This is a genomic window from Mycobacterium sp. E2733, from assembly GCF_001667585.1.
GTDB lineage: Bacteria > Actinomycetota > Actinomycetes > Mycobacteriales > Mycobacteriaceae > Mycobacterium.
In genome coordinates, this window is record NZ_LZJZ01000104.1 from 114,755 (window position 1) to 171,525 (window position 56,771).

The 56,771-nt window shown below is 67.7% G+C and carries 55 protein-coding genes and 3 tRNA genes (1 of these 58 cut by a window edge); 40 read left to right on the forward strand and 18 right to left on the reverse strand.

Annotated elements, in window-relative coordinates:
- The 4 genes from A5678_RS19585 to A5678_RS19600 all read right to left on the reverse strand — a co-directional run.
- Positions 1-1,075 carry the beginning of a molybdopterin oxidoreductase family protein gene (locus A5678_RS19585; protein ID WP_068045444.1) on the reverse strand. 1,388 nt of this gene lie to the left of the window's left edge, so the window shows 1,075 of its 2,463 coding nt (coding positions 1-1,075); the start codon lies at positions 1,073-1,075; its stop codon lies beyond the left edge, outside the window.
- 50 nt (positions 1,076-1,125) lie between these two features.
- The gene (locus A5678_RS19590; protein ID WP_068045446.1) at positions 1,126-1,821 is read right to left on the reverse strand and encodes a crotonase/enoyl-CoA hydratase family protein; all 696 of its coding nucleotides are present in this window, start codon (positions 1,819-1,821) and stop codon (positions 1,126-1,128) included.
- A 20-nt stretch (positions 1,822-1,841) separates the two neighbouring features.
- Complete coding sequence (locus tag A5678_RS19595) at positions 1,842-2,675, reverse strand: hypothetical protein (protein WP_068045449.1); 834 nt, start codon at positions 2,673-2,675, stop codon at positions 1,842-1,844.
- 69 nt (positions 2,676-2,744) lie between these two features.
- A complete protein-coding gene (locus tag A5678_RS19600; protein ID WP_068045452.1) occupies positions 2,745-3,458 on the reverse strand; it encodes an MBL fold metallo-hydrolase in 714 nt (237 codons plus the stop codon).
- Between the two features lie 109 nt (positions 3,459-3,567).
- On the opposite strand from A5678_RS19600, the gene A5678_RS19605 reads away from it, so the two are divergent.
- The 12 genes from A5678_RS19605 (at position 3,568) to rplA (ending at position 8,583) form a co-directional block, all read left to right on the forward strand.
- Positions 3,568-3,777, forward strand: coding sequence for a type II toxin-antitoxin system VapB family antitoxin (locus A5678_RS19605; RefSeq protein ID WP_068045455.1), 210 nt, complete (start codon positions 3,568-3,570; stop codon positions 3,775-3,777).
- A 73-nt stretch (positions 3,778-3,850) separates the two neighbouring features.
- Positions 3,851-3,923: transfer RNA gene (locus tag A5678_RS19610), tRNA-Thr, on the forward strand.
- A gap of 52 nt (positions 3,924-3,975) precedes the next feature.
- A tRNA-Met gene (locus tag A5678_RS19615) sits at positions 3,976-4,049 on the forward strand.
- Positions 4,050-4,091: 42 nt separating this feature from the next.
- Complete coding sequence (gene rpmG, locus A5678_RS19620; protein WP_007167776.1) at positions 4,092-4,259, forward strand: 50S ribosomal protein L33; 168 nt, start codon at positions 4,092-4,094, stop codon at positions 4,257-4,259.
- 49 nt (positions 4,260-4,308) lie between these two features.
- Complete coding sequence (gene hadA, locus A5678_RS19625) at positions 4,309-4,788, forward strand: (3R)-hydroxyacyl-ACP dehydratase subunit HadA (protein ID WP_068045458.1); 480 nt, start codon at positions 4,309-4,311, stop codon at positions 4,786-4,788.
- Positions 4,775-5,203, forward strand: coding sequence for a (3R)-hydroxyacyl-ACP dehydratase subunit HadB (gene hadB / locus A5678_RS19630; RefSeq protein WP_068045461.1), 429 nt, complete (start codon positions 4,775-4,777; stop codon positions 5,201-5,203). Before hadA ends, hadB begins: the two co-directional genes overlap by 14 nt.
- A 3-nt stretch (positions 5,204-5,206) precedes the next feature.
- A complete protein-coding gene (gene hadC, locus A5678_RS19635) occupies positions 5,207-5,713 on the forward strand; it encodes a (3R)-hydroxyacyl-ACP dehydratase subunit HadC (RefSeq protein WP_068045464.1) in 507 nt (168 codons plus the stop codon).
- A gap of 144 nt (positions 5,714-5,857) precedes the next feature.
- Positions 5,858-5,930: transfer RNA gene (locus A5678_RS19640), tRNA-Trp, on the forward strand.
- A gap of 147 nt (positions 5,931-6,077) precedes the next feature.
- Positions 6,078-6,533, forward strand: coding sequence for a preprotein translocase subunit SecE (gene secE / locus A5678_RS19645; protein ID WP_068045466.1), 456 nt, complete (start codon positions 6,078-6,080; stop codon positions 6,531-6,533).
- A gap of 27 nt (positions 6,534-6,560) precedes the next feature.
- Complete coding sequence (gene nusG / locus A5678_RS19650; RefSeq protein WP_068045469.1) at positions 6,561-7,328, forward strand: transcription termination/antitermination protein NusG; 768 nt, start codon at positions 6,561-6,563, stop codon at positions 7,326-7,328.
- 44 nt (positions 7,329-7,372) lie between these two features.
- Positions 7,373-7,801 (forward strand): 50S ribosomal protein L11, encoded by a 429-nt coding sequence (rplK, locus tag A5678_RS19655; protein ID WP_068045470.1) that lies wholly within the window; start codon positions 7,373-7,375, stop codon positions 7,799-7,801.
- A gap of 74 nt (positions 7,802-7,875) precedes the next feature.
- Positions 7,876-8,583 carry a 50S ribosomal protein L1 gene (gene rplA, locus A5678_RS19660; RefSeq protein ID WP_007167783.1) on the forward strand — a complete coding sequence of 236 codons (708 nt, stop codon included), beginning with the start codon at positions 7,876-7,878 and terminating at the stop codon, positions 8,581-8,583.
- A 41-nt stretch (positions 8,584-8,624) separates the two neighbouring features.
- Here rplA and A5678_RS19665 read toward each other — a convergent pair whose 3' ends face one another.
- The 8 genes from A5678_RS19665 to A5678_RS19700 all read right to left on the reverse strand — a co-directional run bounded on the left by A5678_RS19665 (position 8,625) and on the right by A5678_RS19700 (position 16,524).
- The gene (locus A5678_RS19665) at positions 8,625-9,842 is read right to left on the reverse strand and encodes an RNA polymerase sigma factor (protein WP_068045473.1); all 1,218 of its coding nucleotides are present in this window, start codon (positions 9,840-9,842) and stop codon (positions 8,625-8,627) included.
- Between the two features lie 10 nt (positions 9,843-9,852).
- Positions 9,853-10,551, reverse strand: coding sequence for a YciI family protein (locus A5678_RS19670; protein ID WP_068045476.1), 699 nt, complete (start codon positions 10,549-10,551; stop codon positions 9,853-9,855).
- A 102-nt stretch (positions 10,552-10,653) separates the two neighbouring features.
- On the reverse strand, positions 10,654-11,550 hold the full coding sequence (mmaA4, locus tag A5678_RS19675) for a hydroxymycolate synthase MmaA4 (protein ID WP_068045624.1): 897 nt from the start codon (positions 11,548-11,550) through the stop codon (positions 10,654-10,656).
- A gap of 83 nt (positions 11,551-11,633) precedes the next feature.
- Positions 11,634-12,515, reverse strand: coding sequence for a cyclopropane mycolic acid synthase family methyltransferase (locus A5678_RS19680; RefSeq protein WP_068045479.1), 882 nt, complete (start codon positions 12,513-12,515; stop codon positions 11,634-11,636).
- A 152-nt stretch (positions 12,516-12,667) separates the two neighbouring features.
- Positions 12,668-13,528 (reverse strand): cyclopropane mycolic acid synthase family methyltransferase, encoded by an 861-nt coding sequence (locus A5678_RS19685; protein ID WP_068045482.1) that lies wholly within the window; start codon positions 13,526-13,528, stop codon positions 12,668-12,670.
- A gap of 88 nt (positions 13,529-13,616) precedes the next feature.
- Positions 13,617-14,522 (reverse strand): alpha/beta fold hydrolase, encoded by a 906-nt coding sequence (locus A5678_RS19690; protein WP_068045484.1) that lies wholly within the window; start codon positions 14,520-14,522, stop codon positions 13,617-13,619.
- 9 nt (positions 14,523-14,531) lie between these two features.
- Positions 14,532-15,878, reverse strand: a complete 1,347-nt coding sequence (locus A5678_RS19695) for an AarF/ABC1/UbiB kinase family protein (RefSeq protein ID WP_068045488.1) — start codon at positions 15,876-15,878, stop codon at positions 14,532-14,534.
- A 40-nt stretch (positions 15,879-15,918) separates the two neighbouring features.
- A complete protein-coding gene (locus tag A5678_RS19700) occupies positions 15,919-16,524 on the reverse strand; it encodes a DinB family protein (RefSeq protein WP_068045491.1) in 606 nt (201 codons plus the stop codon).
- 38 nt (positions 16,525-16,562) lie between these two features.
- On the opposite strand from A5678_RS19700, the gene A5678_RS19705 reads away from it, so the two are divergent.
- The 5 genes from A5678_RS19705 to rplL all read left to right on the forward strand — a co-directional run bounded on the left by A5678_RS19705 (position 16,563) and on the right by rplL (position 23,569).
- Positions 16,563-20,744, forward strand: coding sequence for an NEW3 domain-containing protein (locus A5678_RS19705; RefSeq protein ID WP_068045496.1), 4,182 nt, complete (start codon positions 16,563-16,565; stop codon positions 20,742-20,744).
- The gene (locus tag A5678_RS19710; RefSeq protein WP_068045499.1) at positions 20,741-21,352 is read left to right on the forward strand and encodes a malonyl CoA-ACP transacylase; all 612 of its coding nucleotides are present in this window, start codon (positions 20,741-20,743) and stop codon (positions 21,350-21,352) included. The genes A5678_RS19705 and A5678_RS19710 overlap by 4 nt, the downstream gene beginning before the upstream one ends.
- A 5-nt stretch (positions 21,353-21,357) precedes the next feature.
- Complete coding sequence (locus A5678_RS19715; RefSeq protein ID WP_068045502.1) at positions 21,358-22,266, forward strand: ROK family protein; 909 nt, start codon at positions 21,358-21,360, stop codon at positions 22,264-22,266.
- Positions 22,267-22,539: 273 nt separating this feature from the next.
- Entirely contained in the window at positions 22,540-23,142 is a 603-nt protein-coding gene (gene rplJ, locus A5678_RS19720; RefSeq protein ID WP_068045505.1) for a 50S ribosomal protein L10, read from the forward strand.
- A gap of 34 nt (positions 23,143-23,176) precedes the next feature.
- Positions 23,177-23,569 carry a 50S ribosomal protein L7/L12 gene (gene rplL, locus A5678_RS19725; RefSeq protein ID WP_065441030.1) on the forward strand — a complete coding sequence of 131 codons (393 nt, stop codon included), beginning with the start codon at positions 23,177-23,179 and terminating at the stop codon, positions 23,567-23,569.
- Between the two features lie 58 nt (positions 23,570-23,627).
- Here the strand turns inward: rplL and A5678_RS19730 are convergent, their stop codons facing one another.
- On the reverse strand, positions 23,628-24,317 hold the full coding sequence (locus A5678_RS19730; protein ID WP_068045626.1) for a TetR/AcrR family transcriptional regulator: 690 nt from the start codon (positions 24,315-24,317) through the stop codon (positions 23,628-23,630).
- Between the two features lie 71 nt (positions 24,318-24,388).
- Between A5678_RS19730 and A5678_RS19735 the strand changes: the two genes are divergently transcribed.
- The 10 genes from A5678_RS19735 (at position 24,389) to A5678_RS19780 (ending at position 40,830) form a co-directional block, all read left to right on the forward strand.
- Complete coding sequence (locus A5678_RS19735) at positions 24,389-25,897, forward strand: carotenoid oxygenase family protein (RefSeq protein ID WP_068045510.1); 1,509 nt, start codon at positions 24,389-24,391, stop codon at positions 25,895-25,897.
- A 169-nt stretch (positions 25,898-26,066) separates the two neighbouring features.
- Positions 26,067-27,077, forward strand: coding sequence for an ABC transporter ATP-binding protein (locus tag A5678_RS19740; protein WP_007167801.1), 1,011 nt, complete (start codon positions 26,067-26,069; stop codon positions 27,075-27,077).
- A gap of 395 nt (positions 27,078-27,472) precedes the next feature.
- Positions 27,473-30,994, forward strand: coding sequence for a DNA-directed RNA polymerase subunit beta (locus A5678_RS19745; protein ID WP_156746998.1), 3,522 nt, complete (start codon positions 27,473-27,475; stop codon positions 30,992-30,994).
- Positions 30,995-31,035: 41 nt separating this feature from the next.
- Entirely contained in the window at positions 31,036-34,986 is a 3,951-nt protein-coding gene (locus A5678_RS19750; RefSeq protein WP_068045515.1) for a DNA-directed RNA polymerase subunit beta', read from the forward strand.
- 124 nt (positions 34,987-35,110) lie between these two features.
- The gene (locus tag A5678_RS19755) at positions 35,111-35,866 is read left to right on the forward strand and encodes a deoxyribonuclease IV (protein WP_068045518.1); all 756 of its coding nucleotides are present in this window, start codon (positions 35,111-35,113) and stop codon (positions 35,864-35,866) included.
- Between the two features lie 10 nt (positions 35,867-35,876).
- Positions 35,877-36,716 (forward strand): PHB depolymerase family esterase, encoded by an 840-nt coding sequence (locus tag A5678_RS19760; RefSeq protein ID WP_068045521.1) that lies wholly within the window; start codon positions 35,877-35,879, stop codon positions 36,714-36,716.
- A 52-nt stretch (positions 36,717-36,768) separates the two neighbouring features.
- Positions 36,769-38,397 (forward strand): acyl-CoA dehydrogenase family protein, encoded by a 1,629-nt coding sequence (locus A5678_RS19765; protein ID WP_068045630.1) that lies wholly within the window; start codon positions 36,769-36,771, stop codon positions 38,395-38,397.
- 7 nt (positions 38,398-38,404) lie between these two features.
- Positions 38,405-39,343 (forward strand): crotonase/enoyl-CoA hydratase family protein, encoded by a 939-nt coding sequence (locus A5678_RS19770; protein ID WP_067211782.1) that lies wholly within the window; start codon positions 38,405-38,407, stop codon positions 39,341-39,343.
- A 3-nt stretch (positions 39,344-39,346) separates the two neighbouring features.
- A complete protein-coding gene (locus A5678_RS19775) occupies positions 39,347-40,066 on the forward strand; it encodes a PaaX family transcriptional regulator C-terminal domain-containing protein (RefSeq protein WP_068045526.1) in 720 nt (239 codons plus the stop codon).
- Positions 40,063-40,830, forward strand: a complete 768-nt coding sequence (locus A5678_RS19780; protein WP_068045529.1) for a crotonase/enoyl-CoA hydratase family protein — start codon at positions 40,063-40,065, stop codon at positions 40,828-40,830. Before A5678_RS19775 ends, A5678_RS19780 begins: the two co-directional genes overlap by 4 nt.
- Positions 40,831-40,844: 14 nt before the next feature.
- Here A5678_RS19780 and A5678_RS19785 read toward each other — a convergent pair whose 3' ends face one another.
- From A5678_RS19785 to A5678_RS19795, 3 genes are all read right to left on the reverse strand, one after another.
- Positions 40,845-41,606 (reverse strand): DUF732 domain-containing protein, encoded by a 762-nt coding sequence (locus tag A5678_RS19785; RefSeq protein ID WP_068045532.1) that lies wholly within the window; start codon positions 41,604-41,606, stop codon positions 40,845-40,847.
- Positions 41,607-41,805: 199 nt separating this feature from the next.
- Positions 41,806-42,258, reverse strand: a complete 453-nt coding sequence (locus A5678_RS19790; RefSeq protein ID WP_156747002.1) for a DUF3060 domain-containing protein — start codon at positions 42,256-42,258, stop codon at positions 41,806-41,808.
- Positions 42,259-42,354: 96 nt separating this feature from the next.
- The gene (locus tag A5678_RS19795; protein ID WP_068045538.1) at positions 42,355-42,723 is read right to left on the reverse strand and encodes a DUF3060 domain-containing protein; all 369 of its coding nucleotides are present in this window, start codon (positions 42,721-42,723) and stop codon (positions 42,355-42,357) included.
- Between the two features lie 137 nt (positions 42,724-42,860).
- Here A5678_RS19795 and A5678_RS19800 point away from each other — a divergent pair, with 137 nt between their 5' ends.
- The 9 genes from A5678_RS19800 to A5678_RS19840 all read left to right on the forward strand — a co-directional run bounded on the left by A5678_RS19800 (position 42,861) and on the right by A5678_RS19840 (position 52,163).
- Positions 42,861-43,505: a TetR/AcrR family transcriptional regulator gene (locus A5678_RS19800; RefSeq protein ID WP_068045541.1), complete on the forward strand. Its 645-nt coding sequence runs from the start codon at positions 42,861-42,863 to the stop codon at positions 43,503-43,505.
- 412 nt (positions 43,506-43,917) lie between these two features.
- Positions 43,918-44,292 (forward strand): 30S ribosomal protein S12, encoded by a 375-nt coding sequence (rpsL, locus tag A5678_RS19805; protein ID WP_007167812.1) that lies wholly within the window; start codon positions 43,918-43,920, stop codon positions 44,290-44,292.
- The gene (gene rpsG, locus A5678_RS19810) at positions 44,292-44,762 is read left to right on the forward strand and encodes a 30S ribosomal protein S7 (RefSeq protein ID WP_007167813.1); all 471 of its coding nucleotides are present in this window, start codon (positions 44,292-44,294) and stop codon (positions 44,760-44,762) included. Before rpsL ends, rpsG begins: the two co-directional genes overlap by 1 nt.
- A 70-nt stretch (positions 44,763-44,832) precedes the next feature.
- Complete coding sequence (gene fusA, locus A5678_RS19815; protein ID WP_082945629.1) at positions 44,833-46,938, forward strand: elongation factor G; 2,106 nt, start codon at positions 44,833-44,835, stop codon at positions 46,936-46,938.
- 109 nt (positions 46,939-47,047) lie between these two features.
- A complete protein-coding gene (tuf, locus tag A5678_RS19820; RefSeq protein ID WP_066951944.1) occupies positions 47,048-48,238 on the forward strand; it encodes an elongation factor Tu in 1,191 nt (396 codons plus the stop codon).
- Between the two features lie 132 nt (positions 48,239-48,370).
- Entirely contained in the window at positions 48,371-49,123 is a 753-nt protein-coding gene (locus A5678_RS26675) for a PE family protein (protein ID WP_082945630.1), read from the forward strand.
- A gap of 90 nt (positions 49,124-49,213) precedes the next feature.
- Complete coding sequence (locus tag A5678_RS19830) at positions 49,214-50,056, forward strand: SHOCT domain-containing protein (protein WP_068045545.1); 843 nt, start codon at positions 49,214-49,216, stop codon at positions 50,054-50,056.
- Between the two features lie 78 nt (positions 50,057-50,134).
- A complete protein-coding gene (locus A5678_RS19835) occupies positions 50,135-50,962 on the forward strand; it encodes a mycofactocin-coupled SDR family oxidoreductase (RefSeq protein WP_068045548.1) in 828 nt (275 codons plus the stop codon).
- Positions 50,958-52,163, forward strand: coding sequence for an NAD(P)/FAD-dependent oxidoreductase (locus A5678_RS19840; protein WP_156746999.1), 1,206 nt, complete (start codon positions 50,958-50,960; stop codon positions 52,161-52,163). The genes A5678_RS19835 and A5678_RS19840 overlap by 5 nt, the downstream gene beginning before the upstream one ends.
- Positions 52,164-52,211: 48 nt before the next feature.
- Here the strand turns inward: A5678_RS19840 and A5678_RS19845 are convergent, their stop codons facing one another.
- Positions 52,212-53,255 carry a DUF2332 domain-containing protein gene (locus A5678_RS19845; RefSeq protein WP_068045554.1) on the reverse strand — a complete coding sequence of 348 codons (1,044 nt, stop codon included), beginning with the start codon at positions 53,253-53,255 and terminating at the stop codon, positions 52,212-52,214.
- Entirely contained in the window at positions 53,252-53,848 is a 597-nt protein-coding gene (gene mftR / locus A5678_RS19850) for a mycofactocin system transcriptional regulator (protein ID WP_197502202.1), read from the reverse strand. Before mftR ends, A5678_RS19845 begins: the two co-directional genes overlap by 4 nt.
- A 99-nt stretch (positions 53,849-53,947) precedes the next feature.
- Between mftR and mftA the strand changes: the two genes are divergently transcribed.
- Genes mftA through mftD form a run of 4 tightly spaced genes read left to right on the forward strand, consistent with a single transcriptional unit; the run spans position 53,948 to position 56,710 of the window.
- Entirely contained in the window at positions 53,948-54,037 is a 90-nt protein-coding gene (mftA, locus tag A5678_RS19855; protein ID WP_040621348.1) for a mycofactocin precursor MftA, read from the forward strand.
- Positions 54,022-54,315, forward strand: coding sequence for a mycofactocin biosynthesis chaperone MftB (gene mftB / locus A5678_RS19860; protein WP_068045556.1), 294 nt, complete (start codon positions 54,022-54,024; stop codon positions 54,313-54,315). Before mftA ends, mftB begins: the two co-directional genes overlap by 16 nt.
- Entirely contained in the window at positions 54,312-55,517 is a 1,206-nt protein-coding gene (gene mftC, locus A5678_RS19865) for a mycofactocin radical SAM maturase (protein WP_068045559.1), read from the forward strand. Before mftB ends, mftC begins: the two co-directional genes overlap by 4 nt.
- A 2-nt stretch (positions 55,518-55,519) precedes the next feature.
- The gene (gene mftD, locus A5678_RS19870) at positions 55,520-56,710 is read left to right on the forward strand and encodes a pre-mycofactocin synthase MftD (RefSeq protein WP_068045636.1); all 1,191 of its coding nucleotides are present in this window, start codon (positions 55,520-55,522) and stop codon (positions 56,708-56,710) included.
- The last annotated feature ends 61 nt before the right edge of the window (positions 56,711-56,771 follow it).

Sequence of the window (56,771 nt, forward strand, 5' to 3'; positions counted from 1 at the left end):
TGCCCAGCATGCCGCGCACCAGGTGGATGTTGTTGACCTGCACGGCCGCCGCGGTCGCCTGGTGCGATTGATAGAAGCCCTGTAACACGGTGGACAGCAACCGCTCGGCGGTGCCCAGTAGCCGCGCCGCTCGCCGGATGTCCTCGGCCGGCACCCCGCAGATCTCGGCGACCCGTTCCGGTGGGAACTCGTCGACCCGGCTGCGCAGCTCGTCGAAACCGACTGTGTGCGTGTCGATGTAGTCCCGGTCGATCCAGCCGTGGCCGATGATCTCGTGCAGCAGGCCGTTCATCAATGCGACGTTGGTGCCGGGCAGGGGAGCGAGGTGAACGGTGGCGTGCCGGGCAACCGGCGTGAGCCGGGGATCGACGCACACGATCGAGGGCGGTGAGTCGCCGGCCAGCCGGTCCAACATCCTGGCCCACAACACCGTTTGCGTCTCCGCGACGTTGTGGCCGAACAGCGCGATGACGTCGGCATGGTCGACGTCGGTGTAGGAGCCCGGTTGCCCGTCGCAGCCGAAGGATTCCTTGAGCGCCTCGGCCGCCGTCGCGGTGCACAGGCGGGTGTTGCCGTCGACGTGGTTGGTGCCGATCGCCCCGTGCGCGATGGCCCCCTGGGTGTAGTACGCCTCGAGGAACAACTGCCCGGAGGTGTAGAACCCGATGGAACTGGGGCCGTAGCTGTCGAGCAGTTGTCTACTGCGAGCCACGATGTGGTCCATCGCCGTGTCCCAGTCGCACGGCTTCAAGTCGCCGCCGACTCGAATCATCGGGCTGGTCAACCGGTCTCGCGAATTATTGGCCTGCCAACCGAACAGGTCTTTGGGGTCGAGCCGGCCGTGGTTGACCCGGTCGACGGCGCGTCCCCGCACCCCGACGATTTGTCCGTCCTTGACGGCGATGTCCAGGCCGTCACCGTTGGAATGCAATACCGCCGCCGACTGCACCCAACGGTCCACCGACTCGGGCGTGACGCCGTCGGCCAGGTAGGTGTCGACCCGCTCGGGCCACGGCGTGCCCGGTTCGTACGGTGTCCGCGTTCCCCACGGGTCGGCGATCCGGTCTACTGTCACGCCGGGGGCGTACCCGGCCGCCGCGGTCCGAAACGTGGTGGTCAGGCGCTTTACAGCCCGAACTCGGCCTCGATGCCGTCGATCCCGGCGCGGATGGCCTTCAGAGCGTCGGCGCGGGCGCGCAACTTCGTTGCGGCATGGGCATGTTGGCGCAGACCGGCGAATTCGCGCGCGGCCTCCTCGGCGCGGCTCACCACCATCTCGGGCAGCACGATCTCGTCGACGAAGCCGGCGGCCAGCGCGGTCTCACCGAAGAACGTCTTGGCCAGCCCGGCCGCCTGCTGATAAGCCGACTGCGTCAGCCGCAGCTTCATGATCTCCAGGGCGGCGTACGGGATGACCATGCCGATCGCCACCTCGTTGGCCTGAATGTTGTACGCGTGCGCGGCCACCCGGTGGTCGCCGGACGACAACAGGAAAGCCCCCATCGCGATGGCGTGGCCGGTGCAGGCCATCACGACCGGCTTGGGATGCGACAGCAGCCGATAGGCCAGCTCGAAGCCGCCCCGCAGCATGTCGATCGCCGGCTGCGCCTCGCCCGATGTCAGGATCTTCAGGTCGAATCCGCCGCTGAACACCCGCTCGTTGCCGGTGATCACCAACGCCCCGGCGTTGTCCGCGTCGGCCCGGTCGATCGCCTCGCCCAGCGCCTGCTGCATCGTCGGACCCAGGGCGTTGACCTTGCCGTCGTCCATCTTGATGACCGCGATGGAATCCTTGAGGCTGTAGTGGACCGGGCCGCTCATCGGTTGCTGGCTCCTTGCCGTCACGCGGGCTGACTGTGGTGTTTGCCCAGCTCGTCCTCGGCCTCGCCCCAGCGCAGGCTGACATCGGTGGGCTCGTCGAGCTGGCGGGTGCGCCATCTGTCCTGCGTTTCCCGCACCGCGCCGTTGATCCGTTCGATCTCGCTGCGGAACACCTCGGGACGGGTTTCCTTGCTGGCGTAGTGGAAGTAGGTCAGCAGCCCGCGCAGCAGCTCCAGCTTCTGCTTCTCCCGCTTCGCCAGGTCGTGGGTGGTCATCAGCTCGATGCGCTGGACGGGCGGCAGCGAGTCCCAGTCCAGCACCACCTTGGTTTCCAGCGGAACGCGTTCGCGCTCCCAGAACCGGCGCCCTTGCGGGCGTTTCGGCCGGTCGAAGTAGCTGATGGTGCCGGTGAAGCGCGATTCGATGCCACTGCCGATCTCAGCGCGGTCGAGCGCCGAATCCCACACCATGCGCCATTCCTGGCCGGGAGCCAGCACCGGCAACTCGCGGGGGAGCCGCAGTTCGGCGACGTCGGCGTAACCGTCGGTGGCGTGTTCGTATTCGGCGACCGTCGGCGGATTCATGAACGAGAACGTGATGTCGTACGCGGCGGTTTGACCAAAGTTCCTGACCACCAGTTCGATCACGTGCCAGTCGGCGGGGTGCGGTTCCATGAACATCGCCACTTGCGGCCGGGTCTGCTCCGCGACCAGTCGACGATTGCGGGTGATCTGCCGGTTGGTGAAGATCAGGGTGACGACGGCTAGCGCGATTGCGGCCCAGGCCGCCCACGCGATCCAGGTGCTGGACCCGACGTGCGTGATTCCGTGCCAGCCGTCCTGGATCCACCCCATGGAATCCACCTTCCGCTTATATCACAGGCCGGTTGCCGGCTCGTCCCGATCGAGCGATCGCCGCCCGCCTCAGCCGCCCATCAGCATTCGCCACTGGGCCAGATCCGCGGCGCGATAAACGTAGTTGGAACGCTTGACTTCCGACAACGATGCGCTCGGTTCGGCCGAATACCAGTGCCCGGGAAAAACCGTCGGGTCGCCGGGCAAGGTCGCGAGTTGCTGCAGGCTGCGGTACATCTCGTCGGAATCCCCGCCGGGAAAGTCGGTCCGGCCGCAGCCCTCCAGGAACAACGTGTCACCGGCCACGAGGCGGCCATCCAGCAGGAAACACTGGCTGCCGGGCGTGTGACCGGGCGTGTGCAGCAACTCGATCTCGATGTCGCCGATGCTGACCTTGTCGTGATTCTCGTGGGCGGTGAGGTCGCCGAGGCTGACCCCGGTGACTCGCGAAACCCATTGCGCCTCACGGGTATTGACATGCACCGGCACGGCTTTTCGTTCCAGCAGCTCGGCCAGGCCCTGCAGCGAAAAGCCCATCATCGATCCGCCCACGTGGTCGGGATGGTGATGGGTCACCAGCACTCCCGACAGGTGCATGCCGTCGGCCTCCAGCGTGTCGAGCAGTTCGCCGGCCGCATAGGCGGGGTCGACCACCACGCAATCGCCCGTTTCGCGGTCGCCGATCAGGTAGGCGAAGTTGCGCATCTGGGTCGCGAACATGTCGCCGCCGGCGAAATCGCGCCCCGAGAGCAGTTGACGAAAGTACAGCCGGTCCGTTGACACGTGACCAGACTAGGACGTGCCCGCGAGGGTCCGCAGCGCCGCCTCGAACTTGGCGAAACACCACGTGTGAGCATCGATTGGGGGTCTGTTCAGTGGGTATTGTTGGCGCATGAGGAAGAAGGTCGAGATCGAGATCGACGTCGATCTGATTGACGAGGCGATACGCCGCTTCCAGCTGGCGGATGCCCGCGAGGCCGTCAACCTCGCGTTGCGCACCCTGCTCACCGGAGCCGACGCCGACGAATCGGGCGAAGATTACGACGAGTTCAGCGACCTCAGCGCGTGGCAGCTCCGCCGGAGCGGCGAGGGCGGGGCCTAAAGCCCGTTTGGACCGGCTGCGAGCCAGGTTGTACCCTCTTTTAGGCCCGCGGCACTGCCGATTCGGGTGAACGGCCCCCTTAGCTCAGTCGGTAGAGCGTTTCCATGGTAAGGAAAAGGTCAACGGTTCGATTCCGTTAGGGGGCTCGGCGGACGCCGAGCAGGCGTGGCGGCCCCGACCCCAAAAGGGGTGGGCAGAGGCGATGTAGCTCAGTCGGTTAGAGCGAACGACTCATAATCGTTAGGTCGCCGGTTCGAGTCCGGCCATCGCTACAACACAACAATGCACTTTGAGAGATTTGAGAGAGAACCGTCATGGCTTCCAGTACCGACGTGCGGCCGAAGATCACCTTGGCCTGCGAGGTGTGCAAGCACCGCAACTACATCACCAAGAAGAACCGCCGGAACGACCCGGACCGCATGGAGCTCAAGAAGTTCTGCCCGAACTGCGGCAAGCACCAGGCGCACCGAGAGACGCGCTAGCGGCGACCCGCGACCGTTTATTCAGATCGACTAGGTAGATTTTAGAGCCGTGCCGTTAACCGAAGACATCGTCGGTATGCACTACCGCTATCCCGACTATTACGTCGTGGAGCGGGAAAAGATCCGCGAGCACGCCGTCGCCGTGCAGAACGACGACGCCGCATTCCTCGAGGAGAAGGCGGCGGCCGAACTCGGGTATGACGGGCTGCTGGCCCCGCTGACGTTCATTTGCGTGTTTGGCTACAAGGCGCAGACGGCGTTCTTCAAGCACGCCAATATCGCCGTCCATGACGCGCAGATCGTTCAGGTCGACCAGGTGCTGAAGTTCAATACGCCGATCGTGGCGGGCGACAAGCTGTACTGCGATGTCTACGTGGACTCGATGCGGGTTTCGCACGGCACCCAGATCATCGTGACCAAGAACATCATCACCAACGAGGCCGGTGATGTAGTGCAGGAGACCTACACGACCCTGGCGGGCCGTGCCGGCGAGGATGGAGAAGAGGGATTTTCTGATGCCACTGCGTGAGTTCAGCTCGGTGAAGGTCGGTGACCAGCTCCCCGAGCGGACCTACCCGCTGACCCGTCAGGACCTGGTGAATTATGCGGGGGTCTCCGGCGACCTGAACCCGATCCACTGGGACGACGAGATGGCCAAGGTCGTCGGGCTGGACACCGCGATCGCGCACGGCATGCTGACCATGGGCATCGGCGGCGGCTACGTCACCTCGTGGATCGGTGACCCCGGCGCGGTCACCGAGTACAACGTGCGGTTCACCGCCGTCGTGCCGGTGCCCAACGACGGTAAGGGCGCCGAGCTGGTTTTCAGCGGGCGGGTCAAGTCCGTCGATCCCGAGACCAAGTCCGTGACCATCGCGCTCACGGCCACCACCGGCGGCAAGAAGATCTTCGGCAGGGCTATCGCGTCCGCAACGCTGGCGTAACCCATGGCGCTCAAAACAGACATCCGGGGAATGATCTGGCGCTACCCGGACTACTTCGTCGTCGGCCGCGAGCAACTCCGCCAGTTCGCGCTGGCCGTCAAGAACCGCCACCCGTCGCACTTCGACGAAGCCGCGGCCGCCGATCTCGGCCACGACGCGATCCTCGCGCCCCTGACCTTCGCGACCATCTTCGCCAAGCTGGTCCAGCTGGATTTCTTCCGGCACGTCGACATCGGCATGGAAACCCTGGTGATCGTCCAGGTCGACCAGCGGTTCGTGTTCGCCCAGCCGATCAAGGCCGGCGACAAGCTGTGGGCCCGGATGGACATCCTGTCGGTGGACGAGCGGTTCGGCGCCGACATCGTCGTCACGAAGAACATCTGCACCAATGACGATGGCGAGTTGGTCATGGAGGCTTACACCACGTTGATGAGCCAGTTCAACGACCAGGCGGCCTCATCCAACCTGCGTTGGGACCCTGAGTCCGGCCAGGTCGTCAGAACGGCGTAATTAGTATCTGGCTCGCGCGTGGATGTACACTCGGACCTCGGGGTTTTCCCAGCATTAGCGCGCTTTCCGTGAGTCGAGCAATCGGAAGGCGCGCGTGTCATGTAAGCCCCGGTAGGTAAGCGCAGGTTGGCCTGCCAACCGCAAAGGGGCGTAGCTCAACTGGCAGAGCAGCGGTCTCCAAAACCGCAGGTTGCAGGTTCAAGTCCTGTCGCCCCTGCTGAACACGACGTCCGGCGACGATGCGGGCCGGAATGGCCCGAGGAGGAGCCGGACAATAGAAAGGGCGTGCCATGGTGGACACTGGAATGGTGCCCACAACCACGGGCACGGCCTGCGGGAAACTAGCAAACTTAAGGAGCATGCGGTGAGCGACGAAGGCGACGCAGCCAACGACGCCACAAGCGACGGCGCTGACAGGGAGGACGACCGCGCGAACGGCGGTCGGACCGCTGTGGTGACGCGGCCGCAGCGCCCCACCGGCAAACGATCCCGGCAGCGAGCGGCCGATGCCGGCGAGGACGCCGACGTAGAGTCGGCGGACGAGGTTGAGGTTGCCAAGGAGGACAAGTCCGCCAAGGGCGCCAAAGCCAAGAAGGCCAAAAAGCCGAGGAAGCCCGGTGACCGTTCGGCCAACCCGTTCGTCTTCGTCTACAACTACCTCAAGCAGGTGGTTGCGGAGATGCGGAAGGTTATTTGGCCCAACCGCAAGCAGATGCTCACCTACACATCCGTGGTGCTGGCGTTCCTGGCTTTCATGGTGGCGCTGGTCGGCCTCGCGGACTTCGGCCTCACCAAGCTGGTGCTGCTGGTGTTCGGCTGAGCGAGAAGATAGAGAGGACTGAAAACCGTGACTACCTTCGACGGTGACACGTCCGCGGGTGAAGCGGTCGACGTAGAAGAGCGTGCCGAGGGCACGGAGGCGCTGGAACCGGCCCCGGAAGAGGCGGTAGAAACCCCGGCGGCCGAGGCCCCCGAGCAGTCGGCCGAAGAGGTCGACCCGGCGGCCGCGCTCAAGGCGGAACTGCGCAGCAAGCCTGGCGACTGGTACGTCATCCACTCCTACGCGGGATACGAGAACAAGGTCAAAGCCAACCTCGAGACCCGCGTGCAGAACCTGGACGTCGGCGACTACATCTTCCAGGTCGAGGTGCCCACCGAAGAGGTCACCGAGATCAAGAACGGCCAGCGCAAGCAGGTCAATCGCAAGGTGCTACCCGGCTACATCCTGGTGCGCATGGACCTGACCGACGACTCGTGGGCCGCGGTGCGCAACACGCCGGGCGTCACCGGGTTCGTCGGGGCGACTTCGCGCCCGTCCGCGCTGACGCTCGACGACGTGGTCAAATTCCTGCTGCCGCGCGGGGCGACCAAGAAGGCCGCCAAGGGCGCGGCCACCACCGCCGCCGCCGCCGAGGCGGGCGGGCTGGAGCGTCCGGCCGTCGAGGTCGACTACGAGGTCGGCGAATCGGTGACGGTCATGGACGGGCCGTTCGCCACGTTGCCGGCGACCATCAGCGAGGTCAACGGCGAACAGCAGAAGCTCAAGGTGCTGGTGTCGATCTTCGGCCGCGAAACGCCGGTGGAATTGACGTTCAGCCAGGTCTCCAAGATTTAGCTCGGGCAGTTACGCCCACCCCCAGGAAGGAACACCAACATCTCATGGCCCCGAAGAAGAAAGTCGTTGGGCTGATCAAGCTGCAGATCGTGGCGGGGCAGGCCAACCCTGCGCCGCCGGTCGGCCCCGCGCTCGGCCAGCACGGCGTCAACATCATGGAGTTCTGCAAGGCCTACAACGCCGCCACCGAAAACCAGCGCGGCCAGGTCATCCCGGTGGAGATCACGGTCTACGAGGACCGCAGCTTCACCTTCGCGCTCAAGACGCCGCCCGCCGCCAAGCTGCTGCTCAAGGCCGCCGGCGTGGGCAAGGGCTCGGCCGAGCCGCACAAGAACAAGGTTGCCAAGGTCACCTGGGACCAGGTTCGTGAGATCGCCGAGACCAAGAAGACCGATCTCAACGCCAACGACATCGACGCGGCCGCCAAGATCATCGCCGGCACCGCCCGGTCGATGGGGATCACCGTCGAATAGCAGTACAAGACACCGTGGGAGGGCCAGCTTCGGCCCGCTGCTAACCACGACCCAACACCCGATTGGATGAATCAATGAGCAAGAACAGCAAGGCATACCGCGCCGCCGCCGAGAAGGTGGACCGCAACAACCTCTACAGCCCGCTCGAGGCGGCCAAGCTCGCCAAGGAGACCGCGTCGGCCAAGCAGGACGCGACCGTCGAGGTCGCGATCCGGCTCGGCGTCGACCCCCGCAAGGCGGACCAGATGGTCCGCGGCACGGTCAACCTGCCGCACGGCACCGGTAAGACCGCCCGCGTCGCGGTGTTCGCGGTCGGCGACAAGGCCGAGCAGGCACAGGCCGCCGGCGCGGACATAGTCGGCAGCGACGACCTGATCGAGAAGATCCAGGGCGGTTTCCTGGACTTCGACGCCGCGATCGCGACCCCCGACCAGATGGCCAAGGTCGGCCGCATCGCTCGCGTGCTCGGCCCGCGCGGCCTGATGCCGAACCCCAAGACGGGAACCGTCACTCCCGACGTCGCCAAGGCCGTTGCCGACATCAAGGGCGGCAAGATCAACTTCCGCATCGACAAGCAGGCCAACCTGCACTTCGTCATCGGCAAGGCGTCCTTCGACGAGAAGGCCCTCGCCGAGAACTACGGTGCCGCGCTAGACGAGGTGTTGCGGCTCAAGCCGTCCGCGTCCAAGGGCCGCTACCTGAAGAAGATCACCGTGTCGACGACCACGGGCCCGGGCATCCCGGTGGACCCGTCCGTCACCCGCAACTTCGCGGAAGCGTAGCGGCGGCCGCCGGTGGCGGCGCTCTCAGACCCGTTAAGCGGCTACCCGCCGCACTCGGCGATGCGCCGGCGCAGGAAGTCGCGGCCCGGCTCGGAACCGTTGGCCTGCAACGCTTCTCGGTACCAGGTGACGGCATCGGCCGGTCTTCCCGCTCGCCGAAGCAGGTCGGCGCGCACGGTCGCGACCAGATTTGAGCGGCCCAGCCGGGGGTCGTGCGCCACCTCGTCCAGGGCGGCTAGGCCCGCATCGGGCCCGTCGCGGAAGCCGACCGCCAGGGCGCGATTGGCGCGCACGACCGGCGAGTCGGTCAGCTGCAGCAGCCGATCGTAGGCTGCGCAGATGGTGATCCAGTCCGTCTGGTCCCAGGACGGCGCCGTCGCGTGCAGCGCGGCGATCACCGCCTGCGGCAGATAGGGGCCCGTCGAACCCTCGGCCCGGCGTAACCGGTCCAGCCCCCGGGCGATTCGGTCGCGATCCCATCGGCGGCGGTCCTGCTCCTCGAGGGGCACCAGCATCCCGGTGTCGTCGACCCGGGTGGCGCGTCGCGAATCGTGCAGCAGCATCAGGGCGGCCAGCGCGTGGGCCTCGCGCTCGTGTGGCATCAGTGCGCACAGTTCACCGGCCAGCCGGATTCCTTCGTCGCACAGTTCGTCGCGGATCGCCGACGGGCCCGCCGTGGACCAATATCCCTCGGTGAACACCGAGTAGACGCAACCGAGCACGTGTGGGGTGCGCTCGGGCAGCAGCTCGGCGGGCGGCACGCGCAGCGGGATGTTGGCGTGCCGAATCTTGTTCTTGGCGCGCGTGATTCGCTGACCGATCGCGGCGTCGGTCTGCAGCAGCGCGCGGGCGATCTCGGTGACGGTCAACCCCGACACCAGCCGCAGGGTGAGCGCCAGTTGGGATTGGCGGTCCAGGGCGGGGTGCGCGCAGGTGAACATCATCCGCAGCTCGTCGTCGCGAACGGGAGACGGGTCGGTGTGATCGGTGCGCGCCCGGATTTCGTCGATCACGGCCGCCAATTCCTTTCCGGGACGGAGGGATTCGCGGCGCAGGCGGTCGCGTGCCCGGTTGCGGGCCACGGTCACCAGCCATCCGCCGGGATTGTTTGGCAGTCGGTCGCGGTCCCAGGTGCGAAGGGCCTCGGCGCAGGCTTCCTGGACGGCGTCCTCGGCGACGGTGAGGTCGCCGGACCACCGCGCGAGCGCGGCGACGGCGGGTCCCCATTCCCGCCGGAAGACGCCGTCCAGGTCGGACATCGCTGGTGCTTTAGAGTCCCGAGACTCCAGCCAGCTGCCGCACCTGCACGCTCGAGGCGGGAATCATCGAGGCGAGCTTGACTGCCTCGTCGCGGTCCGCGGCGGCGAGCAGGTAGACGCCGGTGGCGATTTCGGCGCCTTCCACGTATGGCCCGTCGGTGATGAGGACCTCGCCGTCACGCACCCGCACGGTGGTGGCGGTGGACCGGTCGTGCAAGGCGGCACCGCCAAGGATGTGATCACCCGCGGCCGCGTGGAGATCGGCGTGCTTTGCCGCCACTGCCTCCCACTCCGGGGTGCCGGGAGTGTGTGCGGCTTCGGCCGGTTCCAGCAGCAGTGCGAGCCAGTCGTTGCCGGTGAGCTTGCGGGACAGGTCAATTGAGTGGACGGTTGGCCACACTTCCACGGCCCCGAACGCGGCGAGCGGGATGTCGCGCGCCAGGGCAAGCGCCTCGTCAAGGTTTTCCGCTTCGAACAGGTAGTAGCCGCAGGCAACCTCCGCTGCCTCGGCGAAGGGCCCGTCGGTGACAATCGGCGCGTCCGGGCCACCGGTGATCACCACCGCCGAGGCGGCGGGAGCCAGCGCGTCTCCGGCCCGGATCGCGGCGCCGGCTTTCGCGTGGAAGTTCTCCCACGCCGCCATAGCGGTGGCTGCATCTTCGGGTGTGCGGTGTTGCTCCTGGCCGATCAACAAGGCGAAATACTGCATGTTCGTCACCTCCCGTAGTGAGCGAAGCCCCGTGCTCCACTCTCTACTTAATCGACGAACGGCGCAGCCTCAATCCGACACCGCGAGATAATCAGGTCCTGACTAGGCCGCCGCTCCCGGCTTCAGGTACGTCACCAGGCTGACGTCGAGCGCCTCGTCGGTGAAGTAGTGCTCGCACCCGCGCAGGTACTTGATGTAGCGGTTGTAGACCTCTTCGGAGGTGACCTCGATGGCCTTGTCCTTGTTCGCCTCGAGGTTGTCACCCCAGATGTGCAGCGTCTTGATGTAGTGCGGTCGCAGTGAAAGCGGCGCGGGCACAATGAATCCCGCCTTCTCGCCATGGTCGACCATCATCTGGGTGGACGGCAGCCGGCCACCCGGGAAGATCTCGGTGATGATGAACTTGATGAACCGGGCCGTCTCGAAGGTCAGCTTCTTGCCGCGGGCGGCGAGGTCGTACGGGTGGTAGCTGACACTGCTCTGCACGGTCATCCGGCCGTCCTCGGGCATGATGTCGAAAGTCCGCTTGAAGAAGTCGTCGTAGTTCTCGTGCCCGAAGTGCTCGAATGCCTCGATCGACACGATGCGGTCGACGGGCTCGTTGAAGTCCTCCCAGTTCTGCAACCGCACCTCGCGCGACCGATCGGTGTCGATTGAGCCCAGCACCTGCTCACAGCGGGCGTGCTGGTTCTTGGACAGGGTCAGGCCGATGACGTTGACGTCGAACCGCTCGACCGCGCGCTTCATGGTGGTGCCCCAGCCGCAGCCGATGTCCAGCAGGGTCATCCCCGGCTTGAGGTCCAGCTGGTCCAGGTTCAGGTCGATCTTGGCGTACTGGGCCTCTTCCAGCGTCATGTCATCGCGCTCGAAGTAGGCGCAGCTGTAGGTCCGGGTGGGGTCCTGGAACAGGGCGAAGAAGTCGTCGGAGACGTCGTAGTGCGCCTGAATGTCCTCGGGAGCCGTCCGTATCTTCGTCGGGCTAGCCGGTTGATCAGCCATTTTCGTCTGGTTCTCCTGGATGAAGTTCACTGCGTATTTTCCACGGACTTGCCTCCGGGTGTGACGTGCAACGATACCGAACTCTACTTTTCCAGCGTGAATTGGACGCAGTCGATGTAGCCGGTGCGGAAAGCCCCGGCGCAGCCGGTCAGGTACTTCAGGTAGCGCTCGTAGACCTCCTCGGACTGGATGCTGATGGCCTCGGTCCTGCGCGCCTGCAGCGCGCCGGCCCACAGGTCGAGGGTCTTGGCGAAGTCGGTCCGCAGCGACTGGACCCCGGTCACCCGGAAGCCGATCTTGCTCGAGTGCTCCTCGATGGTCTCGATCATCGGCAGCCGGCCGCCCGGAAATATCTCGGTGAGGATGAACTTGATGAACCGCGCGACCTCCATCGTCAGGGGCAGGCCACGCTCGATCACCTGCCTTCCGTGCAGTCCCGTGATCGAGTGCAGCAGCATCACGCCGTCCCGGGGCAGGGCGGTGTAAGCGAATTTGAAGAAGTCGTCGTAGCGGTGAAAGCCGAAATGCTCCAACGCCTCGATGATGACGATGCGGTCCACCGGTTCGCTGAACTCGGCCCAGTCGCACAGCAGTGCCCGCCGCGACCGGCCGCTGTCGATCCCGTCGAGCACCTGCTGGCAATAGGCGTGCTGATTCTTGGACAGGGTCAGCCCCACAACGTTGACGTCGTAGCGCTCGACGGCGCGTTTCAACACCGAACCCCAGCCACAGCCCACGTCGAGCAGGGTCATCCCCGGCTCGAGCCCGAGCTTGTCCAGCGTCAGATCGAGCTTCGCGAGCTGCGCCTCGTGCAAGGTCATGTCATCGCGGGGGAAATACGCGCAACTGTAGGTGCGACTCGGATCCTGGAAGAGCGCGAAGAATTCGTTCGACAAGTCGTAGTGCGCCCGTACGTCGGCGAGATTTGAGCGCGTCGGAACAGCGCTGGCCGGGTTGTCAGGCACATGTCCTCCCGAGGGACGGCCACTACGGAGGCGGCCATCTGCGGGGGCACGCTACTCGCCGAGGATGGAAAAGCGCGCATTTGCGCGCGCGCGCCGAAGTTTTTGCGGGCTACTTATCCGGCACCGAACCCCGGCCGACGGGGCCTCGGTCGCTACTTGGTCAGCGTGTACTGGGCGACGTTGGAGATGCCCTTGCGGAAGAGCTCGGCGCAGCCGGTCAGATAGCGCATGAAGCGGTTGTAGACCTCTTCGGACTGGATGGCGATGGCGCGTTCGCGGTTGGCCTCCAGATTGGCCGCCCAGGTGTCCAGGGTCCGCGCGTAATGCGGCCGCAGATATTGGGTCTCCTCGATCGAGAAACCGCTGGCTTGCGCATAGTCGACGATGTCGGGTTCGCCGCACATCTGCCCGCCGGGAAAGATCTCCTTGCCGAGAAAGTGGAAAAAGCGCAGATCACTCATGGTGATCGGGATGCCGCGCTCTTTCCATTGCGACTGCGGATAAGTGAAGATGCTGTGCATCATCATCCGGCTGTCATCCGGGAGGGTCTTGTAGGCCCAATCCCAGAAGGCGGGCCAACGTTCCTTTTTGAACGCGTCGAAGGCCTCGAAGCTCATGATCCGATCGACCTGCTCGTCGAACTCCTCCCAACCCTGCAGCCGGGCCTCGGCCCGCCGCGTGGTGGGAATGGCGGCGAGCCTTTCCCTGGTGCGCGTGTAGTGGTTGCGGCTCAGCGTGATGCCGATGACGTTCACGTCGTATTTCTCGACCGCGCGAACCACGGCCCCACCCCAGCCACACCCGACGTCGAGCACCGTCATGCCGGGCTCGAGGTTCAGCTTGTCCAGCCCCAGATCGAGCTTTGCGAGCTGCGCCTCTTCCAGCGTCATGTCGTCGTTCTTGAAGTAAGCGCAGGTGTAAACCATGTTGGGGTCGAGGAACAGCGCGAAGAAGTCGTCTGAGATGTCGTAGGTTGCCTGCGACTCTTCGTAATACGGCTTCAACTTGGCCATTGTTGGACCCACCTCCTTGGACAACCGTACAACTCGGCGATACGGACTGAGATCGCAGGGGAAGCGTTTCTCTCGACTTGTTTTCGGCTCAGTTCGCTTTGGCGAAGTTCCCCGCCAGCACGCCGATCACCTGATCCCACAACTGCTGTGGCAGATCATGGCCCATCCCATCGAATAACACCAATCGGGCGCCGTCGATGGTCCTGGCCACCGCGCGGCCACCGAATGGCCGCATCAGTTTGTCCGCTCGGCCGTGAATCACCACGGTCGGCGCGGCGATCCGCCGGTTGTAGCGCCTCAGGCTGCCGCTGCCGAGCACGGCGTCGAAATGCCTGGCGACACCCCAAGGGTAGTAGCTGCGTTCGTAGCTTTCGATGGCCTCGGCCCGAAGTTGCTCCTCGGAGGCCAAATAGCGCCGGCTGCCGATGATCTTGCTGACCCGGATGGCGTTGTCGACGATCACCTCGCGCGGCGAGCTCGGCGACGGCCCCTTGATGAGCGCCAGCAACTGCCGCGGGCCGGGCGGCGGCAGGAACGCCGAATTATTGCTGGAGAAGATGACGCCGAGGGTTCTCGTCCGCTCGTGGAATCGCGCGGCGAAAATCTGGGCGATCATCCCGCCCATCGACGCGCCCACGATGTGCGCGCGCTCGATGCCCAGGTGATCCAGCACGGCCGCGGCGTCGTCGGCCATGTCCTCGAGCTTGTAGGCCGCATCGCTCGGCAACCCCAGCCAGGACCGCGCCAGCCGCGTCACCAGCGGCTGCCGGGGGCTGCGGTGCTGTGTTTTGCTCGACAGGCCGACGTCCCGGTTGTCGTACCGGATGACGCGCAGCCCGTGGCCCACCAGCTGCTCGCAGAAGGCCGTTCGCCACAGCAGCAGTTGGGCTCCCAGCCCCATGATCAGCAGCACGGGTGGGTGGTCGATGTCCCCCATGTCCTCGTAATAGAGCTTCAGGTCGCCAGAGGTGGCGTGCCCGGTGCGTATCTCCATGGACTGCCCCTACACCTCCAGGTCGGATTGGTGCTCGCGGCTCACCTCGACCATGAAGTTCGCAAAGTAGCCGGTCAGCTGCGGGTCGGACATCATCTGCCATTTGGGCGCAAGCAATTTCATGTACCGCTCGACGTAGAGGAACTGCTTGCCGATCAGCACCAGCTCCCGCGGCAGCTTGACGTCATAGGCGTCGGCCAGGGCCGACAGCTGCCGCCCGATGTCGGCGTAGGACAGGTCGCCGAGCGTCTGCATGGTCAGCGGGGTGGCGAACTTCTCCAGGTCCTTGGCGGCCTGGGCCTCGGGCTTCATGGTCCCGACGGCGCCCATCAGCACCACGATCTTGCCCGCCGCGGCGTGGTCCTTCTTGACCAGCAGCGCGTACACCAGCTCGCGCAGCAGCCAGCGGGTGCGCGGGTCGATGCGGCCCATGATCCCGAAGTCGAAGAACACGATGCGGCCCTGGTCGTCGACGTAGAGGTTGCCGGCATGCAGGTCGCCGTGGAACAACCCGTGCCGCAGGCCGCCCTCGAAAAGCGAGAACAGCAGCGCCTTCACCAGTTCGACCCCGTCGAACCCGGCCTTGCGGATGGCCTTGACGTCGTCGATGCGGATCCCGTGCACCCGCTCCATCGTCAGCACCCGTTCGGTGGTGAAGTCCCAGTGCACCTGTGGCACCCGGATGTTTTTGCCCAGCGGCGAGGCGTGCAGGTGAGATACCCAGGCGTCCATCGACTGCGCCTCGAGGCGGAAGTCGAGCTCCTCGGCCAGATTGTCGGAGAAGTCGGCCACCACGTCCTGCGCCGAGAGCCGGCGGCCCAGCTTGGCCAGCTCGACGGCCTGGGCGAAGCGCTTGAGGATCTGCAGGTCGGCGGCGACCCGGCGCCGGATGCCCGGGCGCTGGATCTTGACCACCACCTCTTCGCCGGTGTGCAGGGTCGCGTAGTGCACCTGCGCGATCGACGCCGACGCGAACGGCGTCTCCTCCCACTTGGCGAACAGGTCGGCCGGATCGCCGCCGAGCTCCTCGACGAAGAGCTTGTGCACCTCTTCGGTGTCGGCCGGCGGCACCCGGTCGAGCAGGCTGCGGAATTCGCGGGACAGCGATTCGCCGAACGCCCCGGGGCTGGACGCGATGATCTGTCCGAATTTGACGTACGTCGGGCCGAGGTCGGCGAAGGTCTGGGGGAGCTGCTTGACCACCTTCTGCTGCCACGCGCCCTTGCCCGGCAGCTTGGTGACGACGCGCGCGGCGGTGCGGGTGACCTGCCAACCGGTGACGGCCACCCGGGCCGCTTCCACCGGCAGCGGCACCCGGTCAAGCCGGGCCACGTCTCGATGTTTGGTAGAGCTCATCCCAGCAGTCTGCCAAATCGGCCGAGTCCGTCCCAATCGTCTAGCTGGGACGCCCACCGCTTTTCCACGGTTGCACCCACCCCTGGATCGCCCAGCCCTCCAGTCCCGCGATCAACTCGTACATGGTGGCGCCGTCGATGCTTTCGCGGATGATGTCGGCGTGCCCGGCGTGCCGGGCCAACTCGTTGATCACATGCAGGATCACCCAGCGCACCGACCAGGCTTCCTGGTCCTTGGGGAACCACGGGATGTCCTGCGGAACCGGCACCGCGGCGTCGAGGTCCGCGGTCTCCGCCAGGCGCAGCGATTCGGCGTTCTGTTCTTCGAATGCCCGCAGCAGGCCGGCCAGCGTCTCGTCGGGCCGCATCACGTGCTGATCCGCGAACTCCTGGCTGATCTGTTCGAACGGGCGAGGGTCTCTCGGCGGCGCGTCCGGCGCGGCGGCGACCCGCGCCATCCAGCTGCGCTGCATCGCGGTGGCGTGCTTGATCAGTCCGCCGATCGACAGCGCGCTGACCGAGGGGGTGGACCGGGCCTGTTCGTCGGTCAGGCCGTAGGACACCGCGAAATACGCGCTTTGGTGGTAGGCGAGATATTCGCGCAGGGCGCTGCGTTCGTCGGCTACGGGCCGGGCAAGAGCGGGCATTACCGGATATTAGGTCTCCTCCGCCGTAAAGTGCGGGGATGCAGCTGGTTTCGGCCCACTCGACCGAGCTGTTCGTCGGGCCGCCGGACACACCGTTGCAGCTGGCCCGCGTCACCGTTTCCGCGGTGACCTCCCCGACGCCGGTCCGCGTCGACGGGGACGGTTTGAGCGGGGAGGCGGTGGCCGGGGCCGGCGACGAGGTCGTCGAGGTCCCCGTCAGGGTGGACGGCCCGGTCGTCGGGCAGCGGCGGGCGGCGCGGGCGCTGGCCGGCAACGCCCGGGAGCCGTTCGAGTTCGCCGTGGCGGAGCCCGGCTGGACCATGTTCATGGTCAGCCACTTCCACTACGACCCGGTCTGGTGGAACACCCAGGGCGCCTACACCAGCGAGTGGAGCGAGGACCCGCCGGGACGCGCCCGGCAGACGAACGGCTTCGCGCTCGTGCACGCGCACCTGGAAATGGCCCGCCGCGAACCCGAGTACAAGTTCGTGCTGGCCGAAGTGGATTACCTCAAGCCGTACTGGGACACCCGCCCCGAGGACCGCGCCGACCTGCGCCGGTTCATCGCCCAGGGCCGCGTCGAGGTGATGGGCGGCACCTACAACGAACCCAACACCAACCTCACCGGCCCGGAAACAACCATTCGAAACCTGGTGCACGGCATGGGCTTCCAGCGTGAGGTACTGGGCGCCGACCCGGCCACCGCCTGGCAGCTGGACGTGTTCGGCCACGACCCCCAATTCCCCGGGATGGCCGCCGACGCCGGGCTGACGTCGAGCTCGTGGGCCCGGGGCCCGCACCATCAGTGGGGGCCGGCGTTGGGCGGCGGGGACGTCGAGCGGATGCAGTTCAGCAGCGAGTTCGAGTGGATCTCGCCGTCGGGGCGCGGGCTGCTCACCCATTACATGCCCGCGCATTATTCGGCGGGCTGGTGGATGGACTCGTCGACCTCGCTGGCCGAGGCCGAGGACGCCACCTTGGCGCTGTTCGATCAGCTCAAGAAGGTCGCGCTGACGCGGAACGTGCTGCTGCCCGTCGGCACCGACTACACGCCGCCGAACAAGTGGGTCACCGCCATCCACCGCGACTGGGCCGCGCGGTACGCCTGGCCGCGCTTCGTGTGCGCGCTGCCGCGGGAGTTCTTCGCGGCCGTGCGCGCCGAACTGGCCGGGCGCGGCGGCGTGCCGTCACCGCAGACCCGGGACATGAACCCGATCTACACCGGCAAGGACGTGTCGTATATCGACACCAAGCAGGCCAACCGGGCCGCGGAGAACGCCGTCCTTCAGGCCGAGCGGTTCGCCGTCTTCGCCGGGCTGATGACCGGCGCCGAGTACCCGCAGGCGGCGCTGGCCAAGGCGTGGGTGCAGCTCGCGTACGGGGCGCACCACGACGGCATCACCGGCTCGGAATCCGACCAGGTCTACCTCGACCTGCTGACCGGCTGGCGCGACGCGTGGGAGCTGGGCCGAGCCGCCCGCGACGCCTCCCTGGAGGTGCTGTCCGCGGCCGTCGGCGCCGACGTCGTCGTGTGGAACCCGCTGGCGCAGCAGCGCACCGACATCGTCACCGCGCGCATCGACCCGCCGCTGGCGGGCGGGGTCCGGGTGGTCGACCCGGACGGTGCCGAGTTGCCCGCCCACGTCGAACACGGCGGCCGGTCGGTCACCTGGCTGGCGCGCCAGGTGCCGTCGTTGGGGTGGCGGGCCTACCGGCTCGTGCCCCATGACGGCCCGAGCGGCTGGGAACCGGTGCCCGGCTCGGCGGTCGCGAACGAGCACTACCGCCTGGAGGTCGACCCGGCGCGCGGCGGGGGAGTCGTGTCCCTGGCCCAGGATGGTCGCGAGCTGATCGCCCTCGGCCGGGTGGGTAACGAGCTCGCGGTCTACGAGGAGTACGCGGCGCATCCGACGCAGGCCGAGGGCCCGTGGCACTTGCTGCCCAAGGGCCCGGTGGTGTGCTCGTCGGATTCGCCGGCCCGGGTGCGCGCCTACCATGGACCGCTGGGGCAGCGGATCGTCGTCACCGGGCGGATCGGCACCGTGGCGCGCTACACCCAGACCCTGACGCTGTGGCGCGGCGTTCCGCGGCTGGACTGCCGCACCACCATCGACGACTTCACCGGGGCCGACCGCCTGGTGCGGCTGCGCTGGCCGTGCCCGGTGCCGGGCGCCATGCCGGTCAGCGAGGTCGGTGATGCCGTCGTCGGACGTGGTTTCGCCTTGCTCCACCCGCCCGGTGAGGGGACGGAATCGGTGGACACCGCGCTGCACCCGTGGACGCTGGACAACCCGGCCTACGGCTGGTTCGGCCTGTCGTCGGCGGCGCGGGTCCGGGTGGGCTCGCCCGACAGCCAATCGGTGCGGGCGATCTCGGTGGCTGAGGTGGTGTCGCCGGACGAGGCGGTGTCGGGTCCGCTGGCGCGCGAGCTGATGGTCGCGCTGGTCCGCGCCGGGGTGACGGCGACCTGCAGCGGCGCCGGCAAGCCGCGCTACGGCCACCTCGACGTCGATTCGAACCTGCCCGACGTGCGCATCGCGCTGGGCGGACCGGCACGCAACGCGTTCACCAAGGCGCTGCTGGCGCACGCCGACCCGGTGTACGCGGCAGAACTCGACCGTCAGCTGGCGTCGACGGGCCGCGCCAGGGTCTGGGTGCCGGCGGCGACACCGTTGGCCACGGTGTGGGTGCCGAGCGCGGACCTGCGTGCGCCGGCCGCGTTGCCGGTGCTGGTGATCGCCGGCCGAGACGCGGAGGGCCTGGCCGCGGCGATCGCGTCGCTGGCCGACGACCTCGGCGACGCCGAAGTCGTCGTCACGCAGCGCGCGCCGGCGGGAACCGGCGCATTCGAGGACCGCACCGTCGCCCTGCTCAACCGGGGGGTGCCCAGTTTCGCCGTCGACGCCGAGGGCACCCTGCACACCGCGTTGATGCGGTCCTGCACCGGTTGGCCGTCGGGCATCTGGATCGACGACCCGCGCCGCACCGCCCCGGACGGCTCGAACTTCCAATTGCAGCACTGGACGCACGATTTCGACTACGCGCTGGTCTGCGGTGCGGGCGACTGGCGGCGCGCCGAGATTCCCGCCGTCAGCGCGCAGTTCTCCCACCCGCTGCTGGCGCGCGCGTCCGGCCGAACGGGCGACGCGCTGCCCGCGGCGGGATCGCTGTTGAGCGTCGAGCCCGCCGGCCGGGTGCAGCTGGCGGCCCTCAAGGCGGCCGGCAACCCGCTCACCGGGGGTAGCGGCCGGCCGGTCGACCCGAGGGAGGTGGCCCTGCGGTTGGTGGAGACGACGGGGGCGCACACCAGCGTGTTGATCGGCTCGGACATCGGCGAGGTCGGCGACTTCCGCGACGCCGACCTACTCGAAACTCCGCGCGCCGGCCGCCACCCGCTCGACCTGCACGGCTACCAGGTGGCGACCGTGCTGGCCCGATTCCGCGCGCCCCGCGCGGGGACGGCGCCCCGCGCGCTCGCCCCGCACGCCGAAACCGCCCAGCCGTTGTACGCGCGCTACTGGCTGCACAACCGCGGCCCCGCCCCGCTCGGCGGGCTGCCGGCCGTCGCTCATCTGCATCCCGCGCGGCTGGCCGCCGAGCCGGGCGGCGAGCTGATGCTGCGCCTCACCGCGGCCAGCGACTGCAGCGACGCCGCCCTCACCGGGACGGTCACCCTGGTGTGTCCGGAGGGCTGGTCGGCCAAGCCCGACGAGCTCCCCCTGACGCTGCCCAGTGGCGAATACCGCGAGGCCGACGTGGCGGTGTCGGTGCCCGCCCGCGCCGAGCCGGGGCTGTACCCGGTCCGGGCCCAGCTCCGCATCAGCGGCGAAGAGGTCCCGCCTGCCTGGCGACAAGCGGTCGAGGATGTCTGTCTCGTCGAGGTCGGCGCGTCCGCGGAGGCCGAGCCGGTCTACCTCGTCGACGGCCCGGCCGACGTCGAGTTGACCGCCGGGGCCACGGCGACGCTGACCGTCAGGGTCGGCACCCACGCCGGCGCGGACCTGGCGCTCGAGGCGCACCTGATCAGCCCGTGGGGCACGTGGGAGTGGCTGGGCCCAGCCGCGGTGGGGGCCGTGCTGCCCGCCCGCGGCACCGTCGACGTCCACTTCGACGTGAGCCCGCCGGCCGGGCTGGTCCCGGGCCAGTGGTGGGCCCTGGTCCGGATCGGCTGCGCCGGCCGGCTGGTGTACACCCCGGCGGTGAAGGTGACCGTGACATGAGCGTGGTGGCGACGGTCGCCGGCCTCCCGGTCCTGGCCGACGAGGTGGACGCGGCCGAAGCACGGTTGCGCGGCGGGCCGGCCGCGGCCGCGCTGCCGGCCGGCGGCACCGGGGAGGGACGTCAACTGCGGCGCTGGCTGACCCAGCTGATCGTGACCGGGCGGGTCGTGGCGGCCGAGGCCGACGCGCGCGGCCTGAGCGGGTCGGGTGCGCCGAGCGAGGCCGAGCTGCTGCCCGACGCGACGGCCCGGCTGGAGCTCGGCAGCGTCGCCGCGGCCGCGCTGGCCGACGCGCGGGCGCGGGCGGTGTTCGCCTACGTCACCGCCGCGGTGCGCGTCACCGACGAGGAGGTGGCCGCCTACCACGCCCGCAACCCGCTCCGATTCGCCGCGCCGCGCCGCGAGCAACGGGGCTGGCGGATCCCGTCGCCGGTCGGGCCGCCGCTGGACGACGTGCGATCGGCGATCGCCGACCATCTGCGGGGCGCCGCGCGGCGGCGCGCCTTCCGGGTGTGGCTGGACGCGCGGCGGGCCGAGCTGGTGCGGCTCGCCCCCGGCTACGAGCATCCCGGCGACCCCCGCCAACCCGACAACGTCCACCGGCACTGATCGCGATGCTCACCCTCTGCCTCGACATCGGCGGCACCAAGATCGCCGCCGGCCTCGCCGATCCCGACGGCGCGCTGGTGCACACCGTCATCCGGCCCACGCCGAGCGGCGGCGGGGCCGAGGAGGTTTGGGCCGCGGTCGAGGCGACGATCGCCGACGCAGTGCGCGCGGCCGACGGTGCGGTCGCCGCGGTGGGCATCGGTTCGGCGGGCCCGATCGACCTGCACGGCGGGACGGTCAGCCCCATCAACATCAAAGGTTGGCAGGCCTTCCCGCTGCGCGACAGGGTGGCGGCCGCCCTGCCGGGCGTGCCGGTGCGGCTGGGTGGCGACGGCTTGTGCATGGCGCTGGGTGAGCACTGGCGCGGCGCGGGGCGTGGCGCGGCCTTCCTGCTGGGCATGGTGGTGTCCACCGGCGTGGGCGGCGGACTGGTGCTCGGCGGCATCCCCTACACCGGCCGCACCGGCAATGCCGGTCACGTCGGCCATGTGGTGGTGGAGGATAACGGGCCGCCCTGCGTGTGCGGCGGCCGCGGCTGCGTCGAGACCATCGCGTCCGGACCGTCGATGGTGCGCTGGGCGCGGGCCAACGGTTGGACCGCGCCGCCCGGCGCGGGCGCCCGGGATCTCGCCGCCGCGGCGGCGGCCGGTGATCCCGTCGCGGATCGGGCATTCCGCCGGGGGGGCACCGCGCTCGCGGCGATGATCGCCTCGGTCGGCGCGGTCTGCGACCTGGACCTCATCGTCATCGGGGGAGGTGTCGCCAATTCCGGCCGCCTGCTTTTCGACCCCTTGCGCGCGAAGCTGGCCGAGTACGCCAGGCTGGACTTCCTGGCCGGTCTGCGGGTGGTGCCCGCCGAACTCGGCGGCGAGGCCGGACTGGTCGGCGCGGCCAGACTGGCGGACCTCGGCTGACCATTCGGGCAACCTGAGCGGCCAGCTGACGGCCGCCGTTTTGGCTGACGGGGGCGGTCAGGCTATCCTGATGGCCGATCCACCGAAGACCGTCGGTCACCGAGAAATCGGTTGAAGGTCCGGGAGCATCCCGGCGGCCCACGCAGGAGGACGAGGCAACGCCGGCATGCGCCGGCTCTTTCACGCCCCGGCCGCTTCCTGCGCCGGGGCGTTCGTCGTTCCACGGTGAATCACAGACGACACGTCGCATCGCTTTCACTTCAGGAGGTACGCATGGCCAGGGCTGACAAAGCCACCGCCGTTGCCGACATCGCCGAGCAGTTCAGGGAGGCGACCGCGACCCTGATCACCGAGTACCGCGGTTTGACCGTGGCCAACCTGGCCGACCTGCGCCGGTCGCTGAGCGGATCGGCCACCTACTCGGTGGCCAAGAACACGCTGATCAAGCGGGCGGCGTCCGAGGCCGGCGTCGAAGGTCTCGACGAGCTGTTCGCCGGACCCACCGCCATCGCGTTCGTCACCGGGGAACCGGTCGACGCCGCCAAGGCCATCAAGACCTTCGCCAAGGAGAACAAGGCGCTGGTCATCAAGGGCGGCTACATGGACGGCCGCGCGCTGACCGTCGCCGAGGTCGAGCGCATCGCCGACCTGGAGTCGCGCGAGGTGCTGCTGGCCAAGCTGGCCGGCGCGATGAAGGGCAACCTCGCCAAGGCCGCCGGCCTGTTCAACGCCCCCGCCTCGCAGGTCGCTCGCCTCGCGGCCGCACTGCAGGAGAAGAAGGCCACAGAGGCCCCGGCGGCGCCGGCGGCACCGGCCCCAGAACCAGCTTCGGAAGCACCCACTGAGGCTCCGGAAACCCCGGCCGAAGCCGAATAACCCCAACCAAAAATTAGGAAAGGACCCACACACCATGGCGAAAATGTCTACCGACGACCTGCTCGACGCCTTCAAGGAAATGACCCTGCTGGAGCTCTCCGACTTCGTCAAGAAGTTCGAGGAGACCTTCGAGGTCACCGCGGCCGCTCCGGTCGCCGTCGCCGCGGCCGGCCCGGCCGGCGGTGGCGCCCCCGCCGAGGCCGCCGAGGAGCAGTCCGAGTTCGACGTCATCCTCGAGGCCGCCGGCGACAAGAAGATCGGCGTCATCAAGGTGGTCCGCGAGATCGTCTCCGGCCTGGGCCTCAAGGAGGCCAAGGACCTGGTCGACGGCGCGCCCAAGCCGCTGCTGGAGAAGGTCGCCAAGGAGGCCGCCGACGAGGCCAAGGCCAAGCTCGAGGCCGCCGGCGCCACCGTCACCGTCAAGTAGCTCCACCTCGCAAAGCCCCCGGGGCCGCCCTGCGCCGCCCCCGGGGGTTTTGGTGTATTCAGCCCGCCCGCAGGGATTGCGCCACTCTTTCGGGTGAATCACCCAGCGCCACAAGCAGATTCGAGGTCATCGACGCGAGCAGCGGCAGCACTGCGGCGCCGTCGTGCCCGTAGTAGCCGGCGAGTTCCAGCATCACGAACCCATGGATCAGCGCCCAGAACTGGGCCGCCGTGGCCACCACGGCCGCGTCGTCGTCCGGCGAGCCCGCGCTGATCCGGCCCGCCAGCATGCACCGATGCACCCCGCGCACCACGTGCGCGAAGCTCGGGTAATCGCGCTCGATGTCGGCGACCGACAGCGTCAGGACGTTGTCCGCCGGCGCGTTGATGCCGTGCGCGCTGGTGCTGCCGAACATCAGCCGATACATGTGCCGATGCTTGATGGCATAACGCCGGTAGGCGGTGCCGGTCGCGAACAGGTCGGCCACCGGGTCGGCCGTTTGGGGCACGGTCAGCGCGGCGTCGAACTGCCGCAGCCCCTCCGCGGCCACCTCGGCGATCAGGCCGCGCATCCCGCCGAAATGGGTGTACAACGCCATCGTCGACGTGCCCGCCGCGCCTGCGACCTTGCGGGTCTGCAGCGCGTCGGGGCCATGCTCGTTCAACAGGTCGACCGCGGCGCACAGCAACTCGTTCCGGACACTGCTTTGCCTGCCCGGCGCGGTGCCCGAAGTCACTTCCGAAGTCATCGTTGTCATCTTCCCATCCGCGGCGTACGGTGCCTATAACAACGTCATATCAATGTTATAGGAGTTCAGCGATGACGTCCGTGCAAATCGCAGAAACCCGGAATCCCTATCTGGACGGCCTGCTGGCGCCCGTGCGCGCGGAAGTCACCGCGACCGACCTGCCGGTCACCGGTCGCATCCCCGAGCACCTCGATGGACGCTATCTGCGCAACGGGCCCAACCCGGCCGAGGAGGTCGACCCGGCCACCTATCACTGGTTCAGCGGTGACGGGATGGTGCACGGCGTCGCGCTGCGCGACGGGAAAGCCCAGTGGTACCGCAACCGCTGGGTGCGCAGCCTGTCGGTATGCGCCGCCCTGGGCGAGCCGACGCCGGGCCGGCTGGACCCGCGGGCGGGCATGCTCTCGCTGGGCGCCAACACCAACGTCCTGGCCCACGCCGGCCGCACCCTGGCGCTGGTCGAGGGCGGAGTGGCCAACTACGAGCTGACCGACCAGCTGGACACCATCGGGACATGCGACTTCGAGGGCACCCTGGCCGGCGGCTACACCGCCCACCCGCACCGCGATCCGCGCACCGGCGAATTGCACGCCGTCTCTTACTCGTTCGCCCGCGGGCGGACCGTGCAGTACTCGGTGATCGACACCCAGGGGCGCGCGCGCCGCACGGTGGACATTCAGGTGTCGGGGTCGCCGATGATGCACGACTTCTCGCTGACCGACAAGTACGTCGTCATCTACGACCTGCCGGTGACGTTCGACCCGATGCAGGTGCTGCCGGTGACCATTCCCCGCTGGCTCGGCCTGCCGGCCCGGCTGGCGCTGCAGTCGTTGATCGGGCGCGTGCGGGTGCCGAGCCCGATCAACGCGATGATGAACCGGAACCCGAAGCACTCCGACCGGATGCCGTACGCCTGGGCCCCCGACTACCCGGCACGCATCGGGGTCATGCCCCGCGAGGGCCACGGGAGCAACGCGGGCAAGGATGCCATCCGCTGGTTCGACATCGAACCCTGCTACGTCTACCACCCACTCAACGCCTACTCCGAGATGCGGGGCGACGCCGAGGTTTTGGTGCTCGACGTGGTGCGGTACGCGCGGATGTTCGACCGCGACCGGCGCGGGCCCGGCGAGGCCCCGCCGACCCTCGAGCGCTGGACCATCAACCTCGCGACCGGCGCGGTGAGCACCGAATGCCGCGACGACCGGCCGCAGGAATTCCCGCGGATCAACGAGACGCTGCTGGGCCGGGAACACCGCTTCGGCTACACCGTCGGTGCGTCCTTCCAGGGTGCCGCGCCCGCGCTGTACAAGCACGACTACGCGACCGGGGGCTGCGCGGTCGCGCCGCTCGATCCCGACCTTTTGCTCGGCGAGATGTCCTTTGTGCCCAACCCCGGGGCCTCCACAACAGAACGAGCCGAGGACGACGGCATTCTGCTGGGCTACGGCTATCACCGCGGCCGCGACGAAGGCCAGTTGGTCTTGCTGGACGCCCCGACGCTCGAGCCTGTGGCCACCGTGCACCTGCCGCAGCGGGTGCCGATGGGCTTCCACGGCAACTGGGCCCCGACTGGCTAACGTGAGTTGAATAGGACGCCCGTCGCCGAGCGCGGCGGGATCTCAGGTCAGCCAATTTTTGTCGGCTGTGCCCCGCAACCCTGATGCCGTGCAGCAAGCGTGCGCTACAGTGACTCATACCACATAAAAGGGCAGGTGGCGGGCATGAGCGTAGACGGAAGGATCTCCCATGGGTGTCGCTATTGAGGTCAACGGCCTCACGAAGTCCTTCGGGTCGTCGAGGATTTGGGAAGATGTGACGCTGGAGATCCCCGCCGGGGAGGTTAGCGTCCTGCTGGGCCCGTCGGGTACCGGCAAATCGGTGTTTTTGAAGTCCCTCATCGGTCTGCTCCGGCCGGAGCGCGGCTCGGTCGTCATCGACGGCACCGACATCCTGCAGTGCTCGGCTAAGGAGCTCTACGAGATCCGCACGCTGTTCGGCGTCATGTTCCAGGACGGCGCGCTGTTCGGTTCGATGAACTTGTTCGACAACGCCGCGTTCCCGCTGCGCGAGCACACCAAGAAGAAGGAAGGCGAGATCCGTGACATCGTCATGGAGAAGCTGACCATGGTGGGTCTCGGCGGCGACGAGAAGAAGTTCCCCGGCGAGATCTCCGGCGGTATGCGCAAGCGCGCCAGCCTGGCCCGCGCCCTGGTGATGGACCCGCAGATCATCCTGTGCGACGAGCCCGACTCGGGTCTGGACCCGGTTCGCACCGCCTACCTGAGCCAGCTGATCCTCGACATCAACGCCCAAATCGACGCGACCGTCCTGATCGTCACGCACAACATCAACATCGCCCGCACCGTGCCGGACAACATGGGCATGCTGTTCCGGCGCAAGCTGGTCATGTTCGGCCCGCGCGAGGTGCTGCTGACCAGTGACGAGCCGGTGGTGCGGCAGTTCCTCAACGGCCGCCGCATCGGGCCGATCGGCATGTCCGAGGAAAAGGACGAGTCGACGATGGCGGAGGAGCAGGCCGCCCTCGAGGCCGGTCAGCACGCCGGCGGTGTCGAGGAGATCGAGGGGGTGCCCCCGCAGATCGTCGCGTCGCCCGGGATGCCGGAGCGCAAGGCCGTCGCCCGCCGCCAGGCTCGGGTGCGCGAGATCCTGCACACCCTGCCGCAGAAGGCGCAGGCCGCGATCATCGACGACATGGAGGGCACCCACAAGTACCGGGCGCACGAGGTCGGCGACTAGGACGCCCGGTCCGAGTTTTCGCGATAACTCTGCGTAACTCGGCGGCCCGCCCTCTTGACGACAGGCCGTAAACCGGCCAGTCTGTTGGACAGCATGTGTCCAGTGGAAAGTCGAGATGCCAGCCAGCGCCGATGTCCCTGGATTGCTTGTGCTGGACAGTTGAGGAATGCGCCGCCCTGCGCTATTGTTGGACGTTGCGCTGGCTACCTCCTGCCCACCTCACCCGCCACTTGACAATGTGGTCTTAAGCCTGAGCCCCCTCTAGCGGCTTAGTTCTTTAGTTGTGCGCGTGAGATTCGGACAGATCGTTCGCCGGCCAAACCGACACAATTCGCGGCGAACAGACCGGCGGTCCCGGTTCTCGTGAGTCGCACGAGGTGCTGGAAGGATGCATCTTGGCTGATTCCCGCCAGAGCAAAACGGATCGCCCACATAGTTCCTCTGAAGGAAGTTCCCTAAACGGCTCCGTGCCCGGAGCGCCCAACCGAGTTTCCTTCGCCAAGCTCCGCGAACCGCTCGAGGTTCCCGGCCTGCTCGACGTACAAATCGACTCCTTCGAGTGGTTGATCGGCTCGCCCCGTTGGCGCGAGGCCGCGGCCGCCCGCGGCGACGTCAAGCCGGTGGGAGGTCTCGAGGAGGTGCTCGACGAGCTCTCCCCGATCGAGGACTTCTCCGGCTCGATGTCGCTGTCGTTCTCCGACCCCCGCTTCGACGAGGTCAAGGCGCCGGTCGACGAGTGCAAAGACAAGGACATGACGTACGCGGCCCCGCTGTTCGTCACGGCCGAGTTCATCAACAACAACACCGGCGAGATCAAGAGCCAGACGGTGTTCATGGGTGACTTCCCGATGATGACCGAGAAGGGCACCTTCATCATCAACGGCACCGAGCGCGTGGTCGTCAGCCAGCTGGTGCGCTCGCCCGGCGTGTACTTCGACGAGAGCATCGACAAGTCCACCGAGAAGCTGCTGCACAGCGTCAAGGTGATCCCCAGCCGCGGCGCGTGGCTGGAGTTCGACGTCGACAAGCGCGACACCGTCGGCGTGCGCATCGACCGCAAGCGCCGCCAGCCCGTCACCGTGCTGCTCAAGGCGCTCGGCTGGACCAACGAGCAGATCCACGAGCGGTTCGGCTTCTCCGAGATCATGATGGGCACGCTGGAGAAGGACAACACCGCCGGCACCGACGAGGCGCTGCTGGACATCTACCGCAAGCTGCGTCCGGGCGAGCCGCCGACCAAGGAGTCCGCGCAGACGCTGCTGGAGAACCTGTTCTTCAAGGAGAAGCGCTACGACCTGGCCCGTGTCGGCCGCTACAAGGTCAACAAGAAGCTGGGCCTGCACGCGGGCGAGCCGATCACGTCGTCGACGCTGACCGAGGAAGACGTCGTCGCCACCATCGAGTACCTGGTGCGCCTGCACCACGCCCGTACGGATGGCCAGCCCGCTGTTATGACTGTCCCGGGCGGCATCGAGGTGCCGGTGGAAACCGACGACATCGACCACTTCGGCAATCGCCGGCTGCGTACGGTGGGCGAGTTGATCCAGAACCAGATCCGGGTCGGCATGTCCCGGATGGAGCGGGTGGTCCGCGAGCGGATGACCACGCAGGACGTCGAGGCGATCACGCCGCAGACGCTGATCAACATCCGGCCGGTGGTCGCCGCCATCAAGGAGTTCTTCGGCACCAGCCAGCTCTCCCAGTTCATGGACCAGAACAACCCGCTGTCGGGTCTGACCCACAAGCGCCGGTTGTCGGCGCTGGGCCCCGGCGGTCTGTCCCGTGAGCGGGCCGGCCTGGAGGTCCGCGACGTGCACCCCTCGCACTACGGCCGCATGTGTCCGATCGAGACCCCGGAGGGTCCCAACATCGGTCTGATCGGCTCGCTGTCGGTGTACGCGCGGGTCAACCCGTTCGGCTTCATCGAGACGCCGTACCGCAAGGTGGTCGACGGTGTGGTCACCGACGAGATCCACTACCTGACCGCCGACGAGGAGGACCGCCACGTCGTGGCGCAGGCCAACTCGCCGATCGACGACAGCGGCCGGTTCGAAGAGTCGCGCGTCCTGGTTCGCCGCAAGGCGGGCGAGGTCGAGTACGTGCCGTCGTCCGAGGTGGACTACATGGACGTCTCGCCGCGCCAGATGGTGTCGGTGGCCACGGCCATGATTCCGTTCCTCGAGCACGACGACGCCAACCGTGCCCTGATGGGCGCCAACATGCAGCGCCAGGCGGTTCCGCTGGTGCGCAGCGAGGCGCCGCTGGTGGGCACCGGCATGGAGCTGCGCGCCGCGATCGACGCCGGCGACGTCGTCGTCGCGGACAAGGCCGGGGTGATCGAGGAGGTCTCCGCCGACTACATCACCGTGATGGCCGACGACGGCAGCCGGCACACGTACCGGATGCGCAAGTTCGAGCGCTCCAACCACGGCACGTGCGCCAACCAGTCGCCGATCGTGGACGCCGGGGACCGGGTCGAGGCCGGCCAGGTCATCGCCGACGGTCCGTGCACCGAGAACGGCGAGATGGCGCTGGGCAAGAACCTGCTCGTGGCGATCATGCCGTGGGAGGGCCACAACTACGAGGACGCGATCATCCTCTCCAACCGCCTGGTCGAAGAGGACGTGCTCACCTCGATCCACATCGAGGAGCACGAGATCGACGCCCGCGACACCAAGCTGGGCGCCGAGGAGATCACCCGGGACATCCCGAACGTCTCCGACGAGGTGCTGGCCGACCTCGACGAGCGCGGCATCGTCCGCATCGGCGCCGAGGTTCGCGATGGCGACATCCTGGTCGGCAAGGTCACCCCGAAAGGGGAGACCGAGCTGACCCCGGAGGAGCGGCTGCTGCGGGCGATCTTCGGCGAGAAGGCCCGCGAGGTCCGCGACACCTCGCTGAAGGTGCCGCACGGCGAGTCCGGCAAGGTCATCGGCATCCGCGTGTTCTCCCGCGAGGACGACGACGAGCTGCCCGCCGGTGTCAACGAGCTGGTGCGCGTCTACGTGGCCCAGAAGCGGAAGATCTCCGACGGCGACAAGCTCGCCGGCCGGCACGGCAACAAGGGCGTGATCGGCAAGATCCTGCCCGTCGAGGACATGCCGTTCCTGCCGGACGGCACGCCGGTGGACATCATCCTGAACACCCACGGTGTGCCGCGACGGATGAACATCGGCCAGATCTTGGAGACCCACCTCGGGTGGGTGGCCAAGTCTGGCTGGAACATCGAGGGTTCGCCCGACTGGGCCGCCAGCCTGCCCAAGGAGCTGCAGAGCGCGGAGCCCAACGCCATCGTCTCGACGCCGGTGTTCGACGGCGCCCGGGAGGCGGAGCTGCAGGGGCTGCTGTCCTGCACGCTGCCCAACCGGGACAACGAGGTGATGGTGAACGGCGACGGCAAGGCGGTGCTCTTCGACGGCCGCAGCGGTGAGCCGTTCCCGTACCCGGTGACGGTCGGCTTCATGTACATCATGAAGCTGCACCACCTGGTGGACGACAAGATCCACGCCCGCTCCACCGGTCCGTACTCGATGATCACCCAGCAGCCGCTGGGTGGTAAGGCGCAGTTCGGTGGCCAGCGGTTCGGTGAGATGGAGTGCTGGGCCATGCAGGCCTACGGCGCCGCGTACACGCTGCAGGAGCTGTTGACCATCAAGTCCGACGACACGGTCGGCCGCGTCAAGGTGTACGAGGCGATCGTCAAGGGCGAGAACATCCCCGAGCCGGGCATCCCGGAGTCGTTCAAGGTGTTGCTCAAGGAGCTGCAGTCGCTGTGTCTGAACGTCGAGGTGCTCTCGTCGGACGGCGCGGCGATCGAATTGCGCGAAGGCGAGGACGAGGACCTCGAGCGGGCTGCGGCCAACTTGGGAATCAACCTGTCCCGCAACGAATCCGCGTCCGTTGAGGACCTGGCTTAATCACTTTTAGTTACTAAACCCGCAAGGGGAAAGGGAGTTACGTGCTCGACGTCAACTTCTTCGATGAACTCCGTATCGGCCTGGCCACCGCGGAGGACATCAGGCAATGGTCTTACGGCGAGGTCAAGAAGCCGGAGACGATCAACTACCGCACGCTGAAGCCGGAGAAGGACGGCCTGTTCTGCGAGAAGATCTTCGGACCGACTCGCGACTGGGAGTGCTACTGCGGCAAGTACAAGCGCGTCCGCTTCAAGGGCATCATCTGTGAGCGCTGCGGCGTCGAGGTGACCCGCGCCAAGGTGCGCCGCGAGCGGATGGGCCACATCGAGCTGGCCGCGCCGGTCACGCACATCTGGTACTTCAAGGGTGTGCCGAGCCGGCTCGGTTACCTGCTCGACCTGGCCCCCAAGGACCTCGAGAAGATCATCTACTTCGCGGCCTACGTGATCACGTCGGTCGACGACGAGATGCGGCACAACGAGCTGTCCACGCTCGAGGCCGAAATGATGGTGGAGCGCAAGGCCGTTGAGGACCAGCGCGACGCCGACCTGGAGGCCCGCGCGCAGAAGCTCGAGGCCGACCTGGCCGAGCTGGAGGCCGAGGGCGCCAAGGCCGACGCCCGCCGCAAGGTGCGCGACGGCGGCGAGCGGGAGATGCGCCAGCTCCGTGACCGGGCCCAGCGCGAGCTGGACCGGCTGGAGGACATCTGGAGCACCTTCACCAAGCTGGCCCCCAAGCAGCTGATCGTCGACGAGAACCTCTACCGCGAGCTCGTTGACCGCTACGGTGAATACTTCACCGGCGCCATGGGCGCGGAGTCGATCCAGAAGCTCATCGAGAACTTCGACATCGACGCCGAGGCCGAGATTCTGCGCGACGTCATCCGAAACGGCAAGGGGCAGAAGAAGCTTCGTGCGCTCAAGCGTTTGAAGGTGGTCGCGGCATTCCAGCAGTCGGGCAATTCGCCGATGGGCATGGTGCTCGACGCGGTGCCGGTCATCCCGCCGGAGCTGCGTCCGATGGTGCAGCTCGACGGTGGCCGGTTCGCCACGTCCGACCTGAATGACCTGTACCGCCGCGTGATCAACCGCAACAACCGCCTCAAGAGGCTGATCGACCTCGGTGCGCCCGAGATCATCGTCAACAACGAGAAGCGGATGCTGCAGGAGTCCGTCGACGCGCTGTTCGACAACGGCCGCCGCGGCCGCCCGGTCACCGGGCCGGGCAACCGCCCGCTGAAGTCGCTGAGCGATCTGCTGAAGGGTAAGCAGGGCCGGTTCCGCCAGAACCTGCTCGGTAAGCGTGTCGACTACTCGGGCCGTTCGGTCATCGTGGTCGGCCCGCAGCTCAAGCTGCACCAGTGCGGCCTGCCCAAGCTGATGGCGCTGGAGCTGTTCAAGCCGTTCGTGATGAAGCGGCTCGTCGACCTCAACCACGCGCAGAACATCAAGAGCGCCAAGCGAATGGTGGAGCGGCAGCGTCCCCAGGTGTGGGACGTCCTCGAAGAGGTCATCGCCGAGCACCCGGTGCTGCTGAACCGCGCACCCACCCTGCACCGGCTGGGCATCCAGGCCTTCGAGCCGATGCTGGTGGAAGGCAAGGCAATTCAGCTGCACCCGTTGGTGTGTGAGGCGTTCAACGCCGACTTCGACGGCGACCAGATGGCGGTGCACCTGCCGCTCTCCGCCGAGGCGCAGGCCGAGGCGCGCATCCTGATGCTGTCGAGTAACAACATCCTGTCGCCGGCGTCCGGGCGTCCGCTGGCCATGCCGCGGCTGGACATGGTGACGGGGCTGTACTTCCTCACCACCGAGGTCGACGCCGCCTTGGGCGAATTCCGGGCGGCCGCCAAGGATCAGCCGGAGGTCGGCGTGTACTCCTCGCCGGCCGAGGCGATCATGGCCGCCGACCGCGGCGTGCTCTCGGTGCGGGCGAAGATCAAGGTGCGACTGACGCAGCTGCGTCCGCCCGCCGAGATCGAGGCCGAGCTGTTCGGTGCCAACGGCTGGCAGCCGGGCGACGCCTGGATGGCCGAGACCACGCTGGGCCGGGTGCTGTTCAACGAGCTGCTGCCCGTGGGGTACCCGTTCGTGAACAAGCAGATGCACAAGAAGGTGCAGGCCGCAATCATCAACGACCTGGCCGAGCGCTACCCGATGATCGTGGTCGCGCAGACCGTCGACAAGCTCAAGGACGCCGGCTTCTACTGGGCGACCCGCAGCGGTGTCACCGTGTCGATGGCCGACGTGCTGGTTCCGCCCCGCAAGAAGGAGATCCTCGACCAGTACGAGGAGCGGGCCGAAAAGGTCGAAAAGCAGTTCCAGCGCGGCGCTTTGAACCACGACGAGCGCAACGAGGCACTGGTGGAGATCTGGAAGGAAGCCACCGACGAGGTCGGTCAGGCGCTTCGCGAGCACTACCCCGCCGACAACCCGATCATCACGATCGTCGACTCGGGCGCCACGGGTAACTTCACCCAGACCCGAACGCTGGCCGGCATGAAGGGCCTGGTGACCAACCCGAAGGGTGAGTTCATCCCGCGTCCGGTCAAGTCGTCGTTCCGTGAAGGCCTGACCGTGCTGGAGTACTTCATCAACACGCACGGTGCTCGAAAGGGCCTGGCGGACACCGCGTTGCGTACCGCGGACTCGGGTTACCTGACCCGTCGTCTGGTGGACGTCAGCCAGGACGTCATCGTCCGCGAGCACGACTGCGAGACCGAGCGTGGCATCCTCGTCGAGCTGGCCGAGCGTCAGCCCGACGGCACCCTGATCCGCGACCCGTACATCGAAACCTCGGCGTACGCACGGACTCTGGGCGCCGACGCGGTCGACGAGGCCGGCAACGTTGTCGTCCGCCGCGGTGAGGACCTGGGTGACCCGGAGATCGACGCCCTGCTGGCGGCCGGCATCACGCAGGTCAAGGTGCGCTCGGTGCTGACGTGCACCACCGGCACCGGCGTGTGCGCGACCTGCTACGGGCGGTCGATGGCCACCGGAAAACTGGTCGACATCGGCGAGGCCGTCGGTATCGTCGCCGCCCAGTCCATCGGTGAGCCCGGCACGCAGCTGACCATGCGTACCTTCCACCAGGGTGGTGTCGGTGAGGACATCACCGGCGGTCTGCCCCGGGTGCAGGAGCTGTTCGAGGCCCGCGTCCCGCGCGGCAAGGCCCCGATCGCCGACCTCACCGGGCGGGTGCAGCTGGAGGAGGGCGAGCGCTTCTACAAGATCACCATCATTCCCGACGACGGGAGCGAGGAGGTCGTGTACGACAAGCTCTCCAAGCGGCAGCGGCTCCGTGTGTTCAAGCACGAGGACGGTTCCGAGCGGGTGCTGTCCGACGGCGACCACGTCGAGGTGGGCCAGCAGCTGATGGAGGGCTCGGCCGACCCGCACGAGGTGCTGCGCGTGCAGGGCCCGCGCGAGGTGCAGATCCACCTGGTCCGCGAGGTCCAGGAGGTCTACCGCGCCCAGGGTGTGTCGATCCACGACAAGCACATCGAGGTGATCGTCCGCCAGATGCTGCGCCGCGTCACCATCATCGACTCGGGCGCAACGGAGTTCCTGCCCGGTTCGCTGATCGACCGCGCGGAGTTCGAGGCGGAGAACCGTCGGGTGGTGGCCGAGGGCGGCGAGCCCGCCGCCGGCCGCCCGGTGCTGATGGGTATCACGAAGGCGTCGCTGGCCACCGATTCGTGGCTCTCGGCGGCGTCGTTCCAGGAGACCACGCGAGTGCTGACCGATGCGGCGATCAACTGCCGCAGCGACAAGCTCAACGGTCTGAAGGAGAACGTGATCATCGGAAAGCTGATCCCGGCCGGCACCGGTATCAACCGGTACCGCAACATCCAGGTGCAGCCGACCGAGGAGGCCCGGGCCGCCGCGTACACGATCCCGTCCTACGAGGATCAGTACTACAGCCCGGACTTCGGCCAGGCCACCGGTGCCGCGGTGCCGCTGGACGACTACGGATATTCGGACTACCGCTAGTCACTCGAGAGAAGAGCCCTCGCTTCGTGCGGGGGCTTTTTTCTACGGCGAGCAGACGCAGAATCGCACGATCGAATGTCCTGGGGTGCGATTCTGCGTCTGCTCGCCGCATTAGACTGGCCGCGTGCTCATCGGTTCGCACGTCCACCAGGACGATCCGCTGGCCGCCGCGCAGGCGGACGGCGCCGACGCCGTGCAGTTCTTCCTGGGCAACCCGCAGAGCTGGAAGAAGCCCAAGCCGCGCGACGACGCCGAGGCGCTGAAGGCGGCGACCATCCCGCTGTACGTCCACGCGCCGTACCTCATCAACGTGGCCTCGGCCAACAACCGCATCCGCATCCCCTCGCGCAAGATCCTGCAGGACACCTGCGACGCGGCGTCGGAAATCAACGCGACGGCGGTGATCGTGCACGGCGGCCACGCCGACGACAACGACATGGAGGCCGGCTTCGAGCGCTGGGTCAAGGCGCTGGACTACCTCGAAACCGACGTGCAGGTGTACTTGGAGAACACCGCGGGCGGCGATCACGCGATGGCCCGTCATTTCGACACCATCGGCCGGCTCTGGGATCGGATCGGCGACAAGGGAATCGGCTTCTGCCTGGACACCTGCCACGCGTGGGCGGCGGGTGAGGAGCTGGTCGACGCGGTCGACCGGATCAAGGCGCTGACCGGCCGCATCGACCTGGTGCACTGCAACGACTCGCGCGACGCCGCCGGCTCGGGCGCCGACCGGCACGCCAACTTCGGCACAGGCCAGATCGATCCCGAGCTGCTCGCCGCGGTCGTCAAGGCCGCCGACGCACCCGTCATCTGTGAAACCGCTGACGAGGGCCGCAAGGACGACATCGCGTTCCTGCGGGAAAAGACAAGCGGCTGAGTTACGGCCCGTGCTCGGTCGGCTCGCGGCGCTTCTCGGGGTTGTTCTCCTGGCGGCGGGTTGTTCGCCGCTGAAACCTGAGCCGCCCTCGGGCTTCGTCACGGGCACCAGCTTGCATCACATCGATGTGGGCGGACACGATCGCAGCTACCGGCTCTACAAGCCCCCGGGAGTGCCGGCTTCGGCCCCGCTCGTCGTCGTGCTGCACGGCTATTCCGGCAGCGCGAGGCAGGTCGAAAGGGATTACGGCTGGGACGAATTGGCCGATTCGGCCAAGTTCGTCGTCGCCTACCCGGATGGACTCGACCGCGCCTGGAACGTCGACGGGGAAGGCTGCTGCGGCCGGGCGGGCCGAGAGGGGGTGGACGACGTCGCCTTCGTCAGCGCGGCCGTCGCGGAAATCGCCAAGAATGTGGGCACCAACCCCGGCAAGGTCTATGTAACCGGCATGAGTAACGGCGGCATCATGACCTACACGCTGGCCTGCACCACCGACATCTTCGCCGCGATCGGTCCGGTCGCCGGCACGCAGCTGAACCGCTGCCCGAACCCGCGTCCGGCCTCGATCATGCACATCCACGGCACGGCGGACCGGCTCGTGCCCTACGGCGGCGGGCAGGGTTTCAGCGTCATCAACGGCCCCTCGGTGCCTGACGTGAATGCGTTCTGGCGCAACGTAGATCAGTGCGCGGCCCCGGCCACCACCACCGATGGCCCGGTCATCACGTCGACGGCGGGATGTGCCGGCAACCGCGGCGTCACACTGATCACGATCGACCAGGGCGGCCACGATTGGCCCCCGTTCGCCGCGCGGACGCTGTGGGATTTCTTCGCCGCCCACCCACGGTGACCGCCCTATTACACCTCTTGTGCGACTGTCGGAAAAATGTAACATGAAGGGCATGTCGGATACGCATGTCGTCACCAACCAGGTTCCTCCGCTGGAGGACTACAACCCCGCGACGTCCGCGGTGCTCGTCGAGGCCCTGATCCGCGAGGGCGGGGAATGGGGCCTGGAAGAGGTGAACGAGGTGGGCGCGATCGCGGCCGGCCGCGAAGCGCAGCGATGGGGTGAGCTCGCCGACCGCAACCGGCCCATCCTGCACACCCACGACAAGTACGGTCACCGGGTCGACGAGGTCGAGTACGACCCGGCCTACCACGAGCTGATGCGCACGGCGATCGCCAACGGCATCCACGCCGCGCCGTGGGCCGACGGCCGCCCGGGCGCGCATGTGGTGCGCGCGGCCAAGATGTCGGTCTGGAATGTCGAGCCCGGCCACACCTGCCCGATCTCGATGACCTACGCCGTCGTGCCCGCGCTGCGCTACAACCCCGAGCTCGCCGCGGTTTACGAGCCCCTGCTGACCAGCCGCGAATACGACCCCGAACTCAAGCTGGCCACCACCAAGCGCGGCATCACCGCCGGCATGTCAATGACCGAGAAGCAGGGTGGATCCGACGTGCGCGCCGGCACCACGCAGGCGAGCCCGAATGGGGACGGCAGCTACAGCCTGACCGGGCACAAGTGGTTCACCTCGGCGCCGATGTGCGACATCTTCCTCGTCCTGGCACAGGCCCCGGGCGGGCTGTCCTGCTTCCTGCTGCCGCGGGTGCTGCCCGACGGCACCCGCAACCGGATGTTCCTGCAGCGGCTGAAGGACAAGCTCGGCAACCACGCCAACGCCTCCAGCGAGGTCGAATACTCTCGTGCCACCGCGTGGTTGGTGGGCGAGGAGGGCCGCGGCGTCCCCACCATCATCGAGATGGTCAACCTCACTCGGCTGGACTGCACCCTGGGCAGCGCCACCAGCATGCGCACCGGCCTGACCCGCGCCATCCACCACGCCCAGCACCGAAAGGCGTTCGGCGCCTACTTGATCGACCAGCCGCTGATGCGCAACGTGCTTGCCGACCTGGCCGTGGAGGCCGAGGCCGCGACCATCGTCGCGATGCGGATGGCCGGCGCCACCGACAAGGCGTTGCGCGGCGACGACCAGGAGGCGCTGCTGCGCCGCATCGGCCTGGCGGCCAGCAAGTACTGGGTGTGCAAGCGCGCCACCCCGCACGCCGCCGAGGCGCTGGAATGCCTGGGCGGCAACGGCTATGTCGAGGACTCCGGCATGCCCCGGCTGTTCCGTGAGGCGCCGCTGATGGGCATCTGGGAGGGCTCGGGCAACGTCAGCGCGCTGGACACGTTGCGCGCCATGGCGACTCGCCCGGAATGCGTCGAGGTGCTGTTCACCGAACTGGCCGAAAGCACCGGCGCGGACCCGCGACTCGGCGGCCACGTCGAGCGCCTGCGTCAGGACCTGACCGACCTGGACAGCATCGCGCACCGCGCTCGCAAGGTCGCCGAGGACATCTGTCTGGCGCTGCAGGGCGCGCTGCTGGTGCGCCACGGCCACCCCGCCGTCGCGGAGGCCTTCCTGACCACCCGGCTCGACGGCCGGTGGGGCGGGGCCTACGGCACTATGCCCACCGGCCTGGATCTCGCGCCGATCCTCGAGCGGGCGCTGGTCAAGGGCTGAGCCGCGCATGACCCACGCGATCAGGCCGGTGGACTTCGACAACCTGAAGACGATGACCTACGAGGTCACCGATCGGGTTGCCCGGATCACGTTCAACCGGCCGGAAAAGGGCAACGCGATCGTCGCGGACACCCCGCTGGAGCTCTCGGCGCTGGTGGAGCGCGCCGACCTCGACCCAAACGTGCACGTCATCCTGGTGTCCGGCCGTGGCGAGGGTTTTTGCGCGGGCTTCGACCTGAGCGCCTACGCCGACCGCACCGGCTCGGCCGGCGGAACCGGCGCCTATGCGGGCACGGTGCTCAGCGGAAAAACCCAGGCGGTCAACCACTTACCCGACCAGCCCTGGGACCCGATGATCGACTATCAGATGATGAGCCGGTTCGTGCGCGGCTTCTCCAGCCTGATGCACGCCGACAAGCCGACGGTGGTCAAGATCCACGGCTACTGCGTGGCCGGTGGTACCGACATCGCGCTGCACGCCGACCAGGTGATCGCCGCCGCCGACGCCAAGATCGGCTACCCGCCCACGCGGGTGTGGGGCGTCCCGGCGGCCGGGCTGTGGGCGCACCGGCTCGGCGACCAGCGCGCCAAGCGACTGCTCTTCACCGGCGATTGCATCACCGGCGCGCAAGCCGCCGAATGGGGCCTGGCGGTCGAGGCGCCGGACCCGGCGGACCTCGACGAGCGCACCGAACGGCTCGTGCAGCGGATCGCCGCGGTGCCCGTCAACCAGCTGATGATGGTCAAGCTCGCGCTGAATTCGGCTCTCCTGCAACAGGGTGTGGCCACCAGCAGGATGGTCAGCACCGTGTTCGACGGCGTCGCCCGGCACACCCCGGAAGGCCACGCCTTCGTCGCCGACGCCGTGGAGCACGGCTTCCGGGACGCGGTGCGGCATCGCGACGAACCCTTCGGTGACTACGGCCGCCGCGCGTCACAGGTATAACCCATGCCCACGATGACGGCCCGGTCGGTGGTGCTCAGCGTCCTGCTGGGGGCCCACCCGGCGTGCGCCAGCGCGAGTGAATTGGTCAGGCTCACTTCCGATTTCGGTATCAAAGAGACCGCCCTGCGCGTGGCGCTGACCCGCATGGTCGGCGCGGGCGACCTGATCCGGTCCGCGAGCGGCTACCGGCTCTCGGATCGACTGCTGGCCCGCCAGCGGCGGCAGGACGACGCCATCGACCCGCGGGTACGGCAGTGGCGCGGGGAGTGGATCACGCTGATCGTCACCAGCGTGGGGGGCGACGCACGTACCCGGGCGGCGCTGCGAACCACCCTGCACGGCAAGCGCTTCGGCGAACTGCGCGAAGGCGTCTGGATGCGGCCCGACAACCTCGAGCTCGACCTCGACCCCGAGATCGACGCCCGGGTGCGCGTGCTGCGGGCGCGCGACGACGACCCCGCCCAGCTGGCCGCCCAGCTGTGGGACCTGCCCGCCTGGGCCCGGGCCGGCCACCGACTGCTCGACGAGATGGCCACCGCGCCAGACATTCCCGGCCGTTTCGTGGTCGCGGCGGCGACGGTGCGCCACCTGCTCACCGACCCGGTGCTGCCCGACGAATTGCTGCCGGACGACTGGCCCGGCGCCCGGCTGCGCGCGGCCTACCACGACTTCGCCACCGAGTTGCTCGAGCGGCGTGAACCACTATTTGCGGAGGCAAAATGAACGATCCGGTGCGTATCGAGCGCAACGGCCCGGTGACGACGGTGATCCTGAACCGTCCGGCGGCGCGCAACGCGGTCAACGGCCCCACCGCCGCGGCGCTGCACGCGGCGTTCGACGAATTCGACCGCGACGACACCGCGTCGGTGGCCGTGCTGTGGGGTGACGGTGGAACCTTCTGTGCCGGAGCCGATTTGAAGGCCTTCGACACACCGGATGCCAACGCCGTGCACCGGACGGGCCCGGGCCCGATGGGGCCGACGCGGATGGTGTTGTCCAAACCCGTGATCGCCGCGGTGAGCGGGTACGCCGTTGCCGGGGGCCTGGAGCTGGCCATCTGGTGCGACCTGCGGGTGGCCGAGGAGGACGCCGTGTTCGGGGTGTTCTGCCGCCGGTGGGGGGTGCCGCTGATCGATGGCGGCACCGTGCGGCTGCCACGGCTGATCGGGCACAGCCGCGCGATGGACATGATTCTCACCGGCCGGGGCGTCAAAGCCGACGAGGCGCTCGCGATGGGGTTGGCCAACCGCGTGGTTCCCAAGGGCCAGGCGCGGCAGGCGGCCGAGGAACTGGCCGCCCAACTGGCCGCGCTGCCGCAGGAGTGCATGCGGTCCGACCGGATCTCGGCGCTGCATCAGTGGGGACTGCCGGAAGCCGACGCGCTCGACTTCGAATTCGCCAGCATGCACAGGGTTTCCGCTGTGGCGATGCAGGGGGCGCGGCGTTTTGCCGCCGGCGCCGGCCGGCACGGGGCGCCCGCGGGCTAAGCCGGCGCGGACCCTTACGGTGCGAGCCGGACCCTGCCGGGCGGCATGGGCGGCGACTCCGGACCAACGCCACCATTGCCGGGAGGGTCGCCCGGCGCGGGAGCCGCGGGCGGCTGCTGTTGCGCTCCCGGCTGCGGCTCCTGCGCCGGTGGTGCCGGTTGTTGCCGTGGAGACGGTGTCGCAACCGGGGCGGGTGGCGACAGGATCTGGGCTGTCGGCGGCGACGGTGGCGGAAGCTGCGGCGGGTCCGGCAGGCCGGTTTCTCCCAGAGGGACCGTGTGTACCGCCGAATGCGGCTCCCTAAGATCGCTCCCCGAGCTGACGGCCCGGTCCGTAATCGAGGAACTCCGCTGCGTCGATTCGTTCAAGCCGGGCATCGGATTCGCCATGGATTGCAGGGACGTGATCTTCGGTTGATCGTTCGGACAGTAGGCCTCGACTGCGGCAGAGATGAATCGGGCAATGGTGCGGTTGACGCGGTCGGGAGGGTATTGGCCGCCCCCCGCGTTGGCATTGAACGCCCGTTCCCTCATGTCGTTGACCACGCCGTCCGCCGGCATCCCGCCATCGAGCTGGCGACAAACTCTATGGGCTGTGGCGATGAGGCTTGGGACGTTCTCGAGCGCAGGGATTCCCTTTTGGTCGAGCAGCGCCACAAACTGGTCGTCGGGGTTGGGGTCGGCCGCCGCTGCGCCATGGGGCAGCATTACGACGCCGGTCAGTACCACGGTGGCCGTAACCAGTGCGCCGGCGCGATTGGTGGTACTGCTGAACATGGCTGGGTTCCGTTCTGCTGGCAGAATCATATGCCGGGGATCTGCCGATGGCATCTCGGCGGCACGGTACCGAGTCGAACACTGCGCCGCTGCAGAAGTAACGACGTCATGCGCCCCGGCCGCAACGCCTCGGGGTATGAAAGTCATTGCGGCGCAAGGACAACGGTCTATCGCAACCGCTGCCCGCGACGTTTACCGGTCAGCCGCCCTTGGTGATGGTGTTGCCCGAGCCCAGGTTGTCGACCTTGGGCTCACCGTCCTTGTAGGTGATGGTGTTGTTGAGCCCGACCACGCTGATGCGGGTGTCGACCTTGTCCAGCGTGATCTTGTTGTCCGTGCCGCCGACGGTCACTGTCGCGCAGCTGCCGGTGACCGTCAGGGTGTTGTTCGAACCGCCCACGTTCAGCGACTTGCCGCTCGCGCAGTCAAGCGTCGCGGTGGTGCCCATCGAGCCGTAGTTGAGCGTGTTGCCGATCTCGACCGACGCGGTGGTGCTCACCCCGCTCGACCCCGTCGTGGGGGACGCGCCGGCGCTCGTCGTCGACGTGCTGCTCTTCGTTGTCGTCGTGGACCCGCCGGGCGGGTTCGCCGTCGAACTGCAGCCGGCCACCAACGCGGCCGCGACGGCCGGCGCCACCGCGAGCGCGGTCAGCCCCGAGGGGCGGCCAAAGATGTGTGCGGACAATGTTCCTCGATTCCCCTCGACTTGGATGGCCTCTTCAGTTTGGATGGCGGCGTGGCGTCCGGTTCAGCCCGGTACCTGCTGGAGCCGGTTGGTCATGCCCAGTTCGCGGCCGCGGTCCCAGATGAACGGCGTGCCGTTGTGGTAGAAGACCGTCTGGTCGTAGCCGTAAACGGTGATGTCGTGCGAGACCGAGTCGGCGACAACGGTGTTGGACGAGCCCATCACCGTGACCGCGTAGCAGTTGCCCAGCGCGGTGACGTTGTTGAACGAGCCGTTGACGAACAGCGTGGCGTCGTTGCAATCCAGCGTCTGCTGGATCCCCTGCCCGACGACATGGGTGTCGCCGTTCTTCGCCTGGGCCAGGGGAACGGGAGCCGCGGCGACGGTGATGACACAGGTTGCCAGCGACCCGGCGACGGTTGTCCAGTTCACTGCGCGCCCCCTCTGGTGACGGTGGATCTGCTCGATGAGATTACGTCCATCCGGCCATGGCTGAAACAGTTTTGCGGCCAGCGTCAACTAGAGTCATTAGTTAAGCACCACGATCACCGCAAGCGAAGGGCCCCGCCATGGCAGCTCAGCCGGAATCGCCGTCGGCGGCCGGGCGCCCCCGCGCGGGACGGACCGGCTCCCGCCCGGCGAAGCTGAGCCGCGAAGGCATCATCGACGGCGCGCTCACCTTCCTGGACCGGGAGGGCTGGGACGCCCTCACCATCAACGCGCTGGCGATGCAGCTGGGCACCAAGGGGCCGTCGCTGTACAACCACGTGGACAGCCTGGAAGACCTGCGCCGCGCCGTGCGGATCCGCGTCATCGACGACATCATCACGATGCTGAACAGGGTGGGCGAGGGCCGCGCCCGCGACGACGCGGTGCTGGTCATGGCGGGCGCCTACCGCAGCTACGCCCATCACCACCCGGGCCGGTACTCGGCGTTCACCCGGATGCCGCTGGGCGGTGACGACCCCGAGTACACGGCGGCGACCCGAGGCGCGGCCGCGCCGGTGATCTCGGTGCTGTCCTCCTACGGTCTCGACGGCGACGAGGCGTTCTACGCGGCCCTGGAGTTCTGGTCCGCGCTGCACGGCTTCGTACTGCTGGAAATGACCGGTGTCATGGACGACATCGACACCGACGCGCTGTTCTCGGACATGGTGCTGCGGCTCGCGGCGGGCCTGGAGCGGCGCGTCGCGCACGACGCTGCCAGGTCCTAACCCGATCGTGGCGACCCGCAGCGCCCGGCTACGCCGCGCTTGCGATCCCACCTAACCCGATGGTGGCGACCCGCAGCGCCCGGCTACGCCGCGCTTGCGATCGCCACCTAACCCGATGGTGGCGACCCGCAGCGCCCGGCTACGCCGCGCTTGCGATCGCCACTGGTCCGCCGCTTTGACCCGCGAGACCGGCGGCGGGTATTGTGGAGGCTCGTGCCTGGCGGCTTACGGCGCCTAACCGTAAGGAAGTGGATGCCGGGCGAATTCGCATGTCCACGCTGCATCGGATCTTTCTCCGGTGCGCGGCGCGTGCGACACACCCGGCCGCGGGGTAGTGCGGCCGGACATAACTGCAGTACGAAGACTTGAGAACAGCCGACAGACGCACAACACGAACACAGAAAGCCGGTAGATGCCAACGATTCAGCAGCTGGTCCGCAAGGGTCGCCGCGACAAGATCGCCAAGGTCAAGACCGCGGCCCTGAAGGGCAGCCCGCAGCGCCGTGGCGTATGCACTCGCGTGTACACCACCACCCCGAAGAAGCCGAACTCGGCCCTTCGGAAGGTCGCGCGCGTGAAGCTGACGAGCCAGGTCGAGGTCACCGCCTACATCCCGGGCGAGGGCCACAACCTGCAGGAGCACTCGATGGTGCTGGTGCGTGGTGGCCGAGTCAAGGACCTACCCGGTGTCCGGTACAAGATCATCCGCGGTTCGCTCGACACCCAGGGGGTCAAGAACCGCAAGCAGGCCCGCAGCCGTTACGGCGCAAAGAAGGAGAAGAGCTGATGCCGCGCAAGGGGCCCGCGCCGAAGCGTCCGTTGGTCAACGACCCCGTCTACGGGTCGCAACTGGTCACCCAGCTGGTGAACAAAGTTCTTCTGCAGGGGAAGAAATCGCTCGCCGAGCGCATTGTTTATGGTGCGCTCGAGAACGCCCGGGACAAGACGGGCACCGATCCTGTGATCACGCTCAAGCGCGCTCTCGACAACGTCAAGCCCGCGCTGGAGGTGCGCAGTCGCCGCGTCGGCGGTGCGACCTACCAGGTGCCGGTCGAGGTTCGTCCGGACCGGTCCACCACGCTGGCGCTGCGCTGGCTTGTCAGCTTCTCGCGGCAACGGCGGGAGAAGACGATGGTCGAGCGGCTGGCGAACGAGATCCTGGACGCCAGCAACGGCCTGGGGGCCTCCGTCAAGCGGCGTGAGGACACCCACAAGATGGCCGAGGCCAACCGCGCGTTCGCGCATTATCGCTGGTGACAGCTTCCGGCGATGATGCCGGAGGCTAGAAAGACAGCAACCAAGCAATCGAAAGAGTGGGAAGACTTCTGTGGCACAGAAGGACGTGCTGACCGACCTCACCAAGGTCCGCAACATCGGCATCATGGCGCACATCGACGCCGGCAAGACGACGACGACCGAGCGCATCCTCTACTACACCGGTATCAGCTACAAGATCGGTGAGGTCCACGATGGCGCCGCCACCATGGACTGGATGGAGCAGGAGCAGGAGCGGGGGATCACCATCACCTCCGCGGCCACCACCTGCTTCTGGAACGACAACCAGATCAACATCATCGACACCCCCGGCCACGTCGACTTCACCGTCGAGGTGGAGCGCAGCCTGCGCGTGCTCGACGGTGCCGTCGCCGTCTTCGACGGCAAGGAAGGTGTCGAGCCCCAGTCCGAGCAGGTGTGGCGCCAGGCCGACAAGTACGACGTCCCGCGGATCTGCTTCGTCAACAAGATGGACAAGATCGGCGCCGACTTCTACTTCTCGGTGCGCACGATGGAAGAGCGCCTGGGCGCCAACGTCATCCCGATCCAGCTGCCGGTCGGCTCCGAAGGTGACTTCGAGGGCGTCGTCGACCTGGTCGAGATGAAGGCCAAGGTGTGGAGCGCCGAGGCCAAGCTCGGCGAGAAGTACGACGTCGTCGACATCCCCGCTGACCTGCAGGAAAAGGCCGACGAGTACCGCACCAAGCTGCTCGAGGCCGTCGCCGAGACCGACGAGGCGCTGCTGGAGAAGTACCTGGGCGGCGAGGAACTCACCGTCGAGGAGATCAAGGGCGCGCTCCGCAAGCTGACCATCAGCTCGGAGGCCTACCCGGTGCTGTGTGGCAGCGCGTTCAAGAACAAGGGCGTGCAGCCGATGCTGGACGCGGTCATCGACTACCTACCGTCGCCGCTGGACGTGCCGCCGGCCGTCGGCCACGCTCCGGGCAAGGAGGACGTCGAGGTCACCCGCAAGCCGTCGACCGACGAGCCGTTCTCGGCGCTGGCGTTCAAGGTCGCGACGCACCCGTTCTTCGGCAAGCTCACCTACGTCCGGGTGTATTCGGGCAAGGTCGACTCCGGCAGCCAGGTCATCAACTCCACGAAGGGCAAGAAGGAGCGGCTAGGCAAGCTGTTCCAGATGCACTCCAACAAGGAGAACCCGGTGGAGACCGCGTCGGCGGGTCACATCTACGCGGTGATCGGCCTGAAGGACACCACCACCGGCGACACCCTGAGCGACCCCAACGACCAGGTCGTGCTGGAGTCGATGACCTTCCCCGACCCGGTCATCGAGGTGGCCATCGAGCCCAAGACGAAGAGCGACCAGGAGAAGCTGAGCCTGTCGATCCAGAAGCTGGCTGAGGAGGACCCGACGTTCAAGGTCCACCAGGACTCCGAGACCGGCCAGACCGTGATCGGTGGCATGGGTGAGTTGCACCTGGACATCCTGGTCGACCGCATGCGCCGCGAGTTCAAGGTCGAGGCCAACGTGGGTAAGCCGCAGGTCGCCTACAAGGAGACCATCAGGCGGCTGGTGGAGAAGGTCGAGTTCACCCACAAGAAGCAGACCGGTGGCTCGGGCCAGTTCGCGAAGGTGCTGATCAACCTCGAGCCGTTCCACGGCGAGGACGGCGCGACCTACGAATTCGAGAACAAGGTCACCGGCGGCCGCATCCCGCGCGAGTACATCCCGTCGGTGGACGCGGGGGCGCAGGACGCCATGCAATACGGTGTGCTGGCCGGCTACCCGCTGGTGAACTTGAAGGTCACGCTGCTCGACGGCGCCTTCCACGAGGTGGACTCGTCCGAGATGGCGTTCAAGATCGCCGGTTCGCAGGTGCTGAAGAAGGCTGCGCAGCAAGCCCAGCCGGTGATTCTGGAACCGATCATGGCCGTCGAGGTCACCACGCCCGAGGACTACATGGGCGACGTGATCGGCGACTTGAACTCCCGCCGTGGTCAGATTCAGGCCATGGAGGAGCGGAGCGGTGCACGCGTCGTCAAAGCGCACGTGCCGCTGTCGGAGATGTTCGGCTACGTCGGCGACCTGAGGTCCAAGACCCAAGGCCGGGCCAACTACTCCATGGTGTTCGACTCGTACGCCGAAGTGCCGGCGAACGTGTCGAAAGAGATCATCGCGAAGGCGACGGGTCAGTAAATATCGCCTCGGAGTAATCTTGCCGGGTCATTGCAAAGCCTTGGGCGCGGCACAACTGAAAACACCAACACTGCTTTAACGAGCACCAACAGTCCAGGAGGACAACGAAGTGGCGAAGGCGAAGTTCGAGCGGACGAAGCCGCACGTCAACATTGGGACCATCGGTCACGTTGACCACGGCAAGACGACGCTGACCGCGGCTATCACCAAGGTTCTGCACGACAAGTACCCGGACCTGAACGAATCCCGCGCGTTCGACCAGATCGACAACGCTCCCGAGGAGCGTCAGCGCGGTATCACGATCAACATCTCCCACGTGGAGTACCAGACCGACAAGCGGCACTATGCCCATGTCGACGCCCCGGGTCACGCCGACTACATCAAGAACATGATCACCGGTGCGGCCCAGATGGACGGCGCGATCCTGGTGGTCGCCGCCACCGACGGCCCGATGCCGCAGACCCGTGAGCACGTGCTGCTCGCGCGTCAGGTCGGGGTGCCCTACATCCTGGTCGCCCTGAACAAGGCCGACATGGTCGACGACGAGGAGTTGCTCGAGCTCGTCGAGATGGAGGTCCGCGAACTGCTGGCCGCCCAGGAGTTCGACGAGGACGCCCCGGTCGTGCGGGTCTCGGCGCTGAAGGCGCTCGAGGGCGACGCCAAGTGGGTGGAGTCGGTCGAGCAGCTGATGGAGGCCGTCGACGAGTCGATCCCGGACCCGGTCCGTGAGACCGAGAAGCCGTTCCTGATGCCGGTGGAAGATGTCTTCACCATCACCGGCCGTGGCACCGTGGTCACCGGTCGCGTCGAGCGCGGTGTGATCAACGTGAACGAGGAAGTCGAGATCGTCGGCATCAAGCCGACCAGCACCAAGACCACCGTCACCGGTGTGGAGATGTTCCGCAAGCTGCTCGACCAGGGACAGGCCGGCGACAACGTCGGGCTGTTGCTGCGTGGTATCAAGCGTGAGGACGTCGAGCGCGGTCAGGTGGTCGTGAAGCCCGGCACCACCACGCCGCACACCGAGTTCGAGGGCAGCGTCTACATCCTGTCCAAGGACGAGGGCGGCCGGCACACGCCGTTCTTCAACAACTACCGTCCGCAGTTCTACTTCCGCACCACGGACGTGACCGGTGTGGTGACGCTGCCGGAGGGCACCGAGATGGTGATGCCCGGCGACAACACCAACATCTCGGTCAAGCTGATCCAGCCCGTCGCCATGGACGACGGTCTGCGGTTCGCGATCCGCGAGGGTGGCCGCACTGTCGGCGCCGGCCGGGTCGTCAAGATCATCAAGTAAGTCCAGCTAGCCGTAAAGCCCGGATTGCCGATCTCGGCAATCCGGGCTTTATGCGTTTTACGGGGCCGAACGCCGGCGGTTCCGCTACGATTCCGGGACAAGGGAGTCGGGGAAGATGGCCGGGAGGTTCGGATGTCCTTCGTATTCGCGACGCCCGAATACGTCGCCGCTGCGGCGTCGGATTTGGCCAGGATCGGCTGGACGATCACCTCGGCGAACTCTATGGCAATGGGCCCCACGTCGAGCGTGCTGGCCCCGGGTGCCGACGAGGTATCGACCGGCATCGCGGCGCTGTTCGACGCACATTCCCAGGTGTACCAGGCGCTGAGCGCTCAAGCCGCGGCGTTTCACAACCAGTTCGTGCAGCTCATGAACGGCGGAGCGGCGCAGTATCTCGCCGCCGAGGCCGCCAACACCACGCCCCTGCAGTCCGCGGCGGCCCCCGCGTCGATGGCGGCGCAGGTGCCCGCGGCGACGGTCGCGGGTGGTTCGGCGCCGGGTGTACCGGCGGCACCCCTGATGTCGGCGGTCGCACCGGCCTCGGCGATCGCCGGGGCGCAGGCACCGGCCAGTCCGACGGTAGCCGCGGCCACCACGGGGCCGGCCGCGGTGGCCCCGGCCACCACATCGGCGACGCCGGTGCGGATGGTGACGCCGGCCTACACCCCCGCCACCACGCAGCCCGCGGCGCCAGCCCCGGCGGCGGTCAATCCGATCGCGTCGGCCCCGGCGCAGGTGGAGACACCACAAGCCGCGGCGGCCCCTGCGATGCCGGTATCGACCGGCACGCCGGTGAAGATGGTGTCGGCCCACTCGCCCACCCCTGCGGCGTCAGCGGAGTCGTCCGCGCGCCCGGCGCCCACCGTCATACCCAAGGTGGACTGACGCCCCTCCGGTTTGCGCGTATAACGCGCGGGGAGGCAGCGCGAGCGCTAACCTGACACGGAAATTTCCAGCAAGGGCAAGGAGACACTCGTGTTGGCGCGCTACCTGAAGGCACAGTTGGTGGTTTTGCTGTGTGGCGGCCTGGTCGGGCCGATTTTCTTGATCGTCTACTTCACCCTCGGGCTCGGCAGCCTGCTGCAGTGGATGTTCTACGTCGGCCTGCTCATCACGGTGGCTGACGTGCTGATCGCGCTCGCCCTGGCCAATTACGGCGCGAAGTCCTCGGCCAAGACGGCAGAGCTCGAGCAGAACGGGGTGCTGGCGCTCGCTCAGATCACGGGCGTCACCGAGACGGGGACGTGGATCAACAACCAGCAGGTGGTGAAGGTGCACCTGCACATCTCCGGGCCGGGGGTGCTGCCGTTCGACAGCGAAGACCGGGTGATCGCCAGCGTGACCCGGCTCGGCAACTTGAGTGCGCGCAAGGTGGTCGTCCTGGTCAACCCCACCACCAACGAATACCGGATCGATTGGGAGCGAAGCGCTTTGGTCAACGGCCTGGTGCCCGCTCAATTCACGGTGGCCGAGGACAACAGGACCTACGACCTGAGCGGGCAGGCCGGACCGTTGATGGAGATCCTGCAGATCCTCAAGGCCAACAACGTTCCGCTCAACCGGATGGTCGACATCCGGTCGAACCCGGTGCTGCGCCAACAGGTTCAGGCGGTCGTACGCCGTGCGGCCGAACAACAGGCGCCGGCCGCGCAACCGGCCGCCCAGACGGCCGCTGCCGCGGGCCCGGTACCGGTAGTGACGCCGCCGCAACCGTCGATCGCTGAGCGCCTCCAAGAGCTCGAGACGTTGCGCGCCAGCGGTGCGCTGACCGACCAGGAGTACAACAGCCGGCGTGCGCAGATCATCTCCGAAATCTGATCCCCGGGCGAGTTAGAACAGGTTTCAGTTTCGCTGCTAGCCTTGCTGCGTCGATAGGGCGCGGCGAAGGGGCTAGAGGTGGCGGGACAGACGGGATCACTGCAGGGGCGGGTGGCATTCATTACCGGCGCCGCCCGCGCCCAGGGCCGTTCGCACGCGGTGCGGCTGGCTCGGGAGGGCGCCGACATCATCGCGCTCGACATCTGCGCGCCGGCGTCGGAGAGCCTGACCTACACGCCGGCCACGCCGGAGGACCTCAGCGAGACCGTCCGCCTGGTGGAGGCCGAGGGCCGCAAGGTGTTGGCCCGCGAAGCGGACATCCGGGACGACGTCGCGCTGCGCCAACTGGTGGCCGACGGCGTCGAACAATTCGGCCGGCTCGACATCGTGGTGGCCAACGCCGGAGTGTTGAGCTGGGGCCGGCTCTGGGAGCTCACCGACGAGCAGTGGGACACGGTGATAGGGGTCAACCTGACCGGGACCTGGCGCACGTTACGCGCCACCGTGCCCGCCATGATCGAAGCCGGCAACGGGGGCTCGATCGTGGTGGTCAGCTCGTCGGCGGGACTGAAAGCCACCCCGGGCAATGGGCATTACTCGGCGAGCAAGCACGGACTGACCGCGCTGACCAACACCCTCGCCATCGAGCTCGGCGAATACAACATCCGGGTCAACTCCATCCATCCCTACTCGGTCGACACCCCGATGATCGAACCGGAGGCGATGATGGAGATATTTGCTCGCCATCCCAGCTTCGTGCACAGCTTCCCCCCAATGCCCTTGCAGCCCAACGGTTTCATGTCGCCCGATGAGGTGGCCGATGTTGTGGCGTGGCTAGCTGGCGACGGGTCGGGCACGGTGACCGGCACGCAGGTTCCCGTGGACAAGGGCGCCTTGAAGTATTGACCGGCGATCGTGGTATGAACTCCACGTGACCGCTAGCAAAGGAATTGTGATCGTCGGTGGTGGTCTGGCCGCCGCCCGGACCGCCGAGCAGCTCCGCCGATCCGAGTACGCCGGACGCGTCACGATCGTCAGTGACGAGGTGCACCTGCCCTACGATCGCCCGCCGCTGTCAAAAGAGGTGCTGCGCAAAGAGGTCGACGACGTGGCCCTTAAACCCCGCGAGTGGTACGACGAGAACGACATCACGCTGCGGCTGGGCGCGGCCGCCACCAGCCTGGACACCGCGGCGCAGACGGTGACGCTGGCCGACGGGTCCGTGATCGGCTACGACGAGCTCGTCATCGCGACCGGCTTGGTGCCGCGGCGCATCCCGACGCTGCCCGACCTGGAGGGCATCCGGGTGCTGCGCACGTTCGACGAGAGCATGGCGCTGCGCGAGCACGCGTCCGCCGCGCAGCGCGCCGTCGTCATCGGCGCCGGCTTCATCGGCTGCGAGGTGGCGGCGAGCCTGCGCAGCCTCGGGGTGGAAGTCGTGCTCGTTGAGCCGCAGCCGACGCCGCTGGCGTCGGTGCTCGGCGAGCAGATCGGCGAGTTGGTCGCGCGCCTGCACCGCGCCGAGGGGGTCGACGTGCGCCTCGGGGTCGGGGTGGCCGAAGTGCGCGGCGACGAGCGGGTGGACACCGTGGTGCTGACCGACGGCACCGAGCTCGCCGCCGACCTGGTGGTCGTCGGCATCGGCTCCCGCCCCGCCACGGGCTGGCTCGAGGGCAGTGGCATCGAGGTCGACAACGGCGTGCTCTGCGACGAGGCCGGACGGACCAGCGCGCCGAACGTGTGGGCGCTCGGTGACGTCGCCTCCTGGCGCGACGCGACGGGACATCAAGCGCGCGTGGAGCATTGGAGCAACGTCGCCGACCAGACCCGCGTGGTGGTACCCGCGATGCTGGGACGGGACGTGTCGTCGGCGGTGGTCGTCCCGTACTTCTGGAGCGACCAGTACGACGTCAAGATCCAGTGCCTCGGAGAGCCCGAAGCCACCGACACCGTCCACCTCGTCGAGGACGACGGCCGCAAGTTCCTGGCCTACTACGAGCGTGACGGGGTGCTGGTCGGGGTGGTCGGCGGCGGGATGCCGGGCAAGGTCATGAAGGTCCGCGGCAAGATCGCCGCGGGCGCGCCCGTCTCGGACATGCTGGGCTGACCGCAGCCAAAGTCACTGAGCCGCAGCCGCTTCCGCCCCTGCGGCGGCTCACCGCCAGTGCACCGGCGGACCGTGTGGATGGCACTCGCCGAGAATCTCGAGTTCTCCGCCCGGCCAGCGGCGCGCCCGCACCAAGAACTGGATCGGCGAGTCGGGCCGGTCGCGCGCCGGCTCCAGGGTGAGGTGGACGAACGGTGATCGCCCATCCGCTTGCTCGCCCAGCGCGCGAACCCGCGCGCGGACGGTGTCCCGCTCCTCGCGGGACAGGTATTGCCAGGTGATCGAATGCCACAGCACCGTCAGCGCGCCCGCGGCCGGGGTCAGGCCGGCGACCGCGTCGGCCGCCGTCTGGCGCTGCAGCCGGGCCGGCACCCGCCGGGCCACCTCGATGGCGCCCCGCAGCCGCTCCAGCCGGGCGCTCTGATCCGGCCACACGTAGCTCAACACGGTGAGTTCGCCGTCGGCTCCGGTGACGTCGATAGGTGCGATGTCGTAGCCGCGCCGCTCGACGATCTGCACCCGGCCGTGCGGCAGCGCGCCGCGCCACGCGTCCTCGATGATCACCGGCGAATCGCCCCGTCCCCACTGGCCGCCGGCGAATCGGTAACCGTAGTGGTCTCCGCGCAGGTTCAGCCCAGCGCTCGATCCGATCTCGAAAAGCCTTATCGGCAAGTCGGATTCACGGTTGACTCGCAACAGGGCGCCGATCAGCGCGGCGGACCGCCCGACCTCGTTGGTCTGTGGCGGTTGCCGCAACGCCGCCCGCAGCGCTTCGGAGTGGTCGGCCGCGGCGTCCTTGATCTCCGGCCACGCCGGCTCGGCGTCCCAGGTGCCCCCGGTGCTGGGGTACCACCGGCGCAACTGCGCCGCCCGGCCGTCGAGCACCAGCCGGTGCAGGCCGCCGAGCAGCCGCAGCGGCACCGCCAGGCGCGACGGGTCGTCCTCGTGGCCGGACAAGATGGCCGCGAACACCCCGCCGGCCGCGACGTCGGTGGCCACCAGCTCGAAAAGCTCCCCGTACATCGGTGAGCCCGAGCCGGCGCAAAACCGCCCCTGCGAGCGCAGGGTGTGCAACAAGTGGTCGCCGGTCACCGTTTCAGCCCGTCCAGTCCGGCGCCGACAACGTCGAACGCGTTGCCCAGCGCGGTCGGCAACGGGACGGACTCGTCACCCAGCCAGTGCTCGTAGGCCGACAGCGCCACCGCGAGCATGGTCCAGGCGGCGGTCTGGGGCAGCAAATCGGTCGTCTTGCGGTCCAACCGGTGGGCCACGAAACCGGCGATCACCTCGCGCCAGCCCGCGTACATCGTCATCGAATAGGCCTGCAGTTCCGCCGTTTGCAGGATCACCCGCATCCGCTGGCGGTGCCGCGCTGTCTCGGACTCGTCAAAAGTGTTGAAAGCCAACAGCGCATCGCGCAGCGCCTGCCCCAGCGGCACCCGCGGATCGACGTTGTCGAGCAGGTCGCGCAGGTGCGCGAGGTGGGTGTCGAAGTCGCCCCAGGGGATGGCGTTCTTGGACGCGTAGTAGCGGAACAGCGTCCGTCGCGAGATGCCCGCGGCCTGCGCGACGTCGTCGACGCTGACGTCGGCGAAACCGCGGGCGCTGAACAGCTCGATGGCGACGTCGGTGATGTGGTGCGGCGTGGTCGAGCGGCGGCGGCCCACCCGTGGCTGCGGCACCATCAGACCCCGCCCTTCCATTTCGGCACTCGATGCCATATTCTGACGAAGCTTGTGACTCGATCCCCATCGTTGTCAAGAACCGACGAAAGGCAATGACCCGTGGACCACGAAACCGAGACCGAGACCCAGCTCGTCGCCGAGACCCTGGTCGAAGAGGTGTCCATCGACGGCATGTGCGGGGTCTACTGACCCGCGTGTTCGACCCCGACCGCGGCTGGCGGTTGCACCCCCAGGTGGCGGTTCGACCCGAACCGTTCGGGGCGCTGCTCTATCACTTCGGCACCCGCAAGCTGTCCTTTCTGAAGAACCGCACCATCCTGACGGTGGTGCGGTCGCTGGCCGACCATTCGGACGTGCATTCCGCCTGCCGCGCGGCGGGTGTGGACGACTCGGGTGAGGCGCCGTACTTGCACGCGCTGGGTGTGTTGGCCGATTCGAAGATGTTGGTACCTCAGGAGGTTCCATGACCGCCGGACTGGCCAGAGTGCCACGGCTCATCGAGCAGTTCGAGAGCGGGCTGGATGCGCCGATCTGCCTCACGTGGGAGCTGACGTACGCCTGCAACCTGGCGTGCGTGCACTGTCTGTCGTCCTCGGGTAAACGGGATCCGCGGGAGCTGTCCACCCGGCAGTGCATGGACATCATCGACGAGCTCGAACGCATGCAGGTCTTCTACGTCAACATCGGCGGCGGGGAGCCCACCGTGCGCCCGGACTTCTGGGAACTGGTCGATTACGCGACCGCCCACCACGTCGGGGTGAAGTTCTCCACCAACGGCGTCCGCATCACCCAAGAGGTCGCCGCCCGGTTGGCCGCCAGCGACTACGTCGATGTCCAGATCTCCCTCGACGGCGCCACCGCGGAAGTCAACGACGCGGTCCGCGGTCGGGGGTCGTTCGCCATGGCCGTGCGCGCATTGGAGAACCTGGCTAGCGCGGGCTTCTCTCAGAATGGGGGGGCCAAGATCTCCGTCGTGGTGACCCGGCACAACGTCGACCAGCTCGACGAATTCGCCGCGCTGGCAAGCCGTTACGGCGCCACCCTGCGGATCACCCGACTGCGTCCCTCCGGCCGCGGCGCCGACGTCTGGGAGGACCTGCACCCCACCGCCGAACAGCAGGTCCAGCTCTACGACTGGCTGGTGGCCAAGGGGGAGCGGGTGCTCACCGGCGACTCCTTCTTCCACCTGTCGCCGCTGGGCTCCTCCGGAGCGCTGGCCGGCCTGAACATGTGCGGCGCCGGCCGGGTGGTGTGCCTGATCGACCCGGTGGGTGACGTGTACGCCTGCCCGTTCGCCATCCACGACCGCTTCCTGGCCGGAAATGTGTTGACCGACAATGGTTTTGACAACGTCTGGAAGAACGCACCCCTGTTCCGCGAGCTGCGCGAACCCCAGTCAGCGGGCGCCTGCGGCAGCTGCGGGCACTACGACGCCTGCCGGGGCGGCTGCATGGCGGCCAAGTTCTTCACCGGCCTGCCGATGGACGGGCCGGATCCCGAATGCGTCCAGGGGCACAGCGCGTCGGCGTTGGCCCGCCGGCGCGAGACGCCGCGCCCCCGGGCCGACCATTCCCATGGGCGGCGGGTTAGCCAGCCGGTGCCCTTGACGCTGTCCGTGCGACCGCCGGACGTGCCACCCGCGCGTCTGTGTAACGAAAGCCCGGTGTGATCATGGCCGGCCAATGGTTTGAAACCGTCGCCATCGCGCAGCAGCGCGCGAAGCGGCGGCTGCCGAAATCCGTGTACTCGGCGCTGCTTGCGGGCAGCGAAAAGGGAGTCACCGTCTCCGACAACGTCGCGGCGTTCGGCGAACTCGGATTCGCCCCGCACGTCGTCGGTGCGCAGGAAAAGCGCGACCTGTCGACCACCGTAATGGGACAAGATATTTCGATGCCGGTGCTGATTTCGCCAACCGGTGTTCAGGCGGTCGATCCGGACGGTGAGGTCGCCGTCGCACGCGCCGCGGCGGCGCGGGGAACGGCGATGGGCCTGTCCTCTTTTGCCAGCAAACCGATCGAGGAGGTCATCGCCGCCAATCCCAAGATCTTCTTCCAGGTGTACTGGCTGGGCGGGCGCGACGCGATCGCCGAGCGGGTGGAACGCGCGCGCGGCGCCGGTGCGGTCGGTTTGATCGTCACCACCGACTGGTCGTTCTCGCACGGACGCGACTGGGGTAGCCCCCACATCCCCGAGGACATGAACCTGCGGACCATCCTGCGGCAGTCTCCGGAAGCGGTCTTCAAGCCCCGCTGGCTGTGGAAATACGGCAAGACACTGCGCCCGCCGGATTTGCGGGTGCCCAACCAGGGTCGCCGCGGTGAACCCGGCCCGCCCTTTTTTGCGGCCTACGGCGAGTGGATGGGTACGCCGCCGCCGACGTGGGAGGACATCGCCTGGCTGCGCGAGTTGTGGGGCGGGCCCTTCATGCTCAAGGGCGTGATGCGCGTCGATGACGCGAAAAGGGCTGTGGACGCCGGTGTTTCGGCGATTTCGGTGTCGAACCACGGCGGCAACAACCTCGACGGCACGCCGGCCTCGATCCGCGCTCTGCCCGCGGTGGCGGCCGCGGTCGGCGATCAGGTCGAGGTGCTGCTCGACGGTGGCATCCGCCGCGGCAGCGACGTCGTCAAGGCTGTCGCGCTCGGGGCGCGCGCGGTGATGATCGGCCGCGCCTACCTGTGGGGCCTCGCGGCGGCCGGCCAGGCGGGCGTGGAGAACGTCCTCGACGTCCTGCGCGGGGGCATCGACTCGGCGCTGATGGGTCTGGGCCACGCCGGCGTCGGAGACCTCGGCCCGGACGACATCCTGGTGCCGCCCGGCTTCACCCGGGCGCTGGGTGTACCGCCCGCCGGGGACGCCTGATCAGCCAATTTTCGTTATCCCGGGCAAATTTGCCGGGAATGACCAGTGGCCGCAAAACGGT

What these genes read in the sequence shown, in the direction of transcription:
- A5678_RS19590 (WP_068045446.1), bottom strand. Translation starts at nt 1,821, where the DNA reads ATGAGCGGCCCGGTCCACTACAGCCTCAAGGATTCCATCGCGGTCATC.
- A5678_RS19595 (WP_068045449.1), bottom strand. Translation starts at nt 2,675, where the DNA reads ATGGGGTGGATCCAGGACGGCTGGCACGGAATCACGCACGTCGGGTCC.
- A5678_RS19605 (WP_068045455.1), top strand. Translation starts at nt 3,568, where the DNA reads ATGAGGAAGAAGGTCGAGATCGAGATCGACGTCGATCTGATTGACGAG.
- rpmG (WP_007167776.1), top strand. Translation starts at nt 4,092, where the DNA reads ATGGCTTCCAGTACCGACGTGCGGCCGAAGATCACCTTGGCCTGCGAG.
- hadB (WP_068045461.1), top strand. Translation starts at nt 4,775, where the DNA reads ATGCCACTGCGTGAGTTCAGCTCGGTGAAGGTCGGTGACCAGCTCCCC.
- hadC (WP_068045464.1), top strand. Translation starts at nt 5,207, where the DNA reads ATGGCGCTCAAAACAGACATCCGGGGAATGATCTGGCGCTACCCGGAC.
- rplK (WP_068045470.1), top strand. Translation starts at nt 7,373, where the DNA reads ATGGCCCCGAAGAAGAAAGTCGTTGGGCTGATCAAGCTGCAGATCGTG.
- rplA (WP_007167783.1), top strand. Translation starts at nt 7,876, where the DNA reads ATGAGCAAGAACAGCAAGGCATACCGCGCCGCCGCCGAGAAGGTGGAC.
- A5678_RS19665 (WP_068045473.1), bottom strand. Translation starts at nt 9,842, where the DNA reads ATGTCCGACCTGGACGGCGTCTTCCGGCGGGAATGGGGACCCGCCGTC.
- A5678_RS19670 (WP_068045476.1), bottom strand. Translation starts at nt 10,551, where the DNA reads ATGCAGTATTTCGCCTTGTTGATCGGCCAGGAGCAACACCGCACACCC.
- mmaA4 (WP_068045624.1), bottom strand. Translation starts at nt 11,550, where the DNA reads ATGGCTGATCAACCGGCTAGCCCGACGAAGATACGGACGGCTCCCGAG.
- A5678_RS19685 (WP_068045482.1), bottom strand. Translation starts at nt 13,528, where the DNA reads ATGGCCAAGTTGAAGCCGTATTACGAAGAGTCGCAGGCAACCTACGAC.
- A5678_RS19690 (WP_068045484.1), bottom strand. Translation starts at nt 14,522, where the DNA reads ATGGAGATACGCACCGGGCACGCCACCTCTGGCGACCTGAAGCTCTAT.
- A5678_RS19695 (WP_068045488.1), bottom strand. Translation starts at nt 15,878, where the DNA reads ATGAGCTCTACCAAACATCGAGACGTGGCCCGGCTTGACCGGGTGCCG.
- A5678_RS19700 (WP_068045491.1), bottom strand. Translation starts at nt 16,524, where the DNA reads ATGCCCGCTCTTGCCCGGCCCGTAGCCGACGAACGCAGCGCCCTGCGC.
- A5678_RS19705 (WP_068045496.1), top strand. Translation starts at nt 16,563, where the DNA reads ATGCAGCTGGTTTCGGCCCACTCGACCGAGCTGTTCGTCGGGCCGCCG.
- A5678_RS19710 (WP_068045499.1), top strand. Translation starts at nt 20,741, where the DNA reads ATGAGCGTGGTGGCGACGGTCGCCGGCCTCCCGGTCCTGGCCGACGAG.
- A5678_RS19715 (WP_068045502.1), top strand. Translation starts at nt 21,358, where the DNA reads ATGCTCACCCTCTGCCTCGACATCGGCGGCACCAAGATCGCCGCCGGC.
- rplJ (WP_068045505.1), top strand. Translation starts at nt 22,540, where the DNA reads ATGGCCAGGGCTGACAAAGCCACCGCCGTTGCCGACATCGCCGAGCAG.
- rplL (WP_065441030.1), top strand. Translation starts at nt 23,177, where the DNA reads ATGGCGAAAATGTCTACCGACGACCTGCTCGACGCCTTCAAGGAAATG.
- A5678_RS19730 (WP_068045626.1), bottom strand. Translation starts at nt 24,317, where the DNA reads ATGACTTCGGAAGTGACTTCGGGCACCGCGCCGGGCAGGCAAAGCAGT.
- A5678_RS19735 (WP_068045510.1), top strand. Translation starts at nt 24,389, where the DNA reads ATGACGTCCGTGCAAATCGCAGAAACCCGGAATCCCTATCTGGACGGC.
- A5678_RS19740 (WP_007167801.1), top strand. Translation starts at nt 26,067, where the DNA reads ATGGGTGTCGCTATTGAGGTCAACGGCCTCACGAAGTCCTTCGGGTCG.
- A5678_RS19765 (WP_068045630.1), top strand. Translation starts at nt 36,769, where the DNA reads ATGTCGGATACGCATGTCGTCACCAACCAGGTTCCTCCGCTGGAGGAC.
- A5678_RS19770 (WP_067211782.1), top strand. Translation starts at nt 38,405, where the DNA reads ATGACCCACGCGATCAGGCCGGTGGACTTCGACAACCTGAAGACGATG.
- A5678_RS19775 (WP_068045526.1), top strand. Translation starts at nt 39,347, where the DNA reads ATGCCCACGATGACGGCCCGGTCGGTGGTGCTCAGCGTCCTGCTGGGG.
- A5678_RS19780 (WP_068045529.1), top strand. Translation starts at nt 40,063, where the DNA reads ATGAACGATCCGGTGCGTATCGAGCGCAACGGCCCGGTGACGACGGTG.
- A5678_RS19785 (WP_068045532.1), bottom strand. Translation starts at nt 41,606, where the DNA reads ATGTTCAGCAGTACCACCAATCGCGCCGGCGCACTGGTTACGGCCACC.
- A5678_RS19800 (WP_068045541.1), top strand. Translation starts at nt 42,861, where the DNA reads ATGGCAGCTCAGCCGGAATCGCCGTCGGCGGCCGGGCGCCCCCGCGCG.
- rpsL (WP_007167812.1), top strand. Translation starts at nt 43,918, where the DNA reads ATGCCAACGATTCAGCAGCTGGTCCGCAAGGGTCGCCGCGACAAGATC.
- rpsG (WP_007167813.1), top strand. Translation starts at nt 44,292, where the DNA reads ATGCCGCGCAAGGGGCCCGCGCCGAAGCGTCCGTTGGTCAACGACCCC.
- A5678_RS26675 (WP_082945630.1), top strand. Translation starts at nt 48,371, where the DNA reads ATGTCCTTCGTATTCGCGACGCCCGAATACGTCGCCGCTGCGGCGTCG.
- mftR (WP_197502202.1), bottom strand. Translation starts at nt 53,848, where the DNA reads ATGGTGCCGCAGCCACGGGTGGGCCGCCGCCGCTCGACCACGCCGCAC.
- mftC (WP_068045559.1), top strand. Translation starts at nt 54,312, where the DNA reads ATGACCGCCGGACTGGCCAGAGTGCCACGGCTCATCGAGCAGTTCGAG.
- mftD (WP_068045636.1), top strand. Translation starts at nt 55,520, where the DNA reads ATGGCCGGCCAATGGTTTGAAACCGTCGCCATCGCGCAGCAGCGCGCG.